The organism is Christiangramia gaetbulicola (assembly GCF_003054225.1).
Classification (GTDB): Bacteria; Bacteroidota; Bacteroidia; order Flavobacteriales; family Flavobacteriaceae; genus Christiangramia; species Christiangramia gaetbulicola.
Window position 1 is genome coordinate 460,788 of the sequence record NZ_QBKQ01000003.1, and the last position, 57,671, is coordinate 518,458.

54 protein-coding genes and 1 other RNA gene (1 of these 55 only partly in view) are annotated in these 57,671 nt (G+C 39.2%); 22 read left to right on the forward strand and 33 right to left on the reverse strand.

The window, feature by feature from the left end; all coding sequences use genetic code 11:
* The 5 genes from C8P64_RS13645 to C8P64_RS13665 form a co-directional block, all read left to right on the forward strand.
* Window positions 1-188, forward strand: the 3' end of a protein-coding gene (locus C8P64_RS13645) for a metal-dependent hydrolase (protein WP_108172630.1). It extends 493 nt beyond the left edge of the window; the window shows 188 of its 681 coding nt (coding positions 494-681); its start codon lies beyond the left edge, outside the window; it ends in the stop codon at window positions 186-188.
* Between the two features lie 45 nt (window positions 189-233).
* Window positions 234-1,268: an o-succinylbenzoate synthase gene (locus C8P64_RS13650; RefSeq protein WP_108172631.1), complete on the forward strand. Its 1,035-nt coding sequence runs from the start codon at window positions 234-236 to the stop codon at window positions 1,266-1,268.
* A gap of 7 nt (window positions 1,269-1,275) precedes the next feature.
* Complete coding sequence (locus tag C8P64_RS13655; protein WP_108172632.1) at window positions 1,276-2,190, forward strand: CPBP family intramembrane glutamic endopeptidase; 915 nt, start codon at window positions 1,276-1,278, stop codon at window positions 2,188-2,190.
* A 146-nt stretch (window positions 2,191-2,336) separates the two neighbouring features.
* Window positions 2,337-3,434: an AMP-binding protein gene (locus C8P64_RS13660; protein ID WP_108172633.1), complete on the forward strand. Its 1,098-nt coding sequence runs from the start codon at window positions 2,337-2,339 to the stop codon at window positions 3,432-3,434.
* Window positions 3,435-3,446: 12 nt separating this feature from the next.
* Complete coding sequence (locus C8P64_RS13665; RefSeq protein ID WP_108172634.1) at window positions 3,447-4,778, forward strand: M24 family metallopeptidase; 1,332 nt, start codon at window positions 3,447-3,449, stop codon at window positions 4,776-4,778.
* A 24-nt stretch (window positions 4,779-4,802) separates the two neighbouring features.
* Here C8P64_RS13665 and C8P64_RS13670 read toward each other — a convergent pair whose 3' ends face one another.
* The 5 genes from C8P64_RS13670 to C8P64_RS13690 form a co-directional block, all read right to left on the reverse strand.
* The gene (locus C8P64_RS13670; RefSeq protein ID WP_108172635.1) at window positions 4,803-5,225 is read right to left on the reverse strand and encodes a DoxX family protein; all 423 of its coding nucleotides are present in this window, start codon (window positions 5,223-5,225) and stop codon (window positions 4,803-4,805) included.
* A 93-nt stretch (window positions 5,226-5,318) separates the two neighbouring features.
* Window positions 5,319-7,064 (reverse strand): glycoside hydrolase family 13 protein, encoded by a 1,746-nt coding sequence (locus tag C8P64_RS13675; protein WP_108172636.1) that lies wholly within the window; start codon window positions 7,062-7,064, stop codon window positions 5,319-5,321.
* 62 nt (window positions 7,065-7,126) lie between these two features.
* Window positions 7,127-8,761 carry a M1 family metallopeptidase gene (locus C8P64_RS13680; RefSeq protein ID WP_108172637.1) on the reverse strand — a complete coding sequence of 545 codons (1,635 nt, stop codon included), beginning with the start codon at window positions 8,759-8,761 and terminating at the stop codon, window positions 7,127-7,129.
* The gene (locus C8P64_RS13685) at window positions 8,754-9,638 is read right to left on the reverse strand and encodes a hypothetical protein (RefSeq protein WP_108172638.1); all 885 of its coding nucleotides are present in this window, start codon (window positions 9,636-9,638) and stop codon (window positions 8,754-8,756) included. Before C8P64_RS13685 ends, C8P64_RS13680 begins: the two co-directional genes overlap by 8 nt.
* 3 nt (window positions 9,639-9,641) lie before the next feature.
* Window positions 9,642-11,270: an acyl-CoA carboxylase subunit beta gene (locus C8P64_RS13690; RefSeq protein ID WP_108172639.1), complete on the reverse strand. Its 1,629-nt coding sequence runs from the start codon at window positions 11,268-11,270 to the stop codon at window positions 9,642-9,644.
* A 186-nt stretch (window positions 11,271-11,456) separates the two neighbouring features.
* On the opposite strand from C8P64_RS13690, the gene C8P64_RS13695 reads away from it, so the two are divergent.
* The 3 genes from C8P64_RS13695 to ettA all read left to right on the forward strand — a co-directional run bounded on the left by C8P64_RS13695 (window position 11,457) and on the right by ettA (window position 13,882).
* Window positions 11,457-11,636: a CAL67264 family membrane protein gene (locus tag C8P64_RS13695; protein WP_108172640.1), complete on the forward strand. Its 180-nt coding sequence runs from the start codon at window positions 11,457-11,459 to the stop codon at window positions 11,634-11,636.
* Between the two features lie 11 nt (window positions 11,637-11,647).
* Complete coding sequence (locus C8P64_RS13700) at window positions 11,648-12,127, forward strand: DinB family protein (protein ID WP_108172641.1); 480 nt, start codon at window positions 11,648-11,650, stop codon at window positions 12,125-12,127.
* 63 nt (window positions 12,128-12,190) lie between these two features.
* On the forward strand, window positions 12,191-13,882 hold the full coding sequence (ettA, locus tag C8P64_RS13705) for an energy-dependent translational throttle protein EttA (protein ID WP_108172642.1): 1,692 nt from the start codon (window positions 12,191-12,193) through the stop codon (window positions 13,880-13,882).
* An 83-nt stretch (window positions 13,883-13,965) separates the two neighbouring features.
* On the opposite strand, the gene C8P64_RS13710 is transcribed toward ettA, so the two are convergent.
* Entirely contained in the window at window positions 13,966-14,202 is a 237-nt protein-coding gene (locus C8P64_RS13710) for a DUF1456 family protein (RefSeq protein WP_108172643.1), read from the reverse strand.
* Window positions 14,186-15,499, reverse strand: coding sequence for a DUF2254 domain-containing protein (locus C8P64_RS13715; RefSeq protein ID WP_108172644.1), 1,314 nt, complete (start codon window positions 15,497-15,499; stop codon window positions 14,186-14,188). Before C8P64_RS13715 ends, C8P64_RS13710 begins: the two co-directional genes overlap by 17 nt.
* 196 nt (window positions 15,500-15,695) lie before the next feature.
* On the opposite strand from C8P64_RS13715, the gene C8P64_RS13720 reads away from it, so the two are divergent.
* Entirely contained in the window at window positions 15,696-16,139 is a 444-nt protein-coding gene (locus C8P64_RS13720) for an Hsp20/alpha crystallin family protein (RefSeq protein ID WP_108172645.1), read from the forward strand.
* Between the two features lie 51 nt (window positions 16,140-16,190).
* Here the strand turns inward: C8P64_RS13720 and C8P64_RS13725 are convergent, their stop codons facing one another.
* The 7 genes from C8P64_RS13725 to C8P64_RS13755 form a co-directional block, all read right to left on the reverse strand.
* A complete protein-coding gene (locus tag C8P64_RS13725) occupies window positions 16,191-17,408 on the reverse strand; it encodes a hypothetical protein (RefSeq protein WP_108172646.1) in 1,218 nt (405 codons plus the stop codon).
* An 89-nt stretch (window positions 17,409-17,497) separates the two neighbouring features.
* Window positions 17,498-19,501, reverse strand: a complete 2,004-nt coding sequence (uvrB, locus tag C8P64_RS13730) for an excinuclease ABC subunit UvrB (protein WP_108172647.1) — start codon at window positions 19,499-19,501, stop codon at window positions 17,498-17,500.
* Between the two features lie 153 nt (window positions 19,502-19,654).
* On the reverse strand, window positions 19,655-21,100 hold the full coding sequence (locus C8P64_RS13735) for a T9SS type B sorting domain-containing protein (protein WP_108172648.1): 1,446 nt from the start codon (window positions 21,098-21,100) through the stop codon (window positions 19,655-19,657).
* Window positions 21,101-21,238: 138 nt separating this feature from the next.
* Window positions 21,239-22,861, reverse strand: coding sequence for a T9SS type B sorting domain-containing protein (locus C8P64_RS13740; RefSeq protein ID WP_108172649.1), 1,623 nt, complete (start codon window positions 22,859-22,861; stop codon window positions 21,239-21,241).
* Entirely contained in the window at window positions 22,862-25,630 is a 2,769-nt protein-coding gene (locus C8P64_RS13745; protein WP_108172650.1) for a T9SS type B sorting domain-containing protein, read from the reverse strand.
* A gap of 22 nt (window positions 25,631-25,652) precedes the next feature.
* Entirely contained in the window at window positions 25,653-26,489 is an 837-nt protein-coding gene (locus tag C8P64_RS13750; protein ID WP_108172651.1) for an ABC transporter permease, read from the reverse strand.
* The gene (locus tag C8P64_RS13755) at window positions 26,489-27,394 is read right to left on the reverse strand and encodes an ABC transporter ATP-binding protein (protein ID WP_108172652.1); all 906 of its coding nucleotides are present in this window, start codon (window positions 27,392-27,394) and stop codon (window positions 26,489-26,491) included. Before C8P64_RS13755 ends, C8P64_RS13750 begins: the two co-directional genes overlap by 1 nt.
* Before the next feature lie 94 nt (window positions 27,395-27,488).
* On the opposite strand from C8P64_RS13755, the gene C8P64_RS13760 reads away from it, so the two are divergent.
* The gene (locus C8P64_RS13760) at window positions 27,489-28,553 is read left to right on the forward strand and encodes a hypothetical protein (RefSeq protein ID WP_108172653.1); all 1,065 of its coding nucleotides are present in this window, start codon (window positions 27,489-27,491) and stop codon (window positions 28,551-28,553) included.
* A gap of 201 nt (window positions 28,554-28,754) precedes the next feature.
* Here the strand turns inward: C8P64_RS13760 and C8P64_RS13765 are convergent, their stop codons facing one another.
* From C8P64_RS13765 to C8P64_RS13795, 7 genes are all read right to left on the reverse strand, one after another.
* Entirely contained in the window at window positions 28,755-29,813 is a 1,059-nt protein-coding gene (locus C8P64_RS13765; RefSeq protein ID WP_108172654.1) for a nucleoid-associated protein, read from the reverse strand.
* Window positions 29,814-29,907: 94 nt separating this feature from the next.
* Window positions 29,908-30,420: an IS1096 element passenger TnpR family protein gene (locus C8P64_RS13770; RefSeq protein WP_108172655.1), complete on the reverse strand. Its 513-nt coding sequence runs from the start codon at window positions 30,418-30,420 to the stop codon at window positions 29,908-29,910.
* Between the two features lie 24 nt (window positions 30,421-30,444).
* A complete protein-coding gene (locus tag C8P64_RS13775; RefSeq protein ID WP_108172656.1) occupies window positions 30,445-31,470 on the reverse strand; it encodes a COX15/CtaA family protein in 1,026 nt (341 codons plus the stop codon).
* A 2-nt stretch (window positions 31,471-31,472) separates the two neighbouring features.
* Window positions 31,473-32,912, reverse strand: coding sequence for a CCA tRNA nucleotidyltransferase (locus C8P64_RS13780; RefSeq protein WP_108172657.1), 1,440 nt, complete (start codon window positions 32,910-32,912; stop codon window positions 31,473-31,475).
* Window positions 32,913-32,916: 4 nt separating this feature from the next.
* Entirely contained in the window at window positions 32,917-33,486 is a 570-nt protein-coding gene (locus tag C8P64_RS13785; protein ID WP_108172658.1) for an L-threonylcarbamoyladenylate synthase, read from the reverse strand.
* Complete coding sequence (locus tag C8P64_RS13790) at window positions 33,461-34,558, reverse strand: glycosyltransferase family 4 protein (RefSeq protein WP_245889706.1); 1,098 nt, start codon at window positions 34,556-34,558, stop codon at window positions 33,461-33,463. The genes C8P64_RS13785 and C8P64_RS13790 overlap by 26 nt, the downstream gene beginning before the upstream one ends.
* A 99-nt stretch (window positions 34,559-34,657) precedes the next feature.
* Window positions 34,658-35,749 carry a glycosyltransferase gene (locus C8P64_RS13795; RefSeq protein WP_108172660.1) on the reverse strand — a complete coding sequence of 364 codons (1,092 nt, stop codon included), beginning with the start codon at window positions 35,747-35,749 and terminating at the stop codon, window positions 34,658-34,660.
* Window positions 35,750-35,823: 74 nt separating this feature from the next.
* On the opposite strand from C8P64_RS13795, the gene C8P64_RS13800 reads away from it, so the two are divergent.
* A complete protein-coding gene (locus C8P64_RS13800) occupies window positions 35,824-36,582 on the forward strand; it encodes a lipopolysaccharide kinase InaA family protein (RefSeq protein WP_108172661.1) in 759 nt (252 codons plus the stop codon).
* Here C8P64_RS13800 and C8P64_RS13805 read toward each other — a convergent pair.
* From C8P64_RS13805 to C8P64_RS13815, 3 genes are read right to left on the reverse strand one after another with little or no spacing between them, the layout of a single operon-like run.
* Complete coding sequence (locus C8P64_RS13805) at window positions 36,579-37,649, reverse strand: UDP-N-acetylglucosamine 2-epimerase (RefSeq protein ID WP_108172662.1); 1,071 nt, start codon at window positions 37,647-37,649, stop codon at window positions 36,579-36,581. The genes C8P64_RS13800 and C8P64_RS13805 overlap by 4 nt on opposite strands.
* A complete protein-coding gene (locus C8P64_RS13810) occupies window positions 37,646-38,695 on the reverse strand; it encodes a glycosyltransferase family 9 protein (RefSeq protein ID WP_108172663.1) in 1,050 nt (349 codons plus the stop codon). The genes C8P64_RS13805 and C8P64_RS13810 overlap by 4 nt, the downstream gene beginning before the upstream one ends.
* A 9-nt stretch (window positions 38,696-38,704) precedes the next feature.
* Entirely contained in the window at window positions 38,705-39,520 is an 816-nt protein-coding gene (locus C8P64_RS13815; protein ID WP_108172664.1) for a 2,3,4,5-tetrahydropyridine-2,6-dicarboxylate N-succinyltransferase, read from the reverse strand.
* 86 nt (window positions 39,521-39,606) lie between these two features.
* Here C8P64_RS13815 and ruvX point away from each other — a divergent pair, with 86 nt between their 5' ends.
* The 3 genes from ruvX (at window position 39,607) to C8P64_RS13830 (ending at window position 41,198) form a co-directional block, all read left to right on the forward strand.
* Window positions 39,607-40,014, forward strand: a complete 408-nt coding sequence (gene ruvX / locus C8P64_RS13820; RefSeq protein WP_108172665.1) for a Holliday junction resolvase RuvX — start codon at window positions 39,607-39,609, stop codon at window positions 40,012-40,014.
* Between the two features lie 110 nt (window positions 40,015-40,124).
* On the forward strand, window positions 40,125-40,715 hold the full coding sequence (gene def, locus C8P64_RS13825) for a peptide deformylase (protein WP_108172666.1): 591 nt from the start codon (window positions 40,125-40,127) through the stop codon (window positions 40,713-40,715).
* A 57-nt stretch (window positions 40,716-40,772) separates the two neighbouring features.
* A complete protein-coding gene (locus tag C8P64_RS13830; RefSeq protein WP_108172667.1) occupies window positions 40,773-41,198 on the forward strand; it encodes a DUF5606 family protein in 426 nt (141 codons plus the stop codon).
* Between the two features lie 406 nt (window positions 41,199-41,604).
* Here C8P64_RS13830 and C8P64_RS13835 read toward each other — a convergent pair whose 3' ends face one another.
* The gene (locus tag C8P64_RS13835; RefSeq protein ID WP_108172668.1) at window positions 41,605-44,070 is read right to left on the reverse strand and encodes a DUF5686 and carboxypeptidase regulatory-like domain-containing protein; all 2,466 of its coding nucleotides are present in this window, start codon (window positions 44,068-44,070) and stop codon (window positions 41,605-41,607) included.
* A gap of 43 nt (window positions 44,071-44,113) precedes the next feature.
* Window positions 44,114-44,569: an SsrA-binding protein SmpB gene (smpB, locus tag C8P64_RS13840; RefSeq protein ID WP_108172669.1), complete on the reverse strand. Its 456-nt coding sequence runs from the start codon at window positions 44,567-44,569 to the stop codon at window positions 44,114-44,116.
* A 114-nt stretch (window positions 44,570-44,683) separates the two neighbouring features.
* Between smpB and C8P64_RS13845 the strand changes: the two genes are divergently transcribed.
* A complete protein-coding gene (locus tag C8P64_RS13845; RefSeq protein ID WP_108172670.1) occupies window positions 44,684-45,430 on the forward strand; it encodes a DUF6503 family protein in 747 nt (248 codons plus the stop codon).
* A 3-nt stretch (window positions 45,431-45,433) separates the two neighbouring features.
* On the opposite strand, the gene C8P64_RS13850 is transcribed toward C8P64_RS13845, so the two are convergent.
* Window positions 45,434-45,958, reverse strand: a complete 525-nt coding sequence (locus tag C8P64_RS13850) for a SixA phosphatase family protein (RefSeq protein WP_108172671.1) — start codon at window positions 45,956-45,958, stop codon at window positions 45,434-45,436.
* 39 nt (window positions 45,959-45,997) lie between these two features.
* Window positions 45,998-47,113, reverse strand: a complete 1,116-nt coding sequence (locus C8P64_RS13855; RefSeq protein WP_108172672.1) for an esterase-like activity of phytase family protein — start codon at window positions 47,111-47,113, stop codon at window positions 45,998-46,000.
* 118 nt (window positions 47,114-47,231) lie between these two features.
* Between C8P64_RS13855 and C8P64_RS13860 the strand changes: the two genes are divergently transcribed.
* Window positions 47,232-47,417, forward strand: coding sequence for a CsbD family protein (locus C8P64_RS13860; protein ID WP_108172673.1), 186 nt, complete (start codon window positions 47,232-47,234; stop codon window positions 47,415-47,417).
* Between the two features lie 72 nt (window positions 47,418-47,489).
* Here the strand turns inward: C8P64_RS13860 and clpB are convergent, their stop codons facing one another.
* Entirely contained in the window at window positions 47,490-50,096 is a 2,607-nt protein-coding gene (gene clpB / locus C8P64_RS13865) for an ATP-dependent chaperone ClpB (protein ID WP_108172674.1), read from the reverse strand.
* A 180-nt stretch (window positions 50,097-50,276) separates the two neighbouring features.
* On the opposite strand from clpB, the gene ytxJ reads away from it, so the two are divergent.
* The gene (gene ytxJ, locus C8P64_RS13870) at window positions 50,277-50,678 is read left to right on the forward strand and encodes a bacillithiol system redox-active protein YtxJ (RefSeq protein ID WP_108172675.1); all 402 of its coding nucleotides are present in this window, start codon (window positions 50,277-50,279) and stop codon (window positions 50,676-50,678) included.
* Window positions 50,679-50,803: 125 nt separating this feature from the next.
* Complete coding sequence (locus tag C8P64_RS13875; RefSeq protein WP_108172676.1) at window positions 50,804-51,196, forward strand: RidA family protein; 393 nt, start codon at window positions 50,804-50,806, stop codon at window positions 51,194-51,196.
* Window positions 51,197-51,246: 50 nt separating this feature from the next.
* Here C8P64_RS13875 and fahA read toward each other — a convergent pair whose 3' ends face one another.
* Window positions 51,247-52,536, reverse strand: coding sequence for a fumarylacetoacetase (fahA, locus tag C8P64_RS13880; RefSeq protein ID WP_108172677.1), 1,290 nt, complete (start codon window positions 52,534-52,536; stop codon window positions 51,247-51,249).
* A gap of 109 nt (window positions 52,537-52,645) precedes the next feature.
* Here fahA and glyA point away from each other — a divergent pair, with 109 nt between their 5' ends.
* Entirely contained in the window at window positions 52,646-53,920 is a 1,275-nt protein-coding gene (gene glyA / locus C8P64_RS13885) for a serine hydroxymethyltransferase (RefSeq protein ID WP_108172678.1), read from the forward strand.
* A gap of 49 nt (window positions 53,921-53,969) precedes the next feature.
* On the opposite strand, the gene C8P64_RS13890 is transcribed toward glyA, so the two are convergent.
* The 3 genes from C8P64_RS13890 to C8P64_RS13900 all read right to left on the reverse strand — a co-directional run bounded on the left by C8P64_RS13890 (window position 53,970) and on the right by C8P64_RS13900 (window position 55,904).
* Window positions 53,970-54,332 carry a DoxX family protein gene (locus C8P64_RS13890; protein WP_108172679.1) on the reverse strand — a complete coding sequence of 121 codons (363 nt, stop codon included), beginning with the start codon at window positions 54,330-54,332 and terminating at the stop codon, window positions 53,970-53,972.
* Window positions 54,333-54,447: 115 nt separating this feature from the next.
* Entirely contained in the window at window positions 54,448-54,852 is a 405-nt protein-coding gene (locus C8P64_RS13895) for an acyl-CoA thioesterase (protein WP_108172680.1), read from the reverse strand.
* Entirely contained in the window at window positions 54,852-55,904 is a 1,053-nt protein-coding gene (locus tag C8P64_RS13900; protein ID WP_170106673.1) for a glutaminyl-peptide cyclotransferase, read from the reverse strand. The genes C8P64_RS13895 and C8P64_RS13900 overlap by 1 nt, the downstream gene beginning before the upstream one ends.
* An 87-nt stretch (window positions 55,905-55,991) precedes the next feature.
* Here C8P64_RS13900 and ffs point away from each other — a divergent pair.
* The 3 genes from ffs to fsa all read left to right on the forward strand — a co-directional run bounded on the left by ffs (window position 55,992) and on the right by fsa (window position 57,666).
* Window positions 55,992-56,090: signal recognition particle sRNA small type (gene ffs / locus C8P64_RS13905), an RNA gene on the forward strand.
* Window positions 56,091-56,133: 43 nt separating this feature from the next.
* Window positions 56,134-56,955, forward strand: a complete 822-nt coding sequence (locus C8P64_RS13910) for an SDR family oxidoreductase (protein ID WP_108172682.1) — start codon at window positions 56,134-56,136, stop codon at window positions 56,953-56,955.
* Between the two features lie 54 nt (window positions 56,956-57,009).
* A complete protein-coding gene (gene fsa / locus C8P64_RS13915) occupies window positions 57,010-57,666 on the forward strand; it encodes a fructose-6-phosphate aldolase (RefSeq protein WP_108172683.1) in 657 nt (218 codons plus the stop codon).
* Window positions 57,667-57,671: the final 5 nt, after the last annotated feature.

Genomic DNA, 57,671 nt, shown 5'->3' on the forward strand with positions numbered 1-57,671 from the left:
ATAATTTTACCATGGGAGTAGATGATGCTATCGTGGCTAGTGATTTTATAGAGTGTGACAAGATCCTAGGTTGCCATTATGATACTTTTGGATATATAGAAATAGATCATGAAGAAGCAAAAAGAAAATTCTATGAAAAAGGGAAAGATCTTATGTTGCTGGAAATTGGCGAATCTATAGAATTATAAACTGCGATCTCACGATCTAAATATTGAGCAATTCAATAATATAATATGACAGCCGACTATAAAAGGTATATGTTAAAATTCAAACGCCCCAGTGGAACTTCCCGGGGCGTTCTTACTGAAAAAGAAACCTGGCTTTTAAAGATCTCTGATGCTGATAATTTCGGAATTGGAGAATGTGGAATCCTTAGAAGTCTTAGCTATGATGACCGTCCAGACTATGAGGATAAATTAAAATGGGTTTGTGATAATATCAATCTCGGGAAGGATATGCTCTGGGAGGAATTAAGAGAATTTCCAAGTATCCAGTTTGGGGTTGAAATGGCTTTTAAGAGTTTGAATGCTGAAGATCCTTTCATTCTTTTTCCTTCAGATTTCACTTCAGGGAAGAGCTCAATTCCAATCAACGGTTTAATCTGGATGGGCGATAAAGCCTTTATGAAAGAGCAGATCTCAGAAAAGATCGAAGCCGGGTTCAACTGTATTAAATTAAAAATAGGTGCCATTGATTTTGAAACTGAGCTGGATCTACTTAAATCTATACGAAGTAATTTTTCTGAAAAGGAAATTGAATTAAGGGTAGATGCCAATGGTGCTTTTTCTCCGGAAGATGCCATGAATAAACTGGAACGACTTTCAAAGTTTAAATTGCACAGTATAGAACAACCTATCAAACAGGGACAGGTAAAGGAGATGGCCGAATTATGCCGAAATACTCCCTTACCAATCGCATTAGACGAAGAACTTATTGGGGTTACAGATGTAACAGAAAAACAAAAACTCATACAAACAATTAAACCTCAGTACGCGATCTTTAAACCAAGCCTTATTGGCGGTTTTAAAGGTACAGAGGAGTGGAAAAATATTTGTGAGGCCCAGGATGTTGCCTGGTGGATCACCAGCGCTTTGGAAAGCAATATTGGGCTGAACGCTATTTCACAATGGACTTACACCTTAAAACCAGAGTTGCCTCAGGGTTTGGGAACTGGAGGTTTGTATACTAATAATTTTGAAAGTCCGCTCAAGGTTGAAAACGGCAGAATTCAATATGATAATTCCCAGGACTGGGAATTTAAATTTTAAATAAAATATGTTTATAGCACAGGCATTCAGATATTCACATTCATTCTGGAGATATATAGTTTTCCCGGTTTTGTTTTTCGGCCTAATGGCGCTTAATTATGTGTTCATCGAAGTCATGGACCTAGATGTCGCCCAGATCATGCAGGAAGAGATAGCACGTAAAGGATCTAATCGTGTGCTTCTGGAAAATCTTATTGCTTTTGTGATCTTCCTTGCGGGATTGTTTTTATGGGTTAGATACGTACATGATCAACCAATAAAAGCATTAACTACAAGCCGTAAGAAAGTTGACTGGAGCAGGTTCTGGTTTGCTTTTATTCTCGTCGCCAGTTTTAATACGGTTATTACTTTAATAGATTACTTCGCTAATCCCCAGGATTTCGCGCTTAATTTTCAATTAGAACCTTTTCTATATTTATTAGTGATCTCGGTTATTCTTATACCTATTCAGACGAGTTTTGAAGAATATTTCTTCAGGGGATATCTAATGCAGGGATTAGGTCTTCTGGCCAGAAATAAATGGATCCCGTTGATCCTTACTTCTGTTGTTTTTGGCGGCTTGCATTATTTTAACCCGGAAGTGCAAAAGCTGGGAGATATTATCATGATCTATTATATAGGTACAGGTTTTATGCTCGGTATCATGACACTCATGGATGAAGGCCTGGAGCTGGCGCTAGGTTTTCATGCTGCCAATAACCTTATTACTGCCTTGCTGGTCACTGCAGACTGGACGGCATTTCAGACCAATTCTGTCTTTAAGGATATATCTGAGCCATCTGTTGGTTGGGACATGCTAATTCCTATTTTCGTTATTTATCCTCTTTTTCTATTCATTATGGCCAGAAAGTATAAATGGACCAACTGGAAAGAAAAATTATTTGGGAAAGTAGAGAAGCCTGTAGAAATTCAGGAAACCTAGGGTTTTCCTGTAATTTGGTGAATAGCAAGCAATTAGATGAGTGCCAGGATTACTTTGGAATTCACAAAATTTTCTCAAGAAATTTAAGAATTTGGTTTCAATTTGTTAACTTTAAATAATAAGTTATTAACCAACTTTGTCTAAATATGCCAAATTCCTATAAAATACCTGAAACACATCCGGACTTCAGACTCAATAAAAGGCATTATACCAATGCTGAACTTAGGCAGGTAGCTTATAGTTTTATAAAGGAAGGCGAACCTTATGAGCAAAAGATCGGGAATTTTCTTCTAGACTGGTTGAAGCCGACGTCTTATATAGAGGTACATACTTCCGGTTCCACAGGAACGCCAAAAAAGATAAGGTTGAAGAAGCAACACATGGTAAATTCTGCTTTGGCTACTTCCAGGTTCTTTGAGCTTCCAGCATCTACTCATGCCTTAATGTGCCTCCCTGCGGAATATATTGCCGGGAAGATGATGCTGGTGAGAGCAATGTTTCTTGGCTGGGACCTAGATACGATACCTCCATCTTCCAATCCTCTAGATCAGCTTTTCAAAGTTTACGATTTTTCTGCTATGACTCCATTTCAACTGGATAATTCTATTGCCAGGCTACATTTGGTTAAAAAACTGATTATTGGTGGCGGTGCGGTTTCTCCACGTTTAAGAAAAATGATCAAGGACGTGGATTCAGAAATTTATGAAACCTACGGAATGACCGAAACTTCCAGTCATATCGCCGCGAAAAAACTGAATCCCAAGAAAAAGAAAAAGTCTGAGCGCGCCTTTAAATTGATGCCTAATGTGAGCATCGCCCAGGACGAGAGGGGATGTTTGATCATTAAGGCTCCTAACGTGCTCGATGAGGAAATCGTGACTAATGATGTGGTCGAGATAATAACTTATAAAAAGTTTCTCTGGATAGGCAGGTATGATAATGTCATTAACTCTGGAGGAATAAAATTGTTTCCGGAACAGATCGAACAAAAGTTAAATGACGTTCTAGACCATCGTTTCTTTGTAACTTCCATGCCAGATGAATCCCTTGGAGAAAAGCTGGTTCTTTTTGTAGAGGATGATTTTTCTGAAGATACCATAAAGGATCTTCAAACGACGATCAATAATATAGGAAGCCTGGGTAAATATGAAAAACCTAAAAAGATCTATCTTATCGAAAAATTTGAGGAAACTCCCAATGGTAAGATACATCGTGAGAACACCCTGAAAAGCAAAGTAAGTTAACCTACTACCTTCATGAAAAAAATATTAGTTATTATCCTGATGCTATTTACTACAATAGCACAAAGCCAGGTCCTTGCCGAAAGAGAAAGGTCTAAGATCACAGATGAGATCATGGGTGAAAGATTCGATAAGATCCTGCCAGAATTGATGGATCGTACAAATATCGATATGTGGATCCTGATTTCCAGAGAATATAATGAAGATCCGGTGCTTAGAACTATGTTGCCTTCCACCTGGTTGAATGCTAGAAGGAGGACCATTTTGGTATTCCATAAAGATCAACAAAACGATTCTATCGAAAAACTTGCGATCGCCAGGTATAATATTGGTGAGAATATTAAGTCTGCCTGGAATAAGGAAGAACAGCCAGATCAATGGAAAGCACTTGTTGATATTATAAAAGACAGGGATCCGGCAAAAATAGGACTCAATTTTTCTGAAAATTTCGGGATCGCAGATGGGCTGGTTAAAACCGATCATGAAGAATTCATGGAGGTTTTGCCTAAGGCATATAAAGAAAGAATCGTATCTGCGGAAGATCTTGCTGTGGGCTGGATAGAGACCCGCACTTTTCGTGAAATGGTTATTTTTAGTGACCTGGTAGAAATGACGCATATTATAATTGAAGAGGCCTTCAGTACAGAGGTGATCCAACCAGGAGTTACCACCACCGATGACGTTGTTTGGTGGATGCGGCAAAAAGTGACCGAAATGGGAATGGAAACCTGGTTTCATCCTACCGTAGATATCCAGAGAAGCAGCGAAAAACTTGTGGATCATATTACCGCTTTTTCTGATGAGAACGGAAGTTCGGTCATACTTCCAGGCGATCTTCTACATTGTGACTTTGGTATTACCTACCTCAACCTGAATACAGATTGCCAGCAAATGGCTTATGTGCTTCAGGATGGTGAAAATACTGCTCCGGAATATCTTACCGCAGCTTTCAAAAAAGGAAACCGCTTGCAGGATATTCTGACTTCAAATTTTAAAACCGGATCGTCAGGAAATGAGGTCCTGAGCAAGAGTTTAAAGCAGGCCCAATTAGAAGGTCTTAAAGCCTCTATTTACACCCATCCTCTTGGTTTGTATGGACATTCCGCTGGCCCAACGATTGGAATGTGGGATCAGCAGGATGGAGTTCCCGGCGCGGGAGATTATCCTTTATACGAAAACACGGTTTACGCTATCGAGTTGAATACCGAAGTGGAAATTCCTGAATGGGAAAAAAGTGTTCGCATCATGTTGGAAGAAGCTGGTTTCTGGGGTGATGATGGCTTCAGATATGTAAATCAAAGACAAAGAGATCTTATGCTAATTCCTTCGGAAAGAGCAGAAAATTAAAAGAGCCAATTCAAATTCATTTAACTAGTATCCCATTTTCATCATATAATCTGCGGAATGTTTTCCGGATCCGTAGAAAATGAAGAAAATACTAATTGCTGTAATTACAAGGGCAAGGATCAGCGCGGAAGCATTCATTGTTCCCACGAAATTGATGAGGATCGCCCCGATAAGTATCGGTAACTGGACAACCAACGCCCACCTGGTCAATAAACCGAAAGCGATAAGGATACCTCCAACCAAATGTGCAGATGCTACATAATGCACTATTAGCATCGTACCACCAAAGCCCTGTAAAGGCTTGATGAGTTCGGCTAACATTTCAGTTTGTGAAATGAACTGGATTCCTTTTATAAAGAAAAAGACTCCCAGAGCTACCCGAAAAAGGTCCAGCCAGTAATAAGTATGTGAATTGGCCCACTTATTAAGTGATTTTATACTTAACATAATGCTGTGAAATTTACATTAAGTTACTAAAAATCAGATTAATATGAAATAAGAATACTATTTAAAAGATTTAGGGAATTGCCTTATCACATGCTATTTATAGCTGAAGATGAGAGCTTGATATGGTTTTAAAGTTACTTTTGAATCTTCTAATTCTACATCAGACAGATTATTTATCACTAATTTAAGGTCCTTAAGCTTTTCGGATATTTCTATTGAAGTGTTTTCCGTGGAAAAATTAAGCAGTATTAACATCTTCTTTTCGTTCAATTTCCGGGTGTAGGCATATACGTTTTTATTTTCTGTAAATAGTAATTCATAATCTCCATACACCAGTACGGGATTATCCATTCTTAATTTTACGATATCCCGGAAATAATTCAGGCAGCTGTTGGGATCATTATTTTCTGCTTCTACATTTACCTTTTGATAATTTTCATTAACTGGTAGCCACGGAGTACCAGTGGTAAAACCAGCGTGTTCAGAATCATCCCATTGCATTGGAGTACGGCCGTTGTCGCGTGAAAGAAACTTAAGTTCGGTCATATACTGTTCAATATCCCCACCTTCATTAATCGTTTTTTCATAGCCGTTTTTCGCCACGATATCCTGGTACTGGCTAATACTATCGAATGCGATATTGGTCATTCCCAGTTCATCGCCATAATAACAATAGGGAGTTCCTCTCATAGTGAGGATAAAAGTATTCAGCATTTTAGAAGAGGCGGCACGAAATTCGGGACTGTCATTTCCAAATTTTGAAACCATCCTGGGGACGTCATGGTTGGCCAGAAAAATAGATAACCAGCCCTCTTTGGCAAAGGCGCTGTCCCATTTCGTATAAACCTCCTTGAATTCTGATAGCTCGTAACCTTCAAGACTGTTGCCTACATCCATTCCCTTAAAATGGTAGGCCATTTGTAGTTCATTTCTATCTGCATCTACCAGGGAATGAGCATCTTCAAAAGTACTTCCTGCTCCCTCCGAAACGGCAAATACATCGTACTGGCTCAAAACTTCTTTATTCAGTTCTTTTAGATATTTATGAAGATTAGGTCCCATACCGTAATATTTTATCACGTCTTTCTCATAACCTTCAGGAAGAGGAGGGAAGCTGGTGTCTTTAGAAACAAATTGAAAAGCATCCAGGCGGAACCCATCCACTCCTTTTTCTGCCCAGAACTTCATAATATCATAAACCTCTTGTCGCACTTTCGGGTTTTCCCAGTTGAGGTCAGGTTGTTTTTGTGAGAAATAGTGCAGATAATAAGAATTGGTTATGGAATCATATTTCCAGGCATCTCCTTTAGGATCAAAGAGACTGTACCGATAGTTTGGTTCGCCTTTTTCTGCCGGCCACCAGTGATAATAATCGCGGTATGGATTATCGCGGGATTTCCTAGATTCCTGAAACCATCTGTGTTCATCACTGCTATGATTCACGACCACATCCATGACGAATTTGATATCTCTCTTATGCATTTCGTTCAGCATAAGATCGAAATCTTCCATGGTGCCAAATTCATCCATGATCTCCCGGTAATTGCTAATATCGTAACCATTATCGGCATTTGGCGAGCTGTAAATAGGATTCAACCAAACCATATTTACCCCCAGACTCTCAATATAGTCTAGCTTCTCTATTATTCCTTTTAGATCTCCAACGCCATCACCATCTGTATCTTTAAAGCTTCGTGGATAGATCTGGTAGATAACTGCCTCTTTCCACCATTTCTTTTGAATATCGGTGGTTTCAGAAGTTGTTTCAGGTTCTTTTTTTTCGTTATTGCACGCGATTAGTGCAATAATTACCATTAGACAAATAAAAAATCTTTTCATTAGAGATGTTATATGGTTGACTATCAATCTCTAATTTAGAAAAATTTATTTTGAATCTGCGTTTATTCCATCACCTCAGTTTCGACATAGAACTCCAGATCGTTAACCTTCAACTCATCAAGTTCTTCCCCGGTTTCGTAGGATTGCCATTCAGTAGTCGGCTTCAATCTTATTTCCTCTTCATCGATAATTACATCTACAGGCATCTCAAAGTTGATGACATCTGCCTTCCATTTATAGAGGATCTTATCATCTGCCTGTCTTAGCTGAAGTACCGGTAATGATGCATGTCTCAAATATTGATCGAAAACAGGTTTTAGGTCAACATTGGTAGCCTTATCGAAAAAATCCTCAGTATCTTCGGTGGTGATCGTTTGATGTTTGAAGGTTTTAGTGTAATCTCTCAAAGTATTCCACCATAACTCATCGTCATCGTAAATACTTCTTATCATATTCAGAAGATTTGCACCTTTATAATACATATCGCCTGATCCTTCAGCATTGACTCCATAATCCCCAATGATCTTACGGTTATTACCAATATTCTGACGAATACCCCTGATATATTTCAAAGCGTCTTCTTTACCATACTGGCATTCGATGTAAATAGATTCAGTGTAGCTCGTAAAGCCTTCATGTATCCACATATCGGCTATATCCTTGGCAGTAATACTGTTTCCATACCATTCGTGACCAGATTCGTGGATAATGATAAAATCCCACTTCAGGCCAATGCCTGTTCCAGAAAGGTCATTCCCAAGATATCCTTTTAGATATTGGTTGCCGTAGGCCACGGCACTTTGATGCTCCATCCCTAAATACGGAGTTTCAACCAGTTTAAATCCATCTTCCTCGAAAGGATACGGCCCCATTTTTTCATAAAAACAAGCCATCATGTCTTTTACCTCCGTGAAATGTTCTTTAGCTTTTTTAAGATTGTAAGGAAGAACATAATAGTCCAGGTCCAGGTCTTTATACTTCTCTGAAAAATGTTGATAGTTCCCGATATTGATCATAATATTATAATTATTGATCGGGTTTACTACTTTCCAGCTCCATTCCGTAAATCCATTTCCAAGATCGGTTTCACCAAGGAAACGGCCATTAGAAACATTCATTAAACCATTAGGAACCGATATATCGATCTGAGCTTCTTCTGGTTCATCGCTTTGATGATCCTTGTTTGGATACCAAAGGCTTGCGCCCGTACCCTGCACAGCGACTCCTACCCATGGGTTACCTTCTTTATCTTTTGTCCAAACGAATCCTCCATCCCAGGGCGCATTTTCAGCGATCACTGGCTTGCCATGGTAAAAGAACTCGATAGAATCTGTAAGGCCTTGCTTTAAAGCTTTCTCAAACTGAATAAATACAGCATTGTACCTACGCTCATAATCAACTTTTTGATTTCCATGCATGATAGAATCGATTTGCATATTTTCAAAAAGATCCAGTTGCATGACCGGCATATCCTTTAGTACATTGAAGCTGATCACATTGGAGCCCGAAATAAATTGTTTTTCCGGTTCAACTTTTAGTTTAAGGTGATACTTCTGTACATCAAAACTTGTTCTTTCTGGTCTAAGAGAGCCTCTTAAAGTATCAGCTTCGGTATAATTAGAGTGATTTTCTCCTACTATTTGCGCACTTAAAAAGGTAGAGGCGAGTAGGCAGAAAAGCGTAAATATTTTATTCATGATGTGCGATATATAATTTTGCGTCCGGTTCTTCCTCAAGTTTTTTGTTCATCCTATTGGTTTGTTCGGTAAAGGTTTTAAGGTCCACGCCTTTACAAACCCCATAAGAATAATGGTAACTCAGAATTTCCAGATCTTTTGGAGAAAGCTTTTTTGCTCCGGGACATTTTGAGAGATAACTTCCACATATTAAAAGGTCGGAGGTTTTAAAGTGGCCTAGAGATTTGAAAAAGTTGGATTTCAACAGCTGTTTTTGTTCGAACTCTGCTCTAACAAATTCGGTGTTGATTTTCAAATGACCTTTATAAATTTGCTGTTTGCCATTCCAGCCAATATAATATCCATTTTCCTGATATCTCATTTTGGGTTCGTACTCTGTAGAATGCTTCTCATTGAGATAATAAACTACGTAGTTTGCTTTTTCCTCATCATATTTTCTTGAAATATTCAAGGAATCGATGTCTTTAGAGATTTTCGCAGCAAATTTCATTAATTCGTTAGCGTGATCTTCGGGAACACCTTCGTCAAAATAAATATTGATATCATCCTTCCAAAGATGCATTCTTTGATCAGAACTATTAGAATTGTCTGGATTGTAGACAACCTCCTTATAGATGTTTAGAAAAACAGAATCTTTTGGTTCATATTCAACCTTTACCATATTTTTTCCTTTCAAGGGATCAAAATCTAGAGGGACACTAACTAAGGTGTCTCCATCTCTGAACATGAATTCGGTAGTGTCTGTAGTTTTTCCAATAAACCTTTCGTAGGCATTTAATGGAATAAATTTCTTTACCAAACGTCTTGAAATAGTGTCCTGGCCGAAGGAAGAAAATGAAATTAAAATTGTGGCAATTAGAATAAAAAATCTTGTCATGAATTAGGTTTGGATTACGCCCATGTTAAAATCTTTTTCGATTGGAGCGTGGTTAGCGGCTTCGATTCCCATAGAGATCCATTTTCTGGTATCTAGAGGATCTATGATCGCATCTGTCCAGATACGCGCAGCAGCGTAGTAAGCTGAGGTTTGAGCGTCATATTTGGCTTTCAGTTTTTCGAAGACTTCTTTTTCCTTTTCTTCGTCAACCTTTTCTCCTTTTTTGGCCATGGAAGCGGTTTCTATCTGTGCAAGCACCTTTGCAGCCTGAGTTCCACCCATTACTGCAAGCTCTGCACTTGGCCAGGCCGCAATAAGTCTTGGATCATAGGCCTTGCCGCACATAGCGTAATTCCCCGCACCATATGAATTTCCAATAATGATCGTGAATTTTGGAACTACAGAATTACTTACTGCATTCACCATTTTCGCACCATCTTTAATGATACCACCATGTTCACTTTTGCTACCTACCATGAACCCGGTAACGTCCTGTAGGAATACTAAAGGAATTTTTTTCTGGTTACAGTTTGCAATGAATCTAGTCGCTTTATCGGCAGAATCTGAATAGATCACGCCGCCAAACTGCATTTCACCTTTCTTGGTCCTTACAATTTTACGCTGGTTGGCAACAATTCCAACGGCCCAGCCATCTATCCTGGCATATCCGGTGATTATGGTCTGGCCATAACCTTCCTTATATTCTTCGAATTCAGAATTGTCCACTAGTCTGTAGATGATCTCATGCATATCATACTGGTCACTTCGCTTTTTTGGAAGTATTCCATAGATCTCTTCTGGCTTCTCTTTTGGTTTTGCCGGTTTTGTGTGATTATAACCAGCTTTGTCGTAATCACCGATCTTATCCATGATATTCTGGATCCTGGTTAGGGCGTCCTTGTCATCTTTAGCTTTGTAATCGGTAACCCCGCTAATTTCACTGTGCGTAGTTGCACCACCCAGGGTTTCATTGTCTATGGATTCCCCTATGGCAGCTTTTACCAGGTAGCTTCCTGCCAGGAAAATACTTCCGGTCTTTTCTACAATAATGGCTTCATCACTCATAATTGGGAGATAGGCACCACCGGCAACACAACTTCCCATTACGGCAGCGACCTGGGTAATTCCCATACTGCTCATTACCGCATTGTTTCTGAATATTCTTCCGAAATGTTCTTTATCCGGGAAGATCTCATCCTGCATAGGAAGATAAACCCCGGCGCTGTCTACAAGGTAAATGATAGGCAACCTGTTTTCAATAGCGATCTCCTGTGCTCTCAGGTTCTTTTTTCCAGTAATAGGGAACCATGCTCCAGCCTTAACCGTTGCATCATTGGCAACCACAATACATTGCTTTCCTGAAACGTAGCCTATTTTAACCACAACTCCTCCACTAGGGCAACCACCATGTTCTTCATACATGCCATCACCAGCAAATGCACCTATTTCGATAGATCTTTCCTTGTCGTCAAGGAGAAAATCTATACGCTCCCTGGCGGTCATTTTACCCTTAGCATGATGTTTCTCTATTCTTTTTTCTCCCCCTCCTAATTTTATTTTTGCAAGCTTTTGTTTCATAGAGGAAACCAAAAGCTTGTTATAATCTTCATTCTTGTTGAAGTTGATATCCATTATATTGAGCTTTTTACAATAATTTGTTTATTTTAATATGATTAATTTTAAATTAATCTGATTTCCGGAGAAATTTTGTGAATTTTCTTCCAGAAATGGCTTTTGGCTAAAATACAAAAACACAACAATTCTCGGCTTTAATTAAAGCAATAAAAATTAGCCGATATTTGTATAAAATCAGCATATATGGCAATGAATAAAAATACCATTTTTGGATGGGCTTCCTTTCTTACCTTCCTTGTAGGAACAGCTTTGGTACTTTTAGGTGTTTTAAAATATAAGGAGTTTGCGATTGGATTCTCGGTGACGGGAATCGGTTTCTTTTTCATCTCCTGGGTTTTCAATGCCTTGAAAGGACGGGTTTAAATTCAGCTTAAATGATATCAGAAAAATCGACGAGAGACCAATTAGTAAGACACCTTGAAGGTGGTTTAGCTTATGCCAGTATAGATAGTTTTTTAGATGCAATTCCCTTTGAGAAGATCGGGAAGAGACCTGCTGGTTTACCATATTCTTTTTACGAGGTGTTTTTTCATATCGCATTTGCACAGAAAGATATATTGGAATACACGATTTCTGGAGATTACGAAACCAGGAACTGGCCAGATGATTACTGGCCCGGTGTGCCTGAGCCCGGTAGTGAAGAAGAATGGGAAGATCTAAAAGCAGATTATTTTGAAGACAGAAGACTGCTGAAGGACTTTATACTGGATGAGAAAAACGAACTAATCAAACCTGTGGTAAATTCGAAAGAACACAGCTTATTAAGGGAGATCTTTCTTGTTGTTGAACATACCGCCTACCACACAGGACAGTTGCTTATAATTCAAAGATTATTGGGAGTTTATGATAATTGATTTCTGTGAAAAATTCAGGATATTTGCAATCCTGAATAATTAAGAAACTAAATTTTAAAATATATGTCAGACGATAAAAAAGTTATTTTTTCGATGTCTGGAGTTACCAAGACCTTTCCGAAGGCGAACACTCCAGTATTGAAGAATATTTATTTGAGCTTCTTTTATGGAGCTAAGATCGGTATCCTGGGTCTTAATGGTTCTGGTAAATCTACTTTGCTTAATATCATTGCCGGGAAAGATCAGAATTTCCAGGGTGATGTGGTATTCTCTCCAAATTACAGTGTAGGAATGCTTGAGCAGGAACCTGAACTTGATGAAGAAAAAACGGTACTTGAGGTCGTAAAGGAAGGTGTTGCTGAAACCGTAGGGATCCTGGATGAATACAACAAGATCAACGATATGTTTGGTCTTCCGGAAGTTTATGAAGATGCAGATAAGATGCAGAAGCTTATGGACAAACAGGCTGAACTTCAGGATAAGATCGATGCCAGCAATGCCTGGGAACTGGATACAAAACTGGAGATCGCTATGGATGCGCTTAGAACTCCAGATCCAGATAAGAAAATTTCGGTTCTTTCCGGAGGGGAAAGAAGGAGAGTGGCGCTTTGCCGCCTATTGCTTCAGGAGCCTGATGTACTGTTACTGGATGAGCCTACCAACCACCTTGATGCAGAATCTGTACACTGGCTGGAGCATCATTTACAGCAATACAAAGGAACGGTGATCGCGGTAACTCACGACCGTTATTTCCTTGATAACGTAGCGGGATGGATCCTTGAACTTGATAGAGGAGAGGGAATTCCATGGAAAGGGAATTATTCTTCGTGGCTGGACCAAAAATCCAAGAGACTTGCCCAGGAACAAAAGCAGGCTAGTAAACGCCAGAAAACACTGGAGCGAGAGCTTGAATGGTCAAGAATGAGCCCAAAAGGAAGACAGACCAAGCAAAAAGCCAGGCTTAAGAATTATGATAAACTATTAAGCCAGGATCAAAAGCAACTTGATGAAAAGCTGGAGATCTATATCCCTAATGGTCCTCGTTTAGGTACGAATGTGATCGAAGCCGACGGAGTTAGTAAAGCTTTTGGAGATAAATTATTATATGAAGACCTTAATTTCAAACTTCCTCAAGCAGGGATAGTTGGAGTTATTGGTCCTAACGGTGCTGGTAAAACCACTATTTTCAAAATGATCATGGGAGAGGAAGAACCAGATAAAGGTAGTTTTAAAGTAGGGGAGACCGCTAAAATCGCTTATGTAGATCAGAGTCATTCTAATATCGACCCAGATAAGACCATCTGGCAGAACTTTAGCGATGAGCAGGAGTTGATCATGATGGGAGGCCGTCAGGTGAATTCAAGAGCATATCTAAGCCGATTCAATTTTAGTGGAAGCGAGCAGAATAAAAAAGTAAGCATGCTGTCTGGAGGGGAAAGAAACCGTCTGCATTTAGCGATGACCTTGAAAGAAGAAGGAAACGTTCTGTTACTGGATGAGCCTACGAACGACCTGGATGTAAATACCCTTCGTGCACTGGAAGAAGGTCTGGATAACTTTGCGGGATGTGCTGTAGTTATTTCTCACGACCGTTGGTTCCTGGATAGAATTTGTACACATATCCTTGCCTTTGAAGGTGATTCGCAAGTGTATTTCTTTGAAGGAAGTTTCTCAGATTACGAAGAGAATAAAAAGAAACGTCTTGGCGGAGATATTATGCCGAAACGTATTAAATACAAGAAGCTTGTTAGATAATAGCTTTGAGATATAAGTAATAAGAAAAAAGGAGCTGAAATTATTTTTCAGCTCCTTTTTAATTTCTTCTAAAGTTTAATTTTTTACTTCTTCTTAGGCATAGGCCCTCGAAGGTGAATGATCAAACCGTCCAGGAAATTTCTTAGAAACTGGTCTCCGCATTCCACATATTTTTCATGATCCTCTCTTCTGAAAATAGCTCCCAGTTCACTTTTTGAAACTTTAAAATCAACCAGTTCACATATCTTTACAATGTCTTCATTAGTGAGCTTGTGAGCTACGCGTAATTTTTTGAAAATATCATTATTCGTTAGTGCCATCTTTAGTTTGTCTTTGTAGATTAAAATTTAAAGCCAGGTTAGCTGCTTTTTCAATGTCTTCTTCGTTATCTATAAATGCTTTCGCATCTTTTAGTAAGCTTTCCGCCTCATTTTTAAGTATTCTTGAATATTTTGATTCGCTTGTTTGCTGCTTTTCCAGATAATAAAACATGAGCAATAGTTTTTGTACCAGGATAATATCATGTTTACAATATGTGCGTATAGATGCCATTATATTGTATAGAAGATCTTCGAAATTTATCGTGTTCAGTTTAATATAAACTTTTTCGTCCCTAACAATCACACTGGAATCCTTTTTCTTCATGCGTAGCGATAGCAGTTCTGTAAGATAATCTATCCCGTTAATCGCAGTACCTGGATCATTAATACCCGGTGACATTGCCTTCACGATAATTTCAGTGATCTGTTTAAAGGCAAGGGTGTAATTATCGGCTACCAGTTCTTCCCTGGAAAAGTTGAAATTAGAAAGTATCTTTTTTACGAGATCTTCATCAAGATCTTTGTCGGCTTTAAATAGAGGAATTCCGCTTAGAACAAAAATCCCTTTTACGGGAAGTATGTGCAATAGAATATCATTTTCTTCACAGATATCGACCAAATTGGTAAATGAAATATTTTGTAAATATCCACTCTTTTCACTGTGGTATTCTTTCCAGTCTTCTGTAGAGGGAAAATCATCATTCTGGTTTTCTTCTGTATTTATCAGTTTGTCCAGTCTCTTTCTAGCCGTCTCAAAAATATTTTGGAGAATGTTACTTATCTGTATGCTCTGGGAAATATTATGGATAAAATAAATAAAGGCATAGATGCTTATAACGGTTTGAACAATACCAAGAAGTACGGAGAATCCAGGGATCTGTTCTTTATCTACCGTAGGCTGAATTGAAAATAGGATAAAGATACAATAGAGGATGGTGAAAAGATAGATTCCTAGAATTACCTGGTGTCTTTTATCGCTTATTAGACCCGGAAGTAATCTGGGCGAAAAATTACTGGAAGCCTGGCTTAATAATAACATCACCATGGAGAAGCTAAATACGACCATGGAGATAAGGCCTGAAATAAGCGCACTAAGCATGGTCATTGCGGTATCTCCATTGTCCATGACCAGAACGGGAACATGCTCTAATAGATATTTAGATATACCTCTGTTCTCAAGGTATAGCATGAAAAAGGCAAAATTGAAACCTAAGAAAGCCAGCAAGGTCGGGTAAAATGCGATCTTACTTTCAACGACATTGAAAAAGGCAATAGTGCGATTGTAGAGTTGTTTCATGCTATCTGAAATTCAGTTTTTAAAGTTAAACAATCTACTGAGAGTCGGCTTAATTTAATCTTTATTTATAACAGCAGACAAAATGACACTTTAAAATAGGTGAAAAGCGACAAAAAGGCATGGTTTTAGAAATGGTATTTCAATTGCTATAGAATAGGTGAATTCAAAATAAATAATAACTAAAAAACATAAAGCCATGAGTCTAATTAAAAGAAACGAAACAAATTGGTTGCCTTCAGTATTTGATGACATTTTCAGAACTGACTGGCTAGGTGGAACTACTAATGTAAATAGTATTGGAACCAGCATTCCAGCTGTGAATATTATGGAGACCGAAGACAGTTTTAATGTTGAGGTTGCTGCACCGGGAATGACCAAAGAAGATTTTAATATCGAACTTGATAATGATGTCTTGACTATCTCTTCTGAGGATAAAAAGGAAAAAGAAACTACCGATAAGAACGGAAGGTTCACCAGGAAAGAATTTAGCTATAGTACTTTTAAACGTGCCTTTAGCTTACCAGATTCGGTAGACAGTGCTAAAATATCAGCTTCATATAATAATGGAGTTCTGGAAATTGCACTTCCTAAAAAAGAAGAGGCAAAAGTCCAGGCAAAGAGATTGATCGATATCTCATAACCAGGTTAAATTTGATTAGTTAGAAAAAGACGCCTAATTCAGGCGTCTTTTTTATTGGTTTAATAATATCCACCGGTTCCCCGCACTCTGGATAGTAAAGATCTGTTGAGGTTTTATGCTTACTATTTTTGAATTTGTTTTTACATCGAATAGATCATCTCCACCCTGGAATAGTAAGGTCTTTTCAGAATTCCCCGGCCAGTTGATCAGCCTTATTATTCTACCTTTATTTGAAGCAGAAGGAGGAATTACCAATCCCGAGATCTGATTATTTATTCTTAGAGAACCTATCTCGTCGGTAATAACGAAATCACCAGTAGAACTCGTGGTTGATGAATAATTTTCAAATCCGGCATTGCTCCAGGTTACCTGCCCGGTTGCATTGGTCATCATTATCTGTCCTTCGCTACCACGGGAAGCGGGTAAAACATATTCGGTTTCCGGAGTGTTTCCTATCCCAACCCGGCCGGCAAAGTAGGCGGCAAATACATTACTGTTGGAATCTCCTATTGCAATACTATAGATACCGTAGATATTCCCAACACCCTGGATAGATCCTATTTCGCTGTAAATGCCGTAATTATTGCTTTTTGCACCAAAGGTTCGCCCCACGCGATTAAATATCCCGTAGATATCGTTGGTTCCTGTGTTTTGGTAAGTTTCATTGAAAATGCCATAATGAATGCCGATCCCAACACCTCCAACATTCGATTTTATACCGTATTTGTTTCCATTCGTCTGGCTCCGGTTATCATTGATTATACCATAGGTTGTTAAATTATCGGTAGCAGAATTCGCATTATCTACCTCTAATCCCTTCTTTAAAGTCAGATCTTTTCCGGCAGCAATAGCTACCTGCAATCTCGAGGTGATGAGGTCAGTTCCTATGCCGATACTCGCATCCCGGTAAATAAGGTCTGAAAGATTATTAGGACTTTGAAAAGTTCCGGGTTTATAAAAATTTGATCCAGAAGCAGCAGGAGTGATAGCTTTCCATTTTGTTTCGGAAGCATTCCAGAAATAAAATCCGGAAGCCGAGCCTATAACGTCTTTGTCTAAAAAAATAAGCATTCCGTGCTGCGCAGCGCCAGGATTCTCGACCGGAAATTTATCTATCCTGGGGATAAGAATTCCGTCAATACTGGCCGGATCCTCCTTATTTGTTGCGGAAATATCCAGCTGTGCCTTAGGATCTGAGTTGCCGATCCCTACTTGCGCTGTTAAAGTGAAACAGCACATGATTAAAAATGAATAGATAAAATTTTTCATGGACAAACTATTTGTTTGTCATGGTAGAAAACGCAAGTGCTTTTGGATCTGATAAATATAGTTTAAAATATTGACCCTCAGATAATTATTTAAGCCATTTCACTTATTTTTCCCTGCAGGATTTTTATTTCATCACGTAAACGCGCTGCCTGCATGAAGTCGAGTTCTTTTGCAGCAGTCTCCATAGCTTTGCGTTTTTCTCTTACTTTCTTCTCCATTTGGGGTTTGGTAAGGTATTCTGCCTCTTCTTCTGCCGCCTTTAGATCCGGGCGTTTCTCATGATCGTAAATATCCAGCTTTTCCTTGATTAGGGAATTGTTATATTTTTTGACCAGGGCTGTAGGAGTGATATTATTAGCCTTGTTATATTCTATCTGTTTGCTGCGTCGGTATTCTGTTTGATCAATGGTCTGCTGCATACTGTTTGTGATCTTATCTGCGTAAAGTATTGCTTTTCCATCTACGTGTCGGGCGGCACGTCCAATGGTCTGAGTCAATGATCTGTTACTTCTTAAAAATCCTTCCTTATCGGCATCAATAATTGCAACCAGGGAAACTTCCGGAAGATCCAGACCCTCGCGAAGAAGGTTTACACCTACCAGCACATCGAAGATACCTTTTCGCAGGTCCTGCATGATTTCTACTCTTTCCAGGGTATCTACATCTGAATGTATATAGCGACAACGAACGTCGATCCTGGTCAGGTACTTAGTAAGCTCCTCGGCCATTCTTTTGGTCAGGGTGGTTACAAGAATACGTTCATCTTTTTCAACCCGAAGCTGAATTTCTTCGATCAGGTCATCTATCTGGTTCAAACTTGGCCTAACCTCGATCACAGGGTCTAAAAGACCTGTAGGTCTTATCACCTGTTCCACATAAACTCCTTCGGTTTTCTGAAGTTCATAATCTGCCGGAGTAGCACTTACATAGATAACCTGGTTTTGAAGAGCTTCAAATTCTTCAAATTTTAAAGGTCGGTTGTCCATGGCCGCCGGAAGTCTGAATCCATAATCCACAAGAGTTTCTTTTCTGGACCTGTCTCCACCATACATTGCATGTACTTGTGGGATGGTCACGTGACTTTCATCTACCACCATGAGATAATCATCCGGGAAATAATCCAGCAAGCAGAAGGGCCTTGTTCCGGGTTTTCTGCCATCGAGATACCTGGAATAATTTTCAATTCCCGAACAGTAACCAAGTTCCCTGATCATTTCCAAATCGAAATTGGTTCTTTCGTCCAGACGTTTGGCTTCAAGAGTTTTTCCTATATCCTGAAAATAGCTTACCTGTTTTACGAGGTCATCCTGAATTTCATGGATCGCGTTCTGAAGGACATCCGGTGAGGTCACGAACATGTTCGCCGGATAAATATTCAAGCGTTCATATTTTTCAATAATATCATTGGTACCCGGATCAAAAGCTTCAATTTCTTCGATTTCATCGCCAAAGAAGTGAATTCTAAAAGCATTATCTGCATAACTTGGAAATACGTCCACAGTATCTCCTTTAATTCTGAAGTTACCATGTGTGAATTCCGCTTCTGTCCTGGAATAAAGACTTTGTACTAAACTGTGTAGAAATTTTGTCCTTGAAATTTCCATATCTCTTTCGATGGAAACCACATTTTTCCTGAACTCGACCGGGTTACCAATACCATACAAGCAGGAAACCGAAGCGACCACGATCACATCCCTTCTTCCGCTTAAAAGTGAAGAAGTGGTACTCAATCTTAATTTTTCGATCTCTTCGTTTATAGAAAGGTCTTTCTCGATATAGGTTCCGGAAGTTGGTATAAAGGCTTCAGGTTGATAATAATCGTAATAACTCACGAAATACTCCACGGCATTTTCTGGGAAAAACTCCTTGAATTCTGAATAAAGCTGCGCGGCCAGAGTTTTATTATGGGCTAAGACCAGGGTAGGCTTTTGTACTTCCTCGATCACATTAGCCACCGTAAAGGTTTTTCCGGAGCCTGTAACACCAAGTAAAGTCTGGTATTGCTCGTTCTTATTTAATCCAGAAACCAATTGCTTTATTGCATTGGGTTGATCTCCGGTAGGTTTATAGTCAGATTTTATATTGAATTTCATTCAGCAGGTTTTCTTTTTCATCTGTTTGTCATCGCCTTTCAGCCATCAGACGCGTTTCGTCAACAATATTCAACTTACGGTATACTTTTGTTGACTCATTTCATAGCCTCACGAAATTAAGCAATTATCCTGCCTAAATCAATTTTTTAGGATTCATCTAACAAGTGAGAAATGTCCGTTGAATTCCTGGTCATTCTCAAGTTTAACCCTGAACCAATAATCATCTGCAGGCATACTTTTCCCATTAAAATTACCATCCCAGCCATTATCGGTGTTTTCCAATTTCACTATAAGCTTTCCATAGCGATTATATATACGCACCGGATTATTAGATCCCTGGAATCCCTTGATTCGCCAGATATCATTTATACCGTCGTTATTAGGAGTGAAAAATTTTGGAAATCCCAGGATTGAAACTTCGGAAATCTCAAAACCACAGCCATTCCTTTCCCGAACATAGATCTCATGCCTGCCTGGTGGAGCGTTCTCAAATAAGTTACTTTCCTGGTATACTTGGTTTAGATAAGAGGTGCTAAATTCATAATCACCCGGTTCCCTCATTTGAATTAATATTTGATTGCTGTAGCCCTGTTCAATTTCCACGGCTTCAATTTCAGGATTATCTATGGCAACAACACGGAATGATCTTTCTGTGGAGCATTCGTATAAGGCATTATTAATATTATAAGTACGTGTGGCGATAACCGTATAGCTCCCTCCTTCACTTATTTCGGCAGTGGAACTTCCGCTTAACAGATTTGAATCATTTTCTTTAAACCACTCATAAGTAAAGTTTTCTGAAGGTAAACTTAGATTCAATGAACCTTGATCTGCACAGATCTGATATTCTTCTTGTAGTGTGACTTCTGGTTTATCAAGAATATTCAGTGATAGGCTGTAAATAGGTTCACAAGTATTCTGTTTTCTTATATACACAATAAATTCCTGAGCCAGAACCTCCCCGAAGGCAAAATTTCGATCATTTTCGAAGGCCTCATAGATATTGGCATGAAATGTAACATCCTCATCACCAAAAAGCGATCTGCCAATTTCTTCAAAATCATAGACTGCCGTTGGGGAACCTCCATCGGTGTTCGAGTTACATACGTAAAAATCACCAATCGGTACCGCGGTTTCAGGAATAGGAATAACTGTCAAAGTCACCTCAGATATCACTTCACCATTATTACCATTTATTCTTTTACCGAAAACAATCTGATTGAACGGATTTGTGTTCCTGTAATTACCAGGATTTATTATTTCTACGTCGTTCTCAAGATCTGCTCTGTTTTCGTAAAATGAAATATTTGATGTATTTGGCGGATAGGCAAGGAGTAAATTAAATGATGTGATGCCGTCAACTGAAGATAACCCGAAACCCCTTTCATAATCACATTCCTGTAGGGAAATTCCCTGAATATCCAATGTTGGGTTTGTATCATTTCTTTTGAAAATCGGAGCTGGAAATTCAGAAGGATGAAGGAGACCAGTGCTAAAAAGATATTCTGATTTTGGTAGAGATGACTCTGCCGCCTCTGCGTGGTTGATAGCAGAAATATGAAAATGAAATATTAGTATTAAAGCAAAAATCGTTTTCAAGCCTTCTTGATCTTACTGACATTATTTACGTACGACAATCGAGAAATTCAGGTTTTAAATTCTCTGAAATTTTAAAAACCAGAGTTGATATCTTTCAAAAAGTCAAGGCTTGTAAATTAAGCAATTAAAGGGGCTTATTCAATTTTTTAATATTCGTCTAACTAGTGAAAAGTGTCCATTGAATTCTCCAGTGTTCCGGATATTTACCCTGAACCAGTATTCGTCTTCCGGTAATTCCCTTCCGTTATAGGTGCCATCCCAACCCCGGTCATTTGCGGATAATTTCTGAAGTAATTTTCCGTATCGATCAAAAATGAAGATCTCTGTTGCGCTCGCTAATTCTGGATCTACACCTTTTAATTGCCAGAGATCATTTATGCCGTCATTATTTGGGCTAAAGAAATTGTCATAACCAAGAATGAGTATATCCCTGGTGATAACGGCGCAACCTTTAAGATCTCTGATGTAGACAGTCTGTAAACCAGAATTGACATTGTTAAAAATGGTGCTTGTTTGATAAGGGCCATCGATATTTCCAATTGAATATTCATATTCTGAAGCGCTATCTATTTCCAAACTTATGGTATTACTGTTTGAATTTACCTGTGGCTGGATGACGGTATAAGATTCAATTTGGGGTGGCGAATTTACTATCAGGCTCACTTCAGCAATATTGAAACAATCGGGATTTGAAGATTCTGAAACCCTGGCATAAATGGTTTCATTTCCAGCAGAACTATAATCTGTAGGAATTGGGTTTTGCCTGACGTTTGCTTCATCAGGGCTGTAAAAATATTCTACGAGGTAATCATTAGGATTCAATCCATTCAGAATTGTAGAATTCTGATCTGTTAGTACAAATTCTTCCAGTCCATTTTGATCAAGATCACATTGCTCAATGATATTATTTTCATTTAGAATAGGTCCGTCGTTTATGATAAGATCAAATTCCGTGATCTCGGCACAACCGGTTAGATCATTTTCTACCCGGGCATAAATCGTTTTTACAGGTGAATTGCTCGTATATGAGCCTTGAATCTGGTTTGTGTTATCTGAAGCATCTGCTAAAGTTTCGTGATAGCTAAGGCTGGTATTGTTTTGTGAAATGATCTCACCGGCTGTACTGCTTATGTCAAAATCTGAGACCCCATTTGCATTGCAGGTTTGAAGATCATTGGGTTTATTGATATCAGGACCTTCTGGAAATGGAAATTCTCCTACAGTGGAGGTTCCATTCCATTCAAGTTCAAAAGGACTATTACCAATAGGCCTGTCAATAACTATAAAATATGTTTCTCCAGGAAGTACATCCAGGGAACGAACAAAATTGTTTCCGTTCTGTCCCGGTCCTTCGCTGGTGTCGGTTTGCCGGTCATTCATTCCCGTGTGGTTAGAAGTTGAATTTGAAGCCAGGGGATTGGTAGTGGAACAGCGAATTGCCTCGCCCAGGGAACCACAACTTACATTTGGGCCAAAAATGAAAAAGTCATAATCGATTTCCAGATCGCTACTTGTAGGTTTCAGCGTAAAGCCTAGTGTACCCGCTTTGGTGATTTCTATTTCCAGCCAAAGGCTGTTGTGTTCCTCGCTGGAACAATTGTTTCTTCCGGTAAGTTCCTGCTGGCCCACGCCATTAGCATTACTGGAGATAGCTCCGTCACCGCAAATTTTAATGGCACCAGAGCAGTTACTGGTTTCGGTTTGAGCAAATGAGAATGCAGAAAAAAGTAGAAAGATTGAAAACAGGATTTTTTTCACCATTTACCTTTTAAGAGTGAAATGACCTTTAAAAATGCTACCATTCTCCATCACGGCATTAAACCAGTAATCATTAGAGGGCATAGGTCTGCCATTAAAAGTGCCGTCCCAACCTTTTGTATCATAGGGCAACTCTACCAGTAATTTTCCATACCGGTCGTAGATCTGGATTCCTTTTAACTTATACTCTGGATCGGGAATATCATAGGGTCTCCACCGATCGTGGTATCCATCGTTGTTGGGAGTGAAGTAGGGTGGAAATCCAAAAAGCGTAACATTGGATTCGCCAATTTCACAGGCTTTGTCATTTTTCACATAGATCGTATGCGTTCCTCCGGGAACTTCTCTGAAAACCGGACTGGATTGGTAGGGACCGTTGATGTCATCAATTGCATATACTGTGTTTTCATCAGCTTCAGAATTTGTGACCACGTTCAATTCATTATCTGCGCCATGATTTTCAACCTGTATCTGGTTAATTTCCGGAGCCTGATATTTTTCAACATTATAGGTAATTTCCCTGCCACAACCAGATTCGTTCAGGATCAGGTTGAGGGTATAGATGCCGCCATTATACACTTCAATACTACTGCCGGTTTCACCTGTGCTCCACTGGAAAATATAATCTTCGGGATTTTCTACATCAATATCTGTTCCCAGTTCAAGAGGAAAATCGGTGTTGCAGCCACTCAATTCATTGATCTGTTTTACCTGGGGGAGGGTGGTCACCTTTAGCTCGATAGATCCAAAACCATAGCAAAAACTTTCACTGTTAGCTCGTATATAAAAGGTGCCGGGTTCTGAAACATAATTGTCTGGTAGCGGGTTTTCACCGAGGATGGCATCATCTTCAGATTTATGAAAAGTAAGACTCACGGTATTGTCCAGACCAAGTTCAGAAATCGCATTTGCCTCGATGGCTGCGAAATTATACTGAGCTTCACCACCGCCTATATCACACCCGGCTACGGGAGAAGGGTAGAGGTCTACACTTTCTGTGGTTTGAAGGCGCATTGGTGATAAATCTGAACAGGTACTTCCAAAACCAACTACTTTTACAAATATCTCCTGATTGGGAGTTTTGTTTCTGTATATATTATTCAGTGAATTTTGATTCTCCGTATCATTAAGAGCGGCCTGTCTATTTTCATAAAAATAAAGCTGTAGTCCCGGGTTTCCCTGGGTTAGAAAATCCTTTGCCAGTTGAAGATTGAATTCTGCCAGTCCATCGGTACTATTATCATCCTGAACATCGCATTGTTTCAAAACGTAATCTGAAGGAACTGTAGGGATATCGAAAATTGTTACCTCTTCACACACGGGTTCCAGTGGAAGGCCGTTCACGATCCTGGTAAGGCTCACGGTATAAGTGCCGGCTTCAGCAAAAGTATGAGTTGGACTTTCTTGCTGGGAAGTATTACCGTCGCCAAAATCCCAAAGGACAGAATCAAAAGGATCATCTCCCGCAATAGTGAAAGTTGTTTGATCTCCCAGGCAAATATTATCGTATTCAAAATTAGTATTGAACAGAGACTGAATAAATGGAGGTAAACCTAGTTTTACATCTCTCGGCGCGACACTAAAAGAATTATGTCTGTAATCTACCGCGGAAGCATTTTCTTCAGGTTTATGGATCACCGAGAGCTTTTCCCATTCCTCAAATCCGCCACCATCTGTAGGATATCCAGCACGATAAATCTTTCCATCTATACCTAACTGCAAAGCCCCGGCGACATTTCTCGAGCTATGTATATTATTTATAGATGCCTGGATATTTGCAGCTTCGAGATTGAACTGATATAACTCTCCGCTCTGCAAAATATCATCATTACTATAGGTGTTAGAGGTTACATATAGTTTCTTTGATTCCGCAGAAAACTCTACTCCATAAGGATAAGCATTTGCCAGTAACAATTGTTCATTTGAAACCTTTCCGGTCATATCATCAAAGTCATATAAAAAAACCTTTCCGGTCTTTTTTGCTCCACCTGAACGTGGACTTCCCAGGGCTGTACCACTGTAAGCGGCCGCCATTTTTTTTCCGTCAGGAGATATTTTTAGATATCCGGGAGCAGTTACATTAAGGTCCTGATCATTTATAAGCGGCCTGAAATTGTTATTTATAGTAGAAACCACAGGGTCGGTATTTACCCCGGAAGAACTAACCCTGAAAGAATAAAATCTATTGGCGAACTGGGTCACTACCCAATAGGACACGCAGTCCCCACTTATCACCGCAGATATCTTTTCTGAACTTTTAAACTCGTTTTCGAGTGGGTCTGAAGGATTATAGGTAACCAGATGAATGTTCTTTTGGCCGGTCACCACACCGCCATTCCCATTGTTCAGGGACATGTCTACTTCAGAAAAATGTACTCCTTCAATAGGATCATTAGTGATCCTGAAATAATCTGGCTTATCTATAGTAAAAATAAAATAGGAGCCTGGATTCGCTGGCTTAGGAACAATAATAGCAGATTGAGTACTGGAAACATTTCCCTTGAGTCCGGTTCCGTTTTGCATTACATTATGATTCCGATCATAAACGGTGGAACCATCTGTATAGAAAAGGAGGTTTCCATTCCTATCTGAGATAGAGGCAGATCCTTCTATGGTTTGCAGCTTACCATTGTTAAGTGGTACCGGGCTTCCAGATTGGAATGATATTCCCGCCCCGTCTCCGAAATACCAGTTAGCCGCTTCTTTTTGTGCTAATGCCGCGGTATATACGAAAACAGAAAGTATACATACGATAAGATATCTTAACTCCATCTGCAAGTGTTTCCCCAAATTGCTATAAATCTCTTTTCTTCAGAAGAATAAAGGAGAAATAAACAAATATAAGGATCCAGATGCTAACTATTATTAACTGATACCAGTGAATGCCATAATCCTTGTTCAGTTCCCCTCCTATCTGGTTTGCGGCTGCCTGCACGGCATTCAGTCTTGAAAAAGGTTCTACGATGAGATTGCTCATCGATTCTAACGGGAAAAACTGCATGATCTTCCCTGCTATATCAGTGCCCTTGAAGATCCTGAAATTTAATATTCCGTAGATTATATTCTCAATAATTACCCAGACCACCAGGAAGCCTAAAGCAAATGCCGATCTTTTTACCAGTATACCTAAAAACATACAGAAAGCGAAAAAGCCGGTTAGTTTTATGAAGTAGGCCAGTAGATATTCCAGGTCTGAGAACACGATCGACAGTTCATTATAATCTGAAAATGATAGACCAAGTATCAAGGTCACTACAAAAAGGAACAAGGTTGAAATTCCAGAAAAAGCCAACACTGTAAGAAACTTAGAAAGCACGAATTCCTTTTTGCTAAGCCCGTCTATAAGGTTTTGTTTGATGGTCCGGTTACTGTATTCATTAGACATCATGGACACGATTACAATAGCCAGGAATAATTTCAAAATGGCCGCTATATAACTGTTAAAGTGCCAGATATAAGGAAAATTGAAAATGCCCTGATCTGCCACCCTGAATTCGAATTCTCCAATTTTGAATTCGATAGATGCGATAAGCGCTATAAAAGTGATCAGGATAAAATAAGTGATGATCAATATCCTTGCAGAACGGCTATAGCGTAATTTGTTATATTCTATTTCGAGTAAACGTAGCATTAGTTTTGAGCGGTTTGGTTGGTTAATTGAAGGAATTGTTCTTCCAGGCTTTCCTTACGTTTATTTAGATATGAAAGAGAAAGTCCTTTTTCAAATAGAAATCTGTTGATCTCTTCGGCTTCCATTGGTTCATCAAGAATGGCCGTCAAAGTGCCTTCTTTTTCGGTGATATTACCAATTTTAGGATGCGTTCGCAGCAATTCCTCGAGTTTGGTCATATCTGTAGCCTTCAACTCGAAAAACCCAAAACTGTTGATGATCTGGTCTACCGGCCCGCTATATAATTTTTCACCTTTCCTGATAATGACCACATGAGAACATACCTTTTCAACTTCATCCAGAAGATGTGAAGCTAATAAAATAGTAGTTCCTCCGGCGGCGATCTTTCGAATGATCTCCCTGATCTGGTGGATTCCTTGAGGATCCAACCCATTGGTAGGTTCATCTAAAATAAGGATCTCAGGATCGTTTAGCAGGGCAGAGGCAATGGCTAAACGCTGCTTCATACCTAAAGAAAAAGTCTTAAACTTGCTGTCTTTCCGGTCCAGGAGTCCAACGATCTCAAGTTTCTCGGCAACCTTGCTTTTTTTTGTCCCCTTAATTTTGCAGACTAGCTTCAGGTTCTGTTCCGCGGTCATATAAGGATAGAAATTTGGGTGCTCTATGATCGCGCCTACTTTTTTAAGGGCCTCATGGGTTGACATGTTACCGTCGAACCATTGAAAATCCCCTGAAGTTTTATTTACAACATTAAGGACCATGCCTAGAGTAGTGGATTTCCCACTACCATTAGGTCCTAGAATTCCGTAGACGTTCCCTTTTTCGATACTGAAACTCAGATTATCGACGGCGGTGATCCTGCCAAATCGTTTCGTAAGGTTATTTAAACTTAAAATTGTTTCCAAGATGGGTGAAGTGTTTAAAATACGACGTCTAAAATAGGATTTTGTTACAGGTTTCCCTATAATAACCTTAATTTTGAGGAAAACGAGGATAACTATGGACGAAAAACTGATGTCAAAGAAGAAGCCGGCATTTCCTATCAATGAACGCTTCAATAGATATCTTGCAAAATATAACCGCAATACTAAAATTCCCGTTTTTTATGATGATCTGCTAAGGTTTTCAGGATCTATCGTAGTGTATGACCAGCATGATGAAGATACATTCTGGGTGCGTTGTTATTATCCAGACCATGAAAGGATAGAGATAGATAACAGCCTTAAAAAAGTTTATACCATCCTGCATTCAGATGGTAGCGAGGATTCGCTGGATTACCTGAATGTTGATGCTATCGACTATTGCACCTTCGGAAATTCAAAACCATTCAGAATAAAGGTCAGGAATATCCTGAACGATAGTTTTACTTATTTCTACGTGAAGAAAGCTGATGCTTCCAGATTATACGGGCTGGAATTTGAACATTTATTATCTCCACACCGTATCAACTTTCTCGTTTATAAGGATACCCTTATCGAAGAGCATATTGCCGGGATCCCTGGGGATGTATTTATAGAAGATCATTTGCCAGATTGCGACCTAAGAGCCCAGACCCAGATCGCTAAGCAATTTGTGAAATTCAATGAGAGATGTACCGTTCGCTTGTTAGGAGATATGAGATCCTACAATTATGTGGTCATCCCAACCCACGATTTTGATCATGTGGAATACCAGATTCGGGCGATAGATTTCGATCAGCAGTGTTTTGAAGGAAACTTGAAGGTCTACCGACCTCAGTTCTTCAAGGAGAATTATAAAATGGTTAAGCTGGTTTCAGATAAGTTAGAGGATTCTTCCATAGAGCAATATCGCAAGGAAGAACGCTCATTGTTAGCCAAGAGAATGATCAATACTCAAAGCAGGTATAAAGAACTTATCAGGTGCATGATCAACGATCATGTGTCTACCAAGGATAATGTCAAAGAGTTGAGAAATGATCTTTACGCTTTTTCCAAGGATATGAAATTCAAACGTGCCAGTACCATGGGGCAGATCTTAAGAACAGCGCTGGATTTCGTAAAACGTAATTATGAGAATGTGAATATGAAGAGATTGTTAGAGTAACTTTTAATGATTGTTCTTCCGACGCGGGAGGAATCTCATATTAGTTAAATTCCCTGTGGTAGATTCTTCGCTACACTAAGTTTCGCTCTGAATGACAATAAAGGTTTTTCGAAATGAACTTCAGTATTTGTCATTCCGAGCGAAGCGAAGGAATCTCTTTATTGAGACTGCTTCACTTCGTTCGCAGTGACAGTTTTATTTTTATTTCTTTTCTTCCTTATTAAAATAAACCAGGTAGTAATACATCTGTTTTTCCTCGTCCCAGCCTTTCTCCACGAATTTTTCCGCAGATTCAGCATTTACAAAATCCATTTTTATCTGGATGTTCGTATCCAGAGTGATCACGTTTTTGATCTTTTTACGGGCGTCGGTTACCGCTTTATTCGCGATAGGGAAATTGGTAAGATCTTCTACCTTGTATTTAGGAGCTTTTTCGGTTTTGTAATTCTGAAATTCAGGGATCAAAGCCGGATTGTCTATCACAGAATTGATGTAATTTGACTCTTCAAAATCATCATTTTTAGCGAAATAATCCATACTTCTGTTCATGAACATCACTTCCTGCTTTTTATCTTCTGCAGGTAAAACCACATCTTTAGCGAAGTTTTTCGCAAAGTTCAGATAGTTCTTGGTGAAATAGTTCTCATCTGCCAATACATCCACACCAAGGAAATTCTCCAGCCAGTATTTAGTATCGTAACGGTTTGAGTCTACAGAAAGGATCTTATATCCCTCTTCGCGATTCTTGTTGAAAATAATAGCCCCTTTATCCAGTTTCTGAAGGTTAACTCCTTGCTGAACGATCATTTCCAGGTTGCTTTGCTTCTGCTCGAATTGAAGGAAATCATGTTTCAATTCAGATTTAAAGATCCCGATTCCGGAAACTTTTTCGTTATCCAGCTGAAGTCCTTCAAAATACACCACGTATACCTCTCCGCTTTTAATATGCGGATGGGTAGACTGCTCATAAAGGATAGTAGCGATCTTTTTAGAATACTCATGAGTGTTATAAGGATCGTCGAAGATCTGGTTGGCCAGGTTATACAATTCGTTGAACTCAATATCTGTTTCATGACTAAAACGATAGTAAGATTCTTCTTTTTCCCGGAATGGTTTCAGAAAATATTCCTTGATCAAAGGCTTTATTTCATCATTTAAATGAAAAGTAGAAGCGGAAACGAAGATGTTTTCGCCCCTGTTCTTGTTTCCTACGCGATGTATGGAAAGTGATTCAATTTGGGCATTAAAAAGATTGATCATCTATATCTGAAGTTTTGACTAAATAAAGTTGAAAAATGTGAATTCTGAAAGAAGTTTCTCAGAAGATATTATTCGGGTAAATTACCGAAATGGATTAATTCCAGTTTTCGTCAAATTCGAAATCGTCATATCCATCTGTATCGAAGTCATCATCGTAATCACCGTTCAGGATGCCTTCATCTTCACCGGTAAATTCCTTTTCGGGAGCATTTTCCGGGATCTGCCCATGAACATACATCAGGTTTGGATAATCTCTTCCTTCTTCGATCTCGGCGATCTGACCTAATTCCACGAAAAAAGTCCACATTTTCAGAAAATCGTAAACGTAAATAAGTTTCGTTTGTTTTTCTGAAAGTATGCTGTCTAAAGAAGTTTCATTCATTAATTTAATCGAAGTATCGTGACCGCTCATATCGAACTGGTGGATCTCTTCGCCCTGGTTCCACTCATCATCGCTAATATAAAACGAAGCCATCTCTGTACCGTCAAAGCCAAAGGACTGGACGATAGTGTTGTGAAGGTCTTCCAGGGTGCTTTCCTGTAGTATTTCTATATCTCTGAAAACATCTTCATCAGCATCGAGAATTACTCGGAATCTATATACCATATCTAAAAAATTTGGAGGTCAAAGTTACAATTTTTTAATCTTCTCTGTGGCATAAATGCTTTCCATTAACAGGTAAAACTGAAAACCGAAAAGCAGGGAAGCGATCACAAGATGAAGGGGTTGGGAAAGAAATGGAAAATCGAAATTATACATGGCGACCCCGGTAGCTACTTCTAAAAGGATCAAACCTATTACTATGTTGATCCGGTTAAGGTTGAGGTTCAGTTTCCTGTTTTTCCACCATAAGGCCAAATTAACCAGTAATACGATTATGGAAAAGGACCTGTGTACGTAAAAAGTGATATTCGGGTCGGCGAGCCAGCTCTCTTTAGCATCGTAACCTAAGCTCCGAATCTGCTCATCTACGAACTGTCGTACCTGGGTTCCCATAACCACCTGGATAAGGGTTAATATTACCGCAATGCCCAATAAGGTTTGAAATGTCTTTGTTTTATACTGGTTGGATTCTTTTTCTGAAGAGATCTTCAGAAGATAAAGGAGCACGGCAACGATGACTAAGGCCATGACCATATGCACTGTGATCTTAGCCGGTGCCAGAACCGAATATACTACAGTTGCTCCAAGCCATGCCTGGAATCCCATCATGAAAACGCATAACCAGGATAGGATTGGAATTCTTTTTCTGAATCTTATCTTTTTCAGGGATAGAAGGGCCATTATAAGCACTGCAATACCGGCTAATGCACCAAGCAATCGGTTGATATATTCTACCCAGGTGTGCGTGGGATTGAAGATCGCGTAATCGTGTTTTTCGTAATTCTCCCAGTTGGAAGGCTGATATTCTTCTGCAGTCTTGAAATCCTCAACCGCAACTTTCAGGCTTTGATCTACAATGATCACCTGACCTTTTTTATAATCCCTGTTTGGCTGAAATTCCAGTTCAGTGATCTCGGTAGGAGGGATGTAGTATCCAAAACATTTTGGCCAGTCCGGGCATCCCATTCCGGAACCGGTCATTCTAACTACAGCTCCTGCTATAATCACCAGGTAAACAAGAACGAGCGAAACTTTTACCGATTTTCTATACATCTTTATTTTTCAGTATTAACCACCGTTAATCCAAGTTTTTCACCTTTTTCGATCATGAAATCCCTGGCCGGTTCATACTCATTTGGTATATCACCTTCCAGAATTGCCTCTTTTATAGCGTCTTTGATCTGTCCCACTTCCCGGCTTGGTTTGATGCCGAAAGTTTCCATGATCTCTTCACCACTTACAGGTGGCTGGAAATTCCTTACATGGTCACGCTCTTCAACTTCTTCGATCTTCTTGCGAACCAGCTTGAAATTATTATGGTATTTTTTGAATCTCTTGGGATTCTTGGTGGTGATATCGGCTTCACAAAGGGTCATAAGATCCTCAATATGATCCCCGGCATCAAAAATAAGCCTGCGCACGGCCGAATCGGTTACGCTGTCATCGGCGATCACGATAGGCCTGGAGCTCATCAAGACCATCTTCTGAACGAATTTCATTTTCTCGTTAAGAGGTAACCTGAGTCTTTTAAATAGTTTAAAGACCATTTTAGCGCCAACGAACTCATGACCATGAAATGTCCACCCGATCTTTTTATGGAATTTTTTGGTAGGTGCCTTTCCAATATCATGGAGTAAAGCAGCCCATCTTAACCAAAGATCATCGGTGTTTTTAGAAATATTGTCTACAACTTCCAGGGTATGCCAGAAGTTGTCTTTATGGGTTTGACCTTCTACTTCATCAATTCCCTGCAGGGCCGTCAGCTCCGGCAGGATCTTTTTTAGAAGTCCGGTTTTATATAAAAGAGCGAAACCTTTGGAAGGTTTATCGCTCAACATGATCTTATTCAGTTCATCTAGGATCCTTTCCTTGGAAATGATCTTAATTCGTTCTTTGTTACGCTCTATAGCATTTAAAGATTCAGCTTCAATAATAAAATTAAGCTGGGTAGCGAACCTGATGGCGCGGTACATTCTTAATGGATCGTCTGAATAGGTGATATCTGGATCCAGCGGAGTTCTGATGATCCTGTTGTTAAGGTCTTCATACCCGTTAAATGGATCTAACAGGTCTCCAAACCCATCTTTATTCAATTTAAGCGCCAGGGCATTTATGGTAAAATCCCTGCGGTTCTGGTCGTCCTCCAGGGTTCCGTCTTCCACGATAGGTTTACGGCTATCTTTACGGTAACTTTCCTTTCGGGCTCCCACGAATTCAATTTCCATATCTCCGTCACGAAGCATGGCGGTACCAAAGTTCTTGAATACCTGGACTTTTGGCTTATTAGGTAACTTTTCAGCAACCTTTTTGGCCAGTTCTATACCACTGCCAATAGATACAATGTCTATATCTTTATGATCGCCGCGATCCAGGATATGATCACGAACAAAACCTCCAATTACGTAGGCATCCACAGACAATTCATCTGCAGCTTCTGAAATAACATTGAATATTTTATGATGTAAGGCTTTGCTGTAATTGTGGTATTTCGGCATCTGTCTATTTGCGTATCACACTCACCTGACCGTCGTTGCTCAACTTGATTATCGCTGATGGTCTCGGTGATTTTTTTGAACGCTGCAAATTTACTACATAGTCTACACCTTTTAAAATTTGAGGAGTGATTTGATCGAATGATTGCGGTGTAGGCTGGCCGCTTACATTTGCCGAAGTAGAAACCAAAGGTCGTTTCAGTTTTTTGATAAGATCTGAGCAGAAAGTATCTCTCACCACTCTTATGCCCAGGGATTCATCTTCACCAACCAGATTCTCAGCGATCCTGATAGGTTTATCATAAATGATCGTAGTTGGTTTTTTGGCGTATTTTAATATATCGTAGGCCATTTCAGGAACTTCTTCCACATATTGCTCCAGCATTTTGAAATTTGAAACAAGGCAGATCAGTGCTTTAGATTCTTCCCTTTTCTTTAATTGATAAACTTTGTCCACTGCGTCGGCATTGGTAGCATCACATCCAATTCCCCATACGGTATCTGTTGGATATAAAATGATACCTCCCTTTTTTAAGACGTCTAAGCAATTTCTAATTTCCTGTTCCATTCGTTCCATAAAGCACTTTTTTATATTCGGCTAAGGTTTGCTCAGCCATTTTTCTGGTGGTAAAGTTTTCGATTAGTTTCTTGTATGATCTTTCTGCAAATTTATTTCTTAAAACTTTATCCTGCGACAAAGCTATCAATTTATCTGCTAAACTTTGAGGTTCATGTGGATTGGTTAGCATGCCGTTAATGTCATATTCAATAATTTCCGGAATTCCCCCAACATTCGTGCTCACTACCGGAACTTTATAATAGAAACTTTCAAAAATAAATTGTGGCACTCCTTCGCTTTGTGAAGTAAGAATTGAAATGTCGAACTGCGGAATGAGAGCTGAAGCATTTTCAATAAAACCAGTGATACTTACTTGCTTTAGTAGTCCTAATTTTTTGAGTTTGTCTTTATAAGCTGGAGTTCTGTTAGTATGGCTGCCAATTAGGACAAAGTGAAAATCATTGATCTTTTTTCGATTAACCAGATAGTCTATCATCTCTATCCAGGTATTTAGATTTTTCGCTCTTATATGATTAGCTATAGTGCCAACTAAAACCTTGGAACCAGGTATTTTGAATTCCTCGCGAAGGTCTAAAGAATGCTTGTTTTTTTTGTCTAAACTGGTACCGTGATAAATAGTAGTTAGTTTAGACGGATCTTCGATTTTTTCAGATGTAATTCTTTGGGTTTCCTTAGAGACACAAAAGATCCTTTTTATGTTTTCGTGATTGTATTTATAAAGGGTACGACCACGATCTTTGATGGGAAAAGAAGTTTTTTTGCTGAGCACATAAGGAGGTAATTTTCCGAGTTTCGTTGCCATGATTGCCAGGGTCAGGGCAGTAGAATCATGAATATGTATAAGGTCTATTTTCTGTTTTTTTGAAAGACTAAGAATCTTACCAGCATAACGAAGATCCATTTTAATAGTGAGGGGAGCAGATTCTACCTGGAATCTGGAGTTCTTGATTTTCTTATGAAAAGCTGAATTTCGCACACATAAAATAGTGTTTTCTATTTCAGGATCGATTTCATTAAGCTCTGAACATAGGTTTTCTATGTGATTTTCACCACCGCCCCAGTTTTTCACGGCAGATAAATGAAGGATTTTTATTTTATGATCATTCAACATGTTGCCATTGAAAAAATAAACTCCTTTAATGAAATTGCTTTTACAGCTTTTATTCGTTTAAAGATTCTTGTAGAATTCATAATATTCTTTCTGCATAACCTCGAGAGTGAACTTTTGGTGGACAAGTTCATAGGCATTTTCGATCATAGAATTTTTAAGTTCAGGATCGTTTAATGTCAATAGTACATTTTTAGCAAGTGCAGCTGCATCCTTAACCGGAGAAATCATCCCGGTGATCTTATTTTCTATTGCTTCCCCGGTACCACCTGCAGTTGTGGCAACTACAGGAACTTTGCAGGCAAAGGCTTCCATGATAGATAGTGGTAAACCTTCAGTTTCCGAAGAGATCATAAAAAGGTCAAATTCAGGGAGAATTTCAGGGACATCTTTTCTGAAACCCGTAAAAATAACATCTTCCTGCAGTCCTAAATCATCACGAAAATCTTTTAATTCTTTTTCTAAAGGACCCTGTCCCACAATAAGGAATTTGATTTTTCCATGATGGCTGGACTTTATTTCTTTTGCCGCTTCAATAAAAGTAAAGAGATCCTTTTGTTTGGTGAGTCCTGCGATATTTCCAATAATGATAGTGTCTGGAGAAATATCATAATCCTTTTCCAGTATTTCCCGGGATTTCTTGGGATTAAATTTTGAAACATCGATCCCGTCATAAATTACCTTGATCTTCTCGGGCTTTTCAACCACCGGTAGCAAAACCTCTTTAACGGCATTGGAAACACATACGATGCTTTTTATTCTCTTATTATTATATTTTAAATTCTTGAAGTAATTTTTCTTGATGCGGTTATTGCGCTTTCGCGAATAAACAAACTTTACATCTTTCAGGAATTTCAAGGCCAGCATACTTAATGAAAATGCGTTAGAATCATGAACATGCAGCACATCCACATTTTCATTTCGAACAACATTTACCAGCTGTTTGATAAAGGCCAGAGAAAATTTGGATTTTCTCTCGGCAGTATAGTGGGGGATATTCAGATCTATGCATTTAGATTCCAAAACAGAACCGCTAGGGCATAAGATCAATTGATCAATATCAGAAAAATCTTTAAGGATATTATAAGTGGTAAGCATTTGGCTATCGCCTCCTCGCCATTCTATAATTGTTGAAACGTGCAGGATCTTCATGGAACAAAAATAATTTTTTTAAGATATTATATACTTGCTTATAATTTAATTTTTAGGTTTCTTAATTTTGACGCATGAACTGCAGCATTAATCCCGATTCTAACATTTCCAGGGAAAAGATAGAAGAACTTATCCGAGAGTTCGAAAGTGAAGGGGAAACCCTTTTTGATAAAGGCCGGAATACTATCAAGCTTTTTGAACTGGAGCAGGGGATTTTTAATATAAAATCTTTTAAAATACCGAACCTGGTAAATAAAATTGCCTACAAGTATTTTAGAAAATCCAAAGCTGAAAGATCTTATAATTACGCTCTTGTGCTTAAGAAGAAAGGAATTGGCACTCCAGATCCTATCGCTTACTGCATCAATCAATCTGGATTAACCTTTGGAGAAAGTTATTATATCAGCGAGCAGATCAAGGCAGATCTAACCTACCGGGAGCTGGTAACAGATCCAGGCTATCCAGATTACGAGAATATCCTTAGAGCTTTTACCAGGTTCACTTTCGAGCTTCATGAAAAGCAAGTTCAATTCCTGGATCATTCTCCGGGAAATACCTTAATTCAGAAAAAAGGTGATGATTATAATTTTTTTCTGGTAGATCTGAATCGAATGAATTTTAAGGAGCTGAATTTTGAAGAACGCATGTTGAATTTCTCCAGGCTTACGCCGAAAAAGGAAATGGTAGAAGTAATGGCCGATGAATATGCAAAATTGATCGACAGGCCGAAGGCTGAAGTTTTTGAGAAAATGTGGTTCTATACCAATCAATTCCAGGAGAAATTTCAACGAAAGAAGCGATTGAAGAAAAAGCTGAAATTCTGGAAAAATTAATCTTGCTTTGGAATATATGGGGCTTCTCTATTCGATTTAAAGGTGAAATAGTTTAGCTGCTTTCTTATCTTATATCTTCGAATGAGATTTAACGGCTTCTTCTTAAGATGGGATTTATCTGAATGCAGAAAATCTATGCAGGCCTTGATCACTCTTTCACTGGAATTGCCATCTGAATAAGGATGGGAAAACTTAGCGAATTTCTCAATTTCAGAAATGAGATCTTCCGGTCTGGAAAGCGCCAGGTCAAAAGAACTTTCAATATCTGCGACATTTTCTATATCTATAAGATATGGCCCAGGCATATTGTTTTTAAAGGTGACCACCGGTTTCCGCTGAATTAAAAATTCGATAATAGCCGATGTGGTATCAGAGAACATGATATCGGCTTTTTTGAATAAGGGGATAAGATCTGTGGTGTCGTGGAAAGTAAAATTTTCATTTTCAAGAGCCTTGAATTTTTTTACGGTCTCACGATCAAGTTTGGGATGTAGGGTCGCAATGAACTGATATTTCCCTGTTTTCGATAATCTCTCTATTTCCTTAACTACTTCATCTCTTAAAGCCAGGCTATAATAGCGTGTAAAGGTGGAAGAGATCAGGATCACTGGTTTTTCATTATTGGTAGGTTCCAATGGGAAAAGCGGATCCATTTTAGACCAACCAGTCTCGATCACTTCAAAACTCTTGTACTTTTCCTGCTGCTTTTTGAACGGCCCAGTACTGGAAGGCCCTTGTGTGCAATAAAGGTCGAAAAAACCTCTAATGACAAATTGATCTGTACCTTTTCTTTTATTGGCTGGAAAACCGTGAAAGATCTGGACTTTCAAACCCGGAAAGAAATCAGGCACCGTGTCTGTAATCGCCAGAACAAAATGCGGGTCATAGTCGATCGCCTCTTCAACAGTTTTAATTAAATTTCCATTTTCGGGGAAATACTTCTTTGGTTCCTCCATACCTGAAAACCATTTCAGGGAAAATCCCATTTTTTGAGCCTGCTCCTGTATAGGGAGGCCTATGGGCAGTCCATAAGTATGGTTGATATATATTAGGAACCGGTATTTCATTTGGAATTTTGCTTTAAAAAATGCTGCAATTTATCTGTGAAAAGTGATGGCTTCAATTTGTTATAAAGCTCGGTATTATCTTTTGAAAGTTCTTTAAAGGTCTTACTCTTAAATAATTCCGGCTGATAATCTTTAAGGTGTACCGATACATTTTTCTTCCCATCCTCATACATATTCCAGTTCTCTTTATTCAGTGGGGGGGAGAAAATAGCGAAAGTTGGAATATCTAATGCCTTAGCCATATTTACCGCTCCACCCTCGTTCCCGATCAGGGCATCGCAATGTGAGGTTAAAGCCAGGAACTCCCTTAGACTCTTTCCATAAATATCCAGGTGAATACGTTCCTGTGTTTCCGATTGGCAAAGCTGGTAAATATTTTCTATATCTGTTTTTTGGGAAGGTACATAGTTAAAAAGAAGATTAGCATCTGTTCGTCTAACGATTTCATCCAGTAACTCGGCTAAATAGGGAAGAGGATAGGTCTTTTTTTCTGAACTTCCCAGAGCGCCAATCATATATAGAGTACTGAAAAGGTCTATATCTGCTTTTTCCAATTTCTTTTTAGCATGGTTCTTTTCCTCTTCGGTCAAAAATATCTTTGGTTTGATCTCCAGAGGAAAATTTGGGGATAACGGACTCAGCATCCGCATTCTTTTTTCAATAGCTGCACCAGCATTAGTTTGTGCCTGGATATTCCTACTGAACAAATGTGTACAAAGCGGACGTGTATATTTCTTATTGTAAGCTATACGAAATTTAGCGCCAGAAAACCCTGTTATGAGGGCAGTTTTTAAATTGGAATAGACATCGATGACCGCATGATATTTTTCTTTTTTGGTCATCTGGATAAGGTTTCTCAATGATCTATCCTTATCGGTAAAAATAAACTTATCGATATTCGGGTTGTTCTGGACAACCGGGTACGTATGCTCATAGATCATGTAATGCAGTTCGGCTTCCGGGAATTCCTTCCGAAGGGCCTCAAAGAGGATTGAGGATGTAAGCACATCCCCAATCATTTTTATCTGTATTACAAGTATCTTCAATTTTAAGATCTAAACTGCCACGTTATATTCACGTAGCGCATCGTTCAGGGAAGTTTTTTTATTGGTGCTTTCCTTTCTTTTTCCAATGATAAGAGCACAGGGTACCTGGTATTCACCCGCAGGGAATTTTTTGGTATAACTTCCCGGGATCACTACAGATCTTGCCGGAACATATCCTTTAAATTCTTTTGGCTCGTCACCCGTCACATCGATGATCTTGGTGGAAGCAGTTAACACTACATTGGCACCTAGAACAGCTTCTTTTTCGATTCTGATCCCTTCTACTACAATACTTCTTGATCCTAGGAAAGCGTTGTCCTCGACGATCACTGGGGCAGCCTGAAGTGGTTCAAGAACACCACCAATTCCAACTCCACCGCTAAGGTGAACGTTCTTGCCAATTTGCGCACAGCTTCCAACTGTTGCCCAGGTGTCTACCATCGTCCCTTCATCTACATATGCTCCAATATTTACATAACTCGGCATCATGATTACTCCTGAAGAAATATAGGCTCCATGTCTGGCTACGGCATTAGGTACCACACGAATTCCTTTTTCTTTATATCCTGTTTTCAAAGGGATCTTATCGTGATATTCGAAAATTCCGGCTTCCAGGGTTTCCATTTTCTGAATAGGGAAGTAAAGTACAACGCCTTTCTTTACCCATTCATTTACCTGCCATCCATCAGCAGTTGGTTCAGCCACACGCAATTCTCCTTTGTCTAAAAGTTCAACGACCTTTCTAATTGCGTCTATGGTTTCTTTATTTGAAAGCAGGTCTCTGTTCTCCCAGGCCTCTTCTATTTTCGATTTCAATTGATCCATATTCTAATTTTTTTCAAATATAATAGCTATAAGGCAATATTTATGGACAAACGAATATAAACCTTACCTTTGCCTAAATTTTTGAAATGCCCAGAATTTTAGCCCTGGATTACGGAACAAAGAGAACGGGAATAGCCGTTACCGATGAATTGAAGATGATCGCTTCTGGTCTTACTACGGTTCAAACTCCTGAACTTATAAAATTTCTTGAAGACTATTTCAAAAATGAGAAAGTGGAACGGGTTTTGGTCGGTGAACCAAAGCAGATGGATGATACGCCTTCTCAAAGTGAGGTTCATATTCAGGAATTCTTAAAGAAGTTTTCTGAAAAATTTCCTGATATGCCTTTAGAAAGAGTAGATGAGCGTTTTACCAGTAAATTGGCCGTGCAGAGCATGATCGATGGAGGATTGAAGAAAAAGAAGCGACGCGATAAGGCCCTGGTTGATGAGATTAGTGCCACGATAATATTGCAAACCTGGCTCTATGAATAAGGTCAATTGTTTAAGGACTAAGGTTTAAATGCCTGACAGAATTATTATTAGATATTAATAAATTAAAAAGAAGCTTATAGCTTAAGGCTTGAAGCTGAAAACTTTAAAGAATGATTTTACCAATTGTAGCATACGGAGATCCGGTTTTAAAAAAGAAAGCCAAAGAGATCGATAAGGATTATCCGAAACTTGAGGAATTGATCAACAATATGTGGGATACCATGTATAATGCTTACGGAGTTGGTCTAGCCGCTCCACAAGTAGGACTTCCTATCAGGATTTTTATGATAGATCCCGCTCCCTTCGCAGAAGATGAAGAATTAGACGAAACAGAACAGGAAGCGCTAAAGGATATGCGAAAGGTTTTTATTAATCCCCAGATCATTGAAGAGACCGGTGAAGAATGGGCTTTTAGTGAAGGCTGTTTAAGTATTCCTGAAGTTCGTGAAGACGTCTTTAGACAACCCGATATCACTATCGAGTATTATGACGAGAATTGGGAAAAACACACCGATACATACTCAGGATTGGCAGCAAGAGTGATTCAGCATGAATATGATCATATTGAAGGAATCTTGTTCACCGATAAGCTTTCCAGCCTGAAAAAGAGATTGATAAAAAGCAAACTGGCGAATATTTCTAAAGGGAAGATTAATGTTGAATATAAAATGCGTTTTCCTAATGCAAAAAAAGCCCGCTAAAGGCTTTGATAATTGAACCTGGGAATTGATATTTGCCAACCTAAATAAAAAAATACTATGGGATTAGATAAAATTCTTGCTATTTCTGGAAAACCCGGTTTATATGAGCTTACAGCTCAAACCAGAGGTGGCTTTGTAGCAAAATCTTTACTTGATGGGAAGAAGATCGCAGTGAATATGCGTCACAATGTGAGTATTTTAAGCGAGATCGCTATTTATACTTATACAGAGGAGATTCCGTTAGGTGAAGTTTTCCAGAAGATCAAGGAAAAAGAGAATGGTGAGGAAGCTATCAGCCATAAAGCATCTAAGAAAGAGCTTGAAGATTATTTTTCTGAGGTACTTCCAGACTATGATGAGGACAGGGTGTATGCCAGTGATATGAAAAAGATCTTCCAGTGGTATAACATATTGATAAAAAACGGTTTCACAGATTTTTCTAAAGAAGAGAAGGCTGAAGAAACCAGGGATGAAGAAGAATAGAATTCAGAATCCTTATCGCATAAATTAAAAGCTGAAATTTTAAATTTCAGCTTTTTTTATTGTTTAAAACTCGTTACCCTCAACTTGTTTCAGGGTCTTATTGTTGAGATGCTGAAACAAGTTCAGCATGACGTACGGAGAGGTGTTTTGATAGAATTGTCAACCTGTCCCGATGCTTCGGGACTTTTAGGGTCTGTTGTCATCTCGACCATAGGGAGAGATCTCTAATTTTATTGAGATTTCTCAGTCGTTGCTCTTCTTCGAAATGACATGTGTAATTGTTTAATTTATTTCAGGATTTTTTTGTCATCTCGACCAAAGGGAGAGATCTCTTATATAGTAACGCTACGAAAATAGATTTCTCCTTCGCTATGCTTCGTCGAAATGACAATTGCTTTAGTGTGATCTAGAACTTAAGCCCGAAGATAAAAGCGCCATCCCTTTTTCCTCCAAAGTCTGAAACCACATAATCCAGTCTCAGGAACCTGAATTTCCCGAATCCAAGATTATCGATTCCCACCGAGTATTCTGAATAAGGATTTCTGTCTTCAGTGATCAACCTGTGTGCTCCAACTACCAGGTTGAAGTTCAGTTTATTGATCAGGGGTAATTTTCCAAGTGCCCAGCCCTGGAAATCATGTTCGGCATGTATCTCAGCATAATTATGGTTGGTGCTGAGGTTGTAATAAGGCATTAAATTGAATTTACCTACATAACTTCCAAAACCTATCCTGGTCTGGTTTCCATTGAAATGTTGATAATCTACCAGGCTGATCTCCTCAGCATTCGAGAAGATCCCTCCGTTTAAGAGATATTGGAATTCACCTTTATTACCGAGGTCCAGGTTCTGTCTTATTTCGGCCTTGAACTGGTCAAAATTGTATTTGTTTTCGCTGCCGCCAAATCCTTTTTCCCATCCGAGTCTTAATTTGGGATATTTGGATTCATACACATCATAGCGACCATTTGGATAACTCATATATTTCTGGCCAAAAGTGATATCTGCAGTAAGATTTGTTTTGAAAATTGAATGTCCTTCAAAAGGAAGGCTTCCTAAATTTTCCGGTTGCAGTGGATTATTCGAGGTGTATTCACGATCTTCCCAGTCTATGATAACGTGGTCTGTATGGTTCGTTAGGGCCTTCCTGTTCTCCCATGCGAATTCCCCAGACAAATTGATACCGGGAAACACATCCTGACCATAGCCGATCTGGGCAAAGCTTTTTTCATATAGCTTCATGTAATTTCGCTCGAAGAAAATTGTGGTGATACTATTTAAAAGAGGAGGAATTGGTTCTTTATCATTGATCTGTTCCGCGCTGGTTCCGCCAGAAATGCTAAGTACTGGCTTATCGAAATTGTTGAACTTCTTGAAAAAACCACCTTTGATCCTGAACCTATCTTCACTTAAACCATAATCTATATTTGAAAAGATTCGCCAGTAATTCTCCTGATCTTCACCGGTTCTCTGCCTGTAAGATAAGGTCACATCTGTATTCCAACCCTGCACCGTGTTGAAACCAATTCCAGTTACAGGAGCACTGATACTAAAACTCCGGTGCTTCCAGGAATTTGTATAAGAATATCCAAAAACTACATCGGTAATGCCAAATTTATTGCGGACCGTATCTACAGAGTCCTTATATTTCTTGGTGCTTTTCACTTCCTGGATACTGTCTTTTTTTACATAATCTTCGATCTCTTCGGTAGTTAAGGGAACCGGTCTTTTTTCTTTCCAGTACAGTGAATCTTTTTTATTGGCTTGCTCCTGGAAACTCAGGATCTCTCTTCCAAAGCTGTTTTTTGTGAATTGCGGGTTGAAATTATAATCGCTGTAGACAGCCGTGAATCTTCCGTCGCCGCCAAAGCCAAACATTTTAAAACTGAAATCCACGCTTTGCGAGATCTGTATATAAAGCTGGTTCTCTTTAGAATATTTATAATTCTGCCTGAAAACCAGTTCTTCTATTGGCGGCACCTGCACCGCTTTTCCGGTGGTGGTGAGTTCTACACCGTAAATTTGCCAGAGATCTTCCACGATGTAGATAAACCCTGAAAAAACACGGTCGTTTTCTCGCTTCGGAGTTACTTTGATCTTGTTAATAAGGTTGCCCCAGTCATCAAAAAAAGTTCCTTCGAGTTGATACTTGTAGTAGTTAAAAGCGTAATCTGCAATAGGGGAGACCATTTCACTATTGATCTCCAAAGTGTTTTCGTAAAAAGAAAAGTAGGCCTCCTGCGCCGAATTCAAACTGAAGCCATTATCATCCCCGCTTACTTTAGAAGCGATGATCTTCTCCTTAAAATCATCGGGTTTCTGATAAGCGATCTCTGAAATGGTTTCACTCAAATAAACAATTCCGCTTCGGGTGGAGTCAAGACCTCCGCCAAGGTCACCCACGTCCTGGCCTAAAATTTTCTCAGGAGCGTTCTTGATCCTCCATATTCCACGGGAATAAAAGTCGGCAGTAAAAGACTCCAGCTTTTCGGCATTTAGTTCTCTTATATCAATAGCATTTCTAATGATCCTGTTAGCGGGATTATCCCCACTTTGTACCGTAACTTCCTCCAGACTTGTGCTTTCGGCTTTCAAAACAACATCTATTTTAATGGGAAAAGGCTTAGCTTCAATTTGCTTTTTAAGTGTTTTATAGCCCAGGAACTGATAAACGATCGTGTAATTCCCTGCTTCGTTTATTTTGAGTTCATAGATGCCGTCATCGTTGGTGGTTGTACCTTTTGAGCCTGTTTCGGTATAAATATTTACATAAGGAAGGGGATTGCCCTTTTCGTCTTTAACTTCCCCGGTGATCTGAGAAGACATTTGGGAAACTGCAAAAAGCAGCATTAGCCCAAGTAGCTTTTTAAGCATGGATTAGATTTTGGATTTTAAGTAGAACGGAAAGATCTTAAATTTATTTGTAATCCTTCTTAATTCGGTCTAAACGACGCTTACTTTCCCTGTCTTTGATAGTTTCCCTTTTATCATAAAGTTTTTTACCCTTGGCCAGGGCGATCTGTAATTTCGCGAGTCCGCGGTCATTGATAAACAACCTGAGCGGGATAATGGTCAATCCGGAATTGGTCACTTCTTTCTCCAGTTTTCTTAATTCCCGGCGTTGCATCAAAAGCTTTCGCTCACTTTTGGGATTGTGGTTAAAGTGGGTGGCATGAGAGTATTCTTCAACATGCATATTAATCACAAAAAGCTCGTGATTATTGAATTCACAAAAACTTTCGGCAATATTCGCTTTTCCTTCCCGTATAGCTTTGATCTCTGTTCCGGCTAATTTGATACCTGCAGTATATTTATCCAGGAACTCATAATTGAACTTCGCTTTACGGTTCTTTATGTTGATAGAATTCTTCATACAAGCACAAAAATACAAGCTTTAAGCTAATTTCATACTAAAGCAATTTTAAAATTCGGCGAATATGGATACTAATCAAATATTGCTATTTTTGCGCCACTCAAATTGCCTCTTATGAAAAATATATTGATCGCCCTGATGATTCTTTCCCTCGCCTCTTGTGCCGAGAAAAAAGATGCACTCACCGCCAATGAGATCGTGGATAAAGCAATTAAGAATGCCGGTGGGGAAAGATATAAGAATGCCGAAATTGATTTTGTCTTCAGAAATCGTGAATACAAGAGCAAAAGAGAAGGAGGGAAGTTCAATCTCCAGAGAAAAATGACCGATTCCACGGGAAATGAGATCCGTGATATTTTAGATAATAATGGGTTCCAAAGACTGGTTAATGATACCGTTGTAGAAGTAGCCGACTCTATGAAGGTGGCTTACGGGAATTCTGTGAATTCTGTACACTATTTTGTGCAGCTGCCTTTTGGTTTGAACGCTGAAGCCGCTAATAAAGAACTAATTGGTAAGGACAGTATTGCCGGTCGTGAATATTTTGAAGTGAAAGTTACTTTCGCTGAAAACGGAGGAGGTACAGATCATGAAGATGAATACATGTACTGGATAGATACCAAGAATTTCGAAGTAGATTACCTGGCTTATAATTTTGAAACCAATGAAGGAGGTTTGCGTTTTAGAAAAGCCTTTAACCACCGAATTATTGAAGGTATTCGTTTTGTAGATTATGAAAATTACAAATATGATGATCTTTCCACCCCACTAAGCGAACTGGACGAACTCTTTGAAAAAAGAGAGCTTGAATTGCTTTCTATTATCGAAACCAAAGATGTAAAGGTCAAGCTCGGGTCTTAAATTTTAATTTATATAAAGCACCTGGCTGGTAGTCTCACCATTAGGAAGAACCTGCACAATAAATAGCGCACCGTTTTCCTTATCATCGATATCCCCATATCTTTTTTTACCAAGGATTGCATTGGCGAATTGAGGAGTAGTATTGCTATGGCCAACCACCAGTACTGTTTTCCCTTTCGTAGCCTCTTGAAAATCTTCATTATAAAGATTCTTAGTGTCGTAATTAAGGATCTCTAATTTATTCATGTCTGCCGTAGGTTTAGCCGTTTGCAGAGTTCGATTATAATCGGTGCTGTAAACCGCGTCAAGCTTAACGTTCTTAAGTACTTCTGCCCATTTTTTCGCTCTGGCCATTCCTTCCTGGGTTAGCTCAGGATTTCGATTAGAAGAATCACTTCTGTCTTTTTCAGCATGCCTGATCAAATAATACGTGGTGATCTCATTTTGCTGAATATTCATATTGCTTTCTTCTGCAGGATTGGTGATCCCTAAAATTATTGAAAAGAAAATAGTGATAATATTGGCCATGGCTAAAGTGTTTTAGTTGAACATTTGACGATGTGAGTTCTAATCTGTTACAGAACTCCCGTTCTTGATATTTATTTGCATTAAGATAAACTGGTTTATCTGTTCGGCAAAACTGTTGAAATTATTGTCTGAAACAAGTATCAAAGACCGCTCTCCGTTTTCAAGAGTTGGACCAAAGCACATGCCTTCGATATTGTCTATGATCTCTTTGGTAAGCTGATCTTTAACCGATTTAAAATTGAAGATCAATTTCTTTTCTGCTTTTTTATATTTTTCGCCCTTCAGTTCATTTTTATCCAGGATGTTGGTGACCTGAGAAGCATCCACATCGAAAATTTTTACGGTGTTACCATGTGAGCCATATCCAGCAGAATAGGATCTTTCCAGGACTAAAAATCTATCCTGGGAATACTCTAAAATTTCGGTCACTCCATTAACTGCAAAAAAATTGATGGGTAATTTTGAAACCCCGTCCAGTTTATAGGCGAATTGCTTCGTCGCTTTACCGGTCTCCTTGTTAAATTTGGTCATCCTTACATGAGACCTGGAAGGATAGATCTTTGGTTTTGGACCATCTTTCTCCAGGGGTAATTCCATTGCGACCCAGTACCCCTTATTATCGATACTCTCAGTAATTCCCTCAAAGACCCCATTATTTCTTGGTCTTTGATCTGTATTAGCCTTAAAATGTTCTGGAATCGTATAAGATCTATTTGCGCGGCCAAAGATCGAGACCTCGTAAATGCCGGGATCTTTGCCATCCTTGATAGCACCTTCACTGGTTACGATAAATTTGGTTCGATCTTTATCATATCTAATAGCCTCCAGATCTAAAACTTTATTTTCAAGTTCTTCAGATTTTTTAATGCTAATGATCTGATCCAGAGTTATAGCCTTGATCTTTTTACCTTCAATACTTAAGTCTGCTAGGTAAATGCGTGGATTACCGGCATCGTCGCAAACCATAAATAACTTATCGTTCTTGTAATCTATACCAGATAATCCGCCTACAACGGTATTTTCTAACCTGGTATCTGCAGGTAAAACATATTCGTCCAGAAACCTTAATTCAACATTGTCATTTTCGATCTTCCTGCTTACCGCGCAGCTGCATAAAACAATAGAAATAAGGCACAGGAGGGTAATTTTCTTCATGGGGATTATTTGGATTCCAAAAATAACAAATGTTTAAGACAATAATAGCAGTTTCTTGGGATACCTAAGCGTGATGATTAGGTACCTTTATTTTATTAACAACAAAAACCAATTAGTTATGAATGAAGATCAGATTGAAGGAAAATGGAAACAAGTTCGTGGAGAGTTCAAGCAGAAATATGGCAAACTAACCGATGATGATGTAACCTATTCTGAAGGGAAGTTTGATGAGATGCTTGGTCGTATGCAGGAAAAGACTGGAAAGTCTAAAGAAGAACTGAAAAAAGAAATCGATAAATGGTGATCTTGAATTAATGATAGAAAAAAGGCGGTAAAGAAATTTACCGCCTTTTTTATTTTGAAAACTAATATTTGATTAATCGTTTTTTGCAAGTTCTTCCTGGTTCCTGAAAACCAATTCATCATTGAACTCATCCAGTAAAATGATACTGTCTGTATGAATTTTTCCGGCAAGGATCTCTTTGGAAAGTTTATTCAGAACTTCTCGCTGAACCACCCTTTTTACCGGCCTTGCACCAAATTGTGGATCAAAACCTTTTACTGCCAGATATTCGATAGCCTCTTCAGTAGCATCCAGAACGATATGCTGTTTTGCCAGCATCTTTTTCACTCCTTTCAACTGCAGACCTACGATCTCTTTGATGTCCTTTTGTGTAAGCGGACTAAACATCACGATGTCGTCTATCCTGTTTATAAATTCAGGTCTTACACTTTGTTTTAATAATCCAAGAACTTCAGTCTTGGCAGCTTCCATGGCTGTATCAAGATCCTTGACATTTTCAAATTTCTCCTGGATGATATGACTTCCCATATTCGAGGTCATGATAATGATCGTGTTCTTGAAATCTGCCAGACGACCTTTATTATCAGTAAGTCTACCTTCATCTAGTACCTGCAACAGGATATTGAACGTATCCGGATGTGCCTTCTCGATCTCATCAAGCAGGATAACCGAATATGGTTTTCTTCTTACTGCTTCGGTTAACTGACCACCTTCATCATATCCAATATATCCCGGAGGTGCACCTACCAGTCTGCTCACCGCATGCCTTTCCTGGTATTCACTCATATCGATCCTGGTCATTGCTGCCTCGTCATCGAACAGGTATTCGGCCAGAGCCTTGGCTAATTCGGTTTTACCAACCCCGGTGGTACCAAGAAACAGGAAGGATCCAACCGGTCTTTTCTGGTCCTGCAGTCCGGCCCGGCTTCTTCTTACCGCATCACTTACCGCGATGATCGCTTCATCCTGGCCAACCACACGTTTGTGCAGGTCCTGCTCAAGTCTTAAAAGTTTTTCACGGTCACTTTGTAGCATTTTGGTTACAGGGATACCTGTCCATTTAGCAACAACTTCAGCGATATCTTCATTGGTAACCTCTTCCTGGATCAGTGATTTCTCATTCTGATTTTCGGCTACCTTTTCCTGTAGCTTCTCCAGTCTTTCCTGGGCTTCCTTGATCTTACCGTAACGTATCTCTGCGACCTTACCGTAATCTCCTTCACGTTCAGCTCTTTCAGCTTCCAGCCTGTAATCCTCAATTTCAGATTTTAAATTCTGAATATTATCCACGATCTCTTTTTCGCTCATCCAACGAGCATGCAGATCGTTTCTTTCTTCCTTAAGATTAGCCAGGTCTGCTCGTAAAGACTTAAGTTTGGCTTCATCCTTTTCCCTTTTTATCGCTTCTATCTCGATCTCTAATTGCATGATCTTACGATCCAGTACATCCAGTTCTTCTGGCTTGGAGTTTATCTCCATACGCAGTTTTGAAGCAGCTTCGTCCATAAGGTCAATAGCCTTGTCTGGAAGGAAACGGTTTGTGATGTATCGCTGCGATAACTCTACCGCGGCAATGATCGCCTCATCTTTGATCCTCACTTTGTGGTGAGTCTCATATTTTTCCTTGATCCCTCTTAAAATAGAGATCGCACTTTCGGTATCAGGTTCCTCAACCGTCACTTTCTGGAAACGACGCTCAAGAGCTTTGTCTTTTTCAAAATACTTCTGGTACTCATCTAGAGTGGTTGCACCTATGGCTCTTAATTCGCCTCGGGCAAGCGCAGGTTTCAGGATGTTTGCAGCATCCATGGCTCCTTGTCCACCTCCGGCACCAACCAGGGTATGGATCTCGTCAATAAATAGCACAATGTTACCGTCACTGGATGTTACTTCCTTGATTACGGCCTTTAACCTTTCCTCGAATTCACCTTTGTATTTCGCCCCCGCGATAAGCGCTCCCATATCAAGGGAGTAGATCCTTTTGTCTTTTAGGTTTTCAGGCACATCTCCGTCAACGATACGGTGAGCCAAACCTTCTGCGATCGCAGTCTTACCGGTACCCGGTTCCCCAACCAGCATCGGGTTGTTCTTGGTTCTACGGGAAAGGATCTGCAGAATTCTCCTGATCTCTTCATCTCTACCAATTACCGGATCTAATTTTCCTTCTTCGGCTAACTGGTTCAGGTTACGTGCGTATTTGTCCAGAGAATTATAAGTTTCCTCTGCGCTTTGAGAAGTTACCCTGTCTCCCTGGCGTAATTCAGCAATTGCTGCTTTAAGGCCTTTTTCTGTAGCTCCCTGATCTTTCATTATCTGAGCTACTTTACTTGAAGATTTAAATATCGCCAAGATCAAATGCTCAATAGATACATATTCATCTTCCATTTTCTTTGCGATGGAAGAAGCTTCGTTCACTGTTTTGCTGGCTTCACGGGAAAGCATGATGTCTCCACCACTAACTTTCGGAAAGCTTTCCAGACTCTTATCCAGGATCTGGTTAAATAGGTTTACGTTAATGTTCAGTTTTTTCAGCAAGAATGGAGTCACATTTTCGTCTACCATAGTAATGGCTTTAAAAATGTGTTCGTTCTCAATTTGCTGATGGCCCATTTCCTGAGCAAGCTGCTGCGCCTGCTGGATAGCCTCTTGTGATTTTATGGTAAAATTATTAAAGTTCATTATTTCTGTTTTTTAAAATTCATATGTCAAGAGGTGTACCATTAAAAATAAATGTCAAAATGACGCATACTCCTGAAGAATATCAAGACAAAACGGCAGTTTGCAGAGAAACCATCAAAATTTATCCTTTATTTTTCTCTATTAAATTTACTTAGATTTACTTTTGCGAAAAAGAATGTTATGGGATTATTTGATAAAATGTTCAATTCAGAAAAGAAGGAAGAGAAAGTAGAAAAGAAGTCAACGCCCTGGATAGATCTTAATTCCATGGATCAGTTAGATGAAATTGAGAAGAATTCAGAAGATCATACGGTGGCTATTTTAAAGCATTCTACCAGATGCGGTGTAAGTAAAATGGTACTTAGAATGTTTGAGGCAGATTACGATCTTGATGACAGCAAACCGCTGAAGCTTTATTTTCTGGATCTCATAAGTCACAGGGATATTTCTAATGAGATCGCAGATCGTTTTAGCGTGAGACATGAAAGTCCGCAACTTATCGTTTTGCAGAACAGGGAAGTGGTGCACCATTCTTCACATCAGGAAATTTCAGCAAATAAATTAGCTGAATTTGTAGCCTAGGCTTTTTACTTTAGGAGTACTTCATAAGTATTTACCCGTATTTTTTGACAATAGTGGCTTAATCGATGCTTTAACCTGTTGATTATCAATTGGTATCTCTATTTTTAAAATTCAAACTTAAAAATATGAAGAAGCAAATAGAGCGATCGGGCGCGTTTCAGGATTATATCGCTGAAGCAGTAAAAGCAGGTAATAATATTTATATCTCAGGACAGGTTAGCCTCGATGATGAAGGTAACCTTATAGGTGAGAACGATATGAAGGCACAGGTAGACAGAGCCTATCATAATATCGCAGAGCTGCTTGAAAAATTCAACCTTTCCATGGATAATATTGTCGATGAAACCTGGTTCGTTACCAATGTGCAGCATACCATGGAAAATATCGATGAGCTATTCGAGGTAAGGCATAAGCATTACGGCAAATTTCCGGAGGTAGCTAATACTCTTGTTGAGGTAAAGTCTCTTGTAATGCCCGAGCTGATGATAGAAATTAAATGTATCGCCCAGGCTGAATAAAAAAAGCCCCCGCATTTTGCAGGGGCTTTTCTATTTTATAATTGAATTTGTTATTTCTTCTTTGGTTGGTATACCGGAAGTAACTTGGATCTTACTTCACCAAAACCAATTCTGGAATTACCGTTCTGGCAATATCCTCTCATGATCACGGTGTCATTATCTTCAATGAATTTACGTTCAGACCCGTCTTTCAATTTTAAAGGTTTGCTTCCGCTCCAGGTAAGCTCTAGCATAGATCCGAATGAATCTTCAGAAGATCCGGAGATCGTTCCCGAAGCCATCATGTCTCCAGAATTTACCGGGCAACCATTCACCGTATGGTGTGCTAGCTGCTGACTCATATTCCAGTAAAGATATTTGAAGTTCGATTTTGAAAGTGAATTCTCTTCACCGCCTTCAGGCTGAAGGAAAACTTCCAGGTTGATATCAAAACTCTTATCTCCGCTATATTTTAAATAAGGGAGTAATTCTTTTTCTGGTTTTGGACTGGCGGTTCTAAAAGGCTCCAGGGCATCCATAGTTACGATCCATGGAGAAATAGAAGACGCGAAATTCTTGGCCAGGAATGGCCCTAGTGGCACATATTCCCATTTTTGAATATCACGGGCACTCCAGTCATTGAAAAGCACCATTCCAAAAATATATTCTTCAGCTTCATCTACCGGGATTGGCTCACCTAAATGGTTTGCATCTGTGGTGATAAAAGCCATTTCCAGCTCAAAATCAACTCTTTGAGATGGCCCAAATACTGGAACTTCTGAATCTGCCGGTTTGGTTTGCCCTTGTGGACGGTGAACCGGTATTCCGCTAGGAATGATAGAAGAACTTCTACCATGGTAACCTACCGGGATATGCAGCCAGTTTGGTAACAGCGCATTATCTGGATCTCTGAACATGGTTCCAATGTTGGTCGCATGTTCTTTAGAGGAATAAAAATCTGTATAATCTCCTACCTGAACAGGCATTTGCATTTCTATCTCATCCAGGGTGAAAAGAACAGTGTTTCTATGGTTTTGATTATCCTTTAATTTTGGATTATTGGCATCGAAAATATCGGCGATCCGGTTTCTCACCAGGCGCCAGGTTTTCTTACCGTCAGATATAAAATCGTTTAAAGTATCCTGTAAAAATATATCGTCGGTTAGTGGGATCCCTTCAAAATAACCCAATTGATGCAAGGCTCCAAGGTCTATCGCGTAATCGCCAATTCTTGTACCAATGGTGATAACATCATCACGGGTTAAAAATACTCCGAAGGGAATATTCTGAATAGGGAAATCGGTATCGCCAGGAATATCCAGCCAGGTTTTTCTTTTTGGATCGTTAGCGGTAATTGGCATAAAAATGTTGGTTTTTTGTTAAAATCTAATTGACTCAAATATATTATTTTCCTGTAATTAACCGAATGTATTTGTTACTTTTACCGAATATTTAACGTAAAAGATTGTAATGCAACGAGACACCCAAGTATTTGATTTAATAGCTGAAGAAAAAGAGCGCCAGTTAAATGGTTTGGAACTTATTGCAAGTGAAAATTTTGTGAGTGATGCGGTACTTGAAGCTGCCGGATCTGTGCTTACAAACAAGTATGCTGAAGGCTACCCCGGGAAACGATATTATGGTGGATGCGAGGTAGTAGATAAGGTAGAACAACTTGCTATAGACCGTCTAAAAGAATTATTCAACGCTGAATATGCCAACGTGCAACCTCACTCCGGTTCACAGGCAAATACAGCAGTTTTTCATGCCTGTATGAAGCCGGGCGATAAATTCCTTGGTTTTGACCTTGCTCATGGTGGGCATCTTACCCATGGATCACCGGTAAATTTTTCAGGAAAATTATACAGTCCTTCTTTCTACGGAGTAGATAAGAAAACCGGTCTTATAGATTATGATGCTGTAGCCGAAATCGCAGAAAGAGAAAAGCCTAAAATGATCATCGCAGGTGCTTCTGCTTATTCCAGGGAGATCGATTATAAAAGATTCAGGGAAATAGCCGATAGCGTAGGTGCTATTTTGCTGGCAGATATCGCACATCCTGCCGGGCTAATCGCCAAAGGTTTGATAAGTGATCCAGTTCCTCATTGTCATATTGTAACTTCTACGACTCACAAGACCCTTCGTGGTCCAAGAGGTGGGATCATCATCATGGGGAAAGATTTTGATAATCCTTTTGGTGAGAAACTGAAGAATGGAAATCTTAAGAAAATGTCGGCCCTTCTCAACTCAGGTATTTTTCCTGGTAACCAGGGAGGACCACTAGAGCATATTATCGCGGCTAAGGCGGTTGCATTTGGAGAAGCTTTGACAGATGAATTTCTTCACTATATGGTCCAGGTTAAAAAGAACGCGAAGGTACTGGCTCAGGCATTCGTAGATAAAAATTACGGAGTTATTTCTGGCGGAACCGATAATCATATGATGCTGATCGATCTTAGGAATAAGGATGTAAGCGGAAAAGATGCTGAGGAGGCTCTAGGAAAAGCAGATATCACCGTGAACAAGAATATGGTGCCTTTCGATGATAAATCTCCTTTTGTAACTTCAGGAATTAGAATTGGAACTCCTGCTGTTACCACCCGAGGACTAAAAGAAAATGATATGGCGAAGATCGTGGATCTTATAGACCGCGTGATCACCAATATCGATAATGATACTGAAATTGAAGCAGTAAGAAAAGAAGTGAATTCCATGATGCATGGACTTCCGCTTTTTCAGATGTAATCTGATCTTCTAAAATTATATTTTAAGCCATTCTTCGGAATGGCTTTTTTTATAGCCAGATAATAATTCCGCAAATGATAAGAAGGGTCAAGGCTGGCAAGGTTTGTTTAAAACTATCCCTGATCTTAAGGTGCATGATGATAGCTCCCAGCATCATTACTGCCATTCCGATAGCTGCCGGATCTACCAAACTTTCTATCCAGATTCCTGCAATAAGCATGATGGCTAGAGTGACCTTGATAAAGCCAACGATATAGGTCATGGTTTCCGGAAGTCCGTAAGCTTTGAATTCTTCTTTCATACTGCCGGCATTTCCGCCGCGGTAAGCAGTCTTTTTATTAAACCTTAGGAACCAGACATTCAGTATTCCTAATCCTACAATAAGTTGAAGTATGATCTTGAGTATTTCCATAACTAGAATTTTTACTCAATATATAGATGTTTAAAGTTTAATAAAAAAGATTAAACAAAAATTATGATAGTTTCCTAATGTAATTATAAAGGTTAGGGCTACAGAATGTTATGGGTTATTGGAGGAAAACAGATTTTAACTCCTGGGATATTTTTACTGGTTTTTTGGTTTCGGCATCTAACAGGCACCAGGTAGTCTTCGCTTCTGTTAGTACTTTGCCTGTATCTGCATTTTTTATGATTACATGCCTTATAGAGGTCACATGAGTAACTTTTCCTACATAGGTTTGCAGGGAAATTTGATCATCCAGGAAGGCTTCTTTTTTATAGCTTATCTCGTGTTTTACCACAACCCAGATAACTTTTGCTTTCTGCTCTTCAGTTGCCCTGGCTTCCCAGTGTTCTTCTGCCACATCCTGAACCCACTGCACATATTGTACGTTATTTACATGCTCTTGTTTGTCAAGATGTTCTTTCTTAACCACGAGTTGTTTTTCATAGATCTCCGGGTTTAATTCCATTATTTTTCCATGATTTTAACCTCGAAGATCTTATCCCAGTTCTTTCCGGTAACGTATAGCTTATCGGTTTCAGGATTGTAAGCGATGCCGTTTAAAACGTCCAGTTTATTATGTTGAGTTACTTTATTTCTCAGATCGCTGAAATTAATAATCCCTTCTATTGCCCCGTTTTCTGGATTTATAATTGCTACACCATCTTTCTGGTAAGTATTGGCATAAATTTTACCGTTCACCCATTCCAGTTCATTGAATTTTGTGGAAACAGATTTATGGGTTGTTGGCTGGATATAGCTCTTCTCGGCTAAAGTTTCAGGATCCAGTATCCAGATCTTTTCGGTGCCATCACTTTTAAAGATCTTCTGACCATTGTTGCATAATCCCCAGCCTTCTTCACTTTGGTTGTAGCCAAAAGTTCCTGTTTTTTCAAAGCTATCCAGGTCGTATATAAAGCCTTCGCCTTCCTGCCAGGTTAGCTGGTAAAGTTTATCGCCTAAAATGGTAATGCCTTCAGCAAAATACTGTTCATCTAATTCTATCTCTTTAAGTACCTCTCCAGATTCAAGATCTACTTTGCGAAGTTTTGATTTGCCGTATTGCCCGATACTTTCATATAAGGTATCTCCATGAAATTCCAGTCCCTGTGTATACGAAGTGATATCATGAGGGTAGGAGTTGATCACTTCATAAGTATATAGAACGGGAGCCTTGGTATTCAGGATTTGTATCGACCTGGTAAGCGTATCGGCAGATTCTTCAGAATAAACGATCGCTTTTAGAAGTTGATTTCCTAAACGAACTTTATCCAGGTTCAGGTTGAAATTACCATCTTTTGAGCTGTTCAAATATTGATCATTGAAGAAGAAAGAAACAGAATCAATACTTTTATTTTTTGTATTCAGAATTGAAGCTTTTAATTCATCGTTTAGCTTAAATTCAGACTTATTTTCATTGATCTGAAGAGAAAAATCAGATTTTTTATTTCCATTATTACTTCCGCAGGAAAAAATTAAAAAGTTTAAAATAAAGAGTAACAGTAAGTTAAATTTGTTCATCATAAAATAGGCTTGAATACTGAGCTAAATTAACTAATTCGCATTAAAAAAAGCTTGCCTAAAGTTACAAAGATTGTATATTTGCACCGGCAAGTCCCACACAACCAGCTCCTGCTGAATCCCCCAGGGCGGGAACGCAGCAAGGGTAGGCGGTCGTAGCGGTGTGATGTGGGTCGCTTGCCATTTTTTGTTTCTACCAAGTCCTAAAATTATTGCATATTTGTGCGATATGAAAAAAGGAAAATCTCCCAAAAAAGTAGTACTCATAACAGGCGCATCTTCCGGTATCGGAAAATCTGTTGCGACCTATTTAAGCAAGCGTGATTTTATTGTTTACGGCACCAGCAGAAAGCCGAAAGATTCTTCTAATGAGGATTTCCATTTCGTGGCATTAGATGTTACCCAGGAGGAAACGATCAAAGAAGCGGTTCAGCAGGTTTTTGAAAAAGAGGGCAGGATCGATATCCTTATCAATAACGCAGGCGTTGGAATTACCGGGCCTATAGAAGAGACTCCAGAAATTGAGATCAAAAAGGCTTTTGAGACCAATTATTTTGGTCCGCTAAAAATGATCAGGCATATTTTACCCATCATGCGCAAGCAAAGATCGGGATTGATAATCAACGTGACTTCTATTGCCGGGTATATGGGCTTGCCTTACCGCGGAATTTATTCCGCTACTAAAGGCGCTTTAGAGATCACCACTGAAGCTTACCGTATGGAAGTGAAACAATTCGGTATTAGAATGACCAATGTTGCGCCGGGTGATTTTGCTACGAATATTGCTTCGGGAAGATATCATGCCCCGGTAACTAAAGGCTCTCCATATGAGGAGGTTTATGGTAAAACTCTGGATCTAATGAACAAGCATGTTGATGCCGGGCAGGATCCAGAACTAATGGCGAAAGAGATCTTTAAGATCATTAATACTGAAGACCCAAATGTTCATTATAAAGTAGGGGAGAGGCTTCAGAAATTTTCAGTTAAACTGAAGAGTCTGTTGCCCGATAAAGTATATGAGAAAATGCTCATGAAGCATTATAAATTGTAATTTTATTACGATCGCAAATACGTATTTCATTAATATTCAAAATAACACACAACTATGAAATTTTTTATTGATACTGCTAACCTGGACCAGATCAAAGAAGCACAGGATCTTGGAGTTCTGGATGGAGTTACTACCAATCCTTCATTGATGGCCAAAGAGGGCATCACTGGGAAGGATAATATATTTAAGCACTATAGAAAGATCTGCGAACTTGTAGACGGAGATGTGAGTGCAGAGGTGATCGCGACAGATTTTGAAGGAATCGTAAGAGAGGGAGAAGAGCTTGCAGAATTACACGACCAGATCATCGTGAAAGTTCCAATGATCAAAGAAGGAGTGAAGGCTCTTAAGTATTTTAGCGATAAAGGAATTAAGACAAATTGTACGCTTGTATTTTCAGCAGGTCAGGCGCTTCTGGCTGCAAAGGCCGGGGCTACTTATGTTTCTCCTTTTATTGGAAGACTTGATGATATTTCTACAGATGGTTTGAACCTGATTGCAGACATTAGATTGATCTATGATAACTACGGTTTTGAAACTGAAATTCTTGCAGCTTCTGTAAGACATACCATGCATGTACTTGAGTGTGCTAAGCTTGGAGCAGATGTGATGACCGGTCCTTTATCTTCTATCGAAGGTTTATTGAATCACCCTTTGACAGATATAGGTTTGGAGAAATTCCTTGCAGATTACAAGAAAGGTAACCAGTAAGAATT

Coding starts and splice junctions, on each gene's coding strand:
- C8P64_RS13890 (WP_108172679.1), bottom strand. CDS start 54,332: ATGGAAATACTCAAGATCATACTTCAACTTATTGTAGGATTAGGAATA.
- ettA (WP_108172642.1), top strand. CDS start 12,191: ATGTCAGACGATAAAAAAGTTATTTTTTCGATGTCTGGAGTTACCAAG.
- C8P64_RS13720 (WP_108172645.1), top strand. CDS start 15,696: ATGAGTCTAATTAAAAGAAACGAAACAAATTGGTTGCCTTCAGTATTT.
- C8P64_RS13650 (WP_108172631.1), top strand. CDS start 234: ATGACAGCCGACTATAAAAGGTATATGTTAAAATTCAAACGCCCCAGT.
- C8P64_RS13690 (WP_108172639.1), bottom strand. CDS start 11,270: ATGGATATCAACTTCAACAAGAATGAAGATTATAACAAGCTTTTGGTT.
- C8P64_RS13830 (WP_108172667.1), top strand. CDS start 40,773: ATGGGATTAGATAAAATTCTTGCTATTTCTGGAAAACCCGGTTTATAT.
- C8P64_RS13745 (WP_108172650.1), bottom strand. CDS start 25,630: ATGGAGTTAAGATATCTTATCGTATGTATACTTTCTGTTTTCGTATAT.
- C8P64_RS13710 (WP_108172643.1), bottom strand. CDS start 14,202: ATGGCACTAACGAATAATGATATTTTCAAAAAATTACGCGTAGCTCAC.
- C8P64_RS13685 (WP_108172638.1), bottom strand. CDS start 9,638: ATGACAAGATTTTTTATTCTAATTGCCACAATTTTAATTTCATTTTCT.
- C8P64_RS13910 (WP_108172682.1), top strand. CDS start 56,134: ATGAAAAAAGGAAAATCTCCCAAAAAAGTAGTACTCATAACAGGCGCA.
- C8P64_RS13680 (WP_108172637.1), bottom strand. CDS start 8,761: ATGAATAAAATATTTACGCTTTTCTGCCTACTCGCCTCTACCTTTTTA.
- C8P64_RS13860 (WP_108172673.1), top strand. CDS start 47,232: ATGAATGAAGATCAGATTGAAGGAAAATGGAAACAAGTTCGTGGAGAG.
- C8P64_RS13715 (WP_108172644.1), bottom strand. CDS start 15,499: ATGAAACAACTCTACAATCGCACTATTGCCTTTTTCAATGTCGTTGAA.
- C8P64_RS13655 (WP_108172632.1), top strand. CDS start 1,276: ATGTTTATAGCACAGGCATTCAGATATTCACATTCATTCTGGAGATAT.
- C8P64_RS13660 (WP_108172633.1), top strand. CDS start 2,337: ATGCCAAATTCCTATAAAATACCTGAAACACATCCGGACTTCAGACTC.
- C8P64_RS13780 (WP_108172657.1), bottom strand. CDS start 32,912: ATGCCGAAATACCACAATTACAGCAAAGCCTTACATCATAAAATATTC.
- C8P64_RS13800 (WP_108172661.1), top strand. CDS start 35,824: ATGAACTGCAGCATTAATCCCGATTCTAACATTTCCAGGGAAAAGATA.
- C8P64_RS13895 (WP_108172680.1), bottom strand. CDS start 54,852: ATGGAATTAAACCCGGAGATCTATGAAAAACAACTCGTGGTTAAGAAA.
- fahA (WP_108172677.1), bottom strand. CDS start 52,536: ATGCCAATTACCGCTAACGATCCAAAAAGAAAAACCTGGCTGGATATT.
- C8P64_RS13875 (WP_108172676.1), top strand. CDS start 50,804: ATGAAGAAGCAAATAGAGCGATCGGGCGCGTTTCAGGATTATATCGCT.
- C8P64_RS13700 (WP_108172641.1), top strand. CDS start 11,648: ATGATATCAGAAAAATCGACGAGAGACCAATTAGTAAGACACCTTGAA.
- C8P64_RS13750 (WP_108172651.1), bottom strand. CDS start 26,489: ATGCTACGTTTACTCGAAATAGAATATAACAAATTACGCTATAGCCGT.
- C8P64_RS13740 (WP_108172649.1), bottom strand. CDS start 22,861: ATGGTGAAAAAAATCCTGTTTTCAATCTTTCTACTTTTTTCTGCATTC.
- smpB (WP_108172669.1), bottom strand. CDS start 44,569: ATGAAGAATTCTATCAACATAAAGAACCGTAAAGCGAAGTTCAATTAT.
- glyA (WP_108172678.1), top strand. CDS start 52,646: ATGCAACGAGACACCCAAGTATTTGATTTAATAGCTGAAGAAAAAGAG.
- ytxJ (WP_108172675.1), top strand. CDS start 50,277: ATGGGATTATTTGATAAAATGTTCAATTCAGAAAAGAAGGAAGAGAAA.
- C8P64_RS13900 (WP_170106673.1), bottom strand. CDS start 55,904: ATGAACAAATTTAACTTACTGTTACTCTTTATTTTAAACTTTTTAATT.
- C8P64_RS13765 (WP_108172654.1), bottom strand. CDS start 29,813: ATGATCAATCTTTTTAATGCCCAAATTGAATCACTTTCCATACATCGC.
- ruvX (WP_108172665.1), top strand. CDS start 39,607: ATGCCCAGAATTTTAGCCCTGGATTACGGAACAAAGAGAACGGGAATA.
- C8P64_RS13850 (WP_108172671.1), bottom strand. CDS start 45,958: ATGGCCAATATTATCACTATTTTCTTTTCAATAATTTTAGGGATCACC.
- C8P64_RS13815 (WP_108172664.1), bottom strand. CDS start 39,520: ATGGATCAATTGAAATCGAAAATAGAAGAGGCCTGGGAGAACAGAGAC.
- C8P64_RS13670 (WP_108172635.1), bottom strand. CDS start 5,225: ATGTTAAGTATAAAATCACTTAATAAGTGGGCCAATTCACATACTTAT.
- C8P64_RS13695 (WP_108172640.1), top strand. CDS start 11,457: ATGGCAATGAATAAAAATACCATTTTTGGATGGGCTTCCTTTCTTACC.
- C8P64_RS13760 (WP_108172653.1), top strand. CDS start 27,489: ATGGACGAAAAACTGATGTCAAAGAAGAAGCCGGCATTTCCTATCAAT.
- C8P64_RS13675 (WP_108172636.1), bottom strand. CDS start 7,064: ATGAAAAGATTTTTTATTTGTCTAATGGTAATTATTGCACTAATCGCG.
- uvrB (WP_108172647.1), bottom strand. CDS start 19,501: ATGAAATTCAATATAAAATCTGACTATAAACCTACCGGAGATCAACCC.
- C8P64_RS13775 (WP_108172656.1), bottom strand. CDS start 31,470: ATGTATAGAAAATCGGTAAAAGTTTCGCTCGTTCTTGTTTACCTGGTG.
- C8P64_RS13805 (WP_108172662.1), bottom strand. CDS start 37,649: ATGAAATACCGGTTCCTAATATATATCAACCATACTTATGGACTGCCC.
- clpB (WP_108172674.1), bottom strand. CDS start 50,096: ATGAACTTTAATAATTTTACCATAAAATCACAAGAGGCTATCCAGCAG.
- C8P64_RS13855 (WP_108172672.1), bottom strand. CDS start 47,113: ATGAAGAAAATTACCCTCCTGTGCCTTATTTCTATTGTTTTATGCAGC.
- C8P64_RS13845 (WP_108172670.1), top strand. CDS start 44,684: ATGAAAAATATATTGATCGCCCTGATGATTCTTTCCCTCGCCTCTTGT.
- C8P64_RS13795 (WP_108172660.1), bottom strand. CDS start 35,749: ATGAAGATCCTGCACGTTTCAACAATTATAGAATGGCGAGGAGGCGAT.
- C8P64_RS13665 (WP_108172634.1), top strand. CDS start 3,447: ATGAAAAAAATATTAGTTATTATCCTGATGCTATTTACTACAATAGCA.
- C8P64_RS13770 (WP_108172655.1), bottom strand. CDS start 30,420: ATGGTATATAGATTCCGAGTAATTCTCGATGCTGATGAAGATGTTTTC.
- C8P64_RS13725 (WP_108172646.1), bottom strand. CDS start 17,408: ATGAAAAATTTTATCTATTCATTTTTAATCATGTGCTGTTTCACTTTA.
- C8P64_RS13835 (WP_108172668.1), bottom strand. CDS start 44,070: ATGCTTAAAAAGCTACTTGGGCTAATGCTGCTTTTTGCAGTTTCCCAA.
- fsa (WP_108172683.1), top strand. CDS start 57,010: ATGAAATTTTTTATTGATACTGCTAACCTGGACCAGATCAAAGAAGCA.
- C8P64_RS13785 (WP_108172658.1), bottom strand. CDS start 33,486: ATGGAACGAATGGAACAGGAAATTAGAAATTGCTTAGACGTCTTAAAA.
- def (WP_108172666.1), top strand. CDS start 40,125: ATGATTTTACCAATTGTAGCATACGGAGATCCGGTTTTAAAAAAGAAA.